General features: G+C 62.6%; 55 protein-coding genes (2 of these 55 only partly in view). 23 read left to right on the forward strand and 32 right to left on the reverse strand.

Annotation, left to right across the window (positions count from 1 at the left end; translation table 11 throughout):
• A protein-coding gene (locus tag AC6JBC_RS17590) for a pentapeptide repeat-containing protein (RefSeq protein WP_498026747.1) crosses the window boundary here: on the forward strand, positions 1 to 626 show its 3' portion. It extends 79 nt beyond the left edge of the window; only the last 626 of its 705 coding nucleotides appear in the window; its start codon lies off the left edge, out of view; its stop codon occupies positions 624 to 626.
• 56 nt (positions 627 to 682) lie between these two features.
• On the opposite strand, the gene AC6JBC_RS17595 is transcribed toward AC6JBC_RS17590, so the two are convergent.
• The 4 genes from AC6JBC_RS17595 to AC6JBC_RS17610 form a co-directional block, all read right to left on the reverse strand.
• Entirely contained in the window at positions 683 to 1,006 is a 324-nt protein-coding gene (locus AC6JBC_RS17595) for a hypothetical protein (RefSeq protein WP_498026748.1), read from the reverse strand.
• A gap of 110 nt (positions 1,007 to 1,116) precedes the next feature.
• On the reverse strand, positions 1,117 to 1,674 hold the full coding sequence (locus tag AC6JBC_RS17600; RefSeq protein WP_498026749.1) for a PRC-barrel domain-containing protein: 558 nt from the start codon (positions 1,672 to 1,674) through the stop codon (positions 1,117 to 1,119).
• Positions 1,675 to 1,832: 158 nt separating this feature from the next.
• On the reverse strand, positions 1,833 to 2,252 hold the full coding sequence (locus AC6JBC_RS17605; RefSeq protein WP_498026750.1) for a GlcG/HbpS family heme-binding protein: 420 nt from the start codon (positions 2,250 to 2,252) through the stop codon (positions 1,833 to 1,835).
• A 78-nt stretch (positions 2,253 to 2,330) separates the two neighbouring features.
• Positions 2,331 to 3,914 (reverse strand): hypothetical protein, encoded by a 1,584-nt coding sequence (locus tag AC6JBC_RS17610; RefSeq protein ID WP_498026751.1) that lies wholly within the window; start codon positions 3,912 to 3,914, stop codon positions 2,331 to 2,333.
• Between the two features lie 205 nt (positions 3,915 to 4,119).
• Between AC6JBC_RS17610 and AC6JBC_RS17615 the strand changes: the two genes are divergently transcribed.
• Complete coding sequence (locus AC6JBC_RS17615; RefSeq protein ID WP_460988503.1) at positions 4,120 to 4,515, forward strand: polyketide cyclase; 396 nt, start codon at positions 4,120 to 4,122, stop codon at positions 4,513 to 4,515.
• Between the two features lie 15 nt (positions 4,516 to 4,530).
• On the opposite strand, the gene AC6JBC_RS17620 is transcribed toward AC6JBC_RS17615, so the two are convergent.
• Both AC6JBC_RS17620 and AC6JBC_RS17625 read right to left on the reverse strand, forming a co-directional pair.
• Positions 4,531 to 5,070 (reverse strand): pseudouridine synthase, encoded by a 540-nt coding sequence (locus tag AC6JBC_RS17620; RefSeq protein WP_498026752.1) that lies wholly within the window; start codon positions 5,068 to 5,070, stop codon positions 4,531 to 4,533.
• A gap of 3 nt (positions 5,071 to 5,073) precedes the next feature.
• Complete coding sequence (locus AC6JBC_RS17625; protein WP_498026753.1) at positions 5,074 to 6,222, reverse strand: JmjC domain-containing protein; 1,149 nt, start codon at positions 6,220 to 6,222, stop codon at positions 5,074 to 5,076.
• Positions 6,223 to 6,385: 163 nt separating this feature from the next.
• On the opposite strand from AC6JBC_RS17625, the gene AC6JBC_RS17630 reads away from it, so the two are divergent.
• Positions 6,386 to 7,195, forward strand: coding sequence for an SDR family NAD(P)-dependent oxidoreductase (locus AC6JBC_RS17630; protein ID WP_498026754.1), 810 nt, complete (start codon positions 6,386 to 6,388; stop codon positions 7,193 to 7,195).
• Between the two features lie 195 nt (positions 7,196 to 7,390).
• Here AC6JBC_RS17630 and AC6JBC_RS17635 read toward each other — a convergent pair whose 3' ends face one another.
• Positions 7,391 to 8,044, reverse strand: a complete 654-nt coding sequence (locus tag AC6JBC_RS17635) for a TetR/AcrR family transcriptional regulator (protein WP_498026755.1) — start codon at positions 8,042 to 8,044, stop codon at positions 7,391 to 7,393.
• A 121-nt stretch (positions 8,045 to 8,165) separates the two neighbouring features.
• On the reverse strand, positions 8,166 to 8,636 hold the full coding sequence (locus AC6JBC_RS17640) for an Lrp/AsnC family transcriptional regulator (RefSeq protein ID WP_498026756.1): 471 nt from the start codon (positions 8,634 to 8,636) through the stop codon (positions 8,166 to 8,168).
• Positions 8,637 to 8,730: 94 nt separating this feature from the next.
• Between AC6JBC_RS17640 and phhA the strand changes: the two genes are divergently transcribed.
• Genes phhA through maiA form a run of 5 tightly spaced genes read left to right on the forward strand, consistent with a single transcriptional unit; the run spans position 8,731 to position 13,879 of the window.
• The gene (gene phhA, locus AC6JBC_RS17645; RefSeq protein ID WP_498026757.1) at positions 8,731 to 9,594 is read left to right on the forward strand and encodes a phenylalanine 4-monooxygenase; all 864 of its coding nucleotides are present in this window, start codon (positions 8,731 to 8,733) and stop codon (positions 9,592 to 9,594) included.
• A gap of 5 nt (positions 9,595 to 9,599) precedes the next feature.
• Positions 9,600 to 10,631, forward strand: a complete 1,032-nt coding sequence (hppD, locus tag AC6JBC_RS17650; RefSeq protein ID WP_498026758.1) for a 4-hydroxyphenylpyruvate dioxygenase — start codon at positions 9,600 to 9,602, stop codon at positions 10,629 to 10,631.
• Positions 10,624 to 11,940, forward strand: a complete 1,317-nt coding sequence (gene hmgA, locus AC6JBC_RS17655; protein ID WP_498026759.1) for a homogentisate 1,2-dioxygenase — start codon at positions 10,624 to 10,626, stop codon at positions 11,938 to 11,940. Before hppD ends, hmgA begins: the two co-directional genes overlap by 8 nt.
• On the forward strand, positions 11,940 to 13,238 hold the full coding sequence (fahA, locus tag AC6JBC_RS17660) for a fumarylacetoacetase (RefSeq protein ID WP_498026760.1): 1,299 nt from the start codon (positions 11,940 to 11,942) through the stop codon (positions 13,236 to 13,238). The genes hmgA and fahA overlap by 1 nt, the downstream gene beginning before the upstream one ends.
• On the forward strand, positions 13,235 to 13,879 hold the full coding sequence (gene maiA, locus AC6JBC_RS17665) for a maleylacetoacetate isomerase (RefSeq protein ID WP_498026762.1): 645 nt from the start codon (positions 13,235 to 13,237) through the stop codon (positions 13,877 to 13,879). Before fahA ends, maiA begins: the two co-directional genes overlap by 4 nt.
• Here maiA and AC6JBC_RS17670 read toward each other — a convergent pair.
• Genes AC6JBC_RS17670 through AC6JBC_RS17685 form a run of 4 tightly spaced genes read right to left on the reverse strand, consistent with a single transcriptional unit; the run spans position 13,876 to position 16,912 of the window.
• Positions 13,876 to 14,529, reverse strand: a complete 654-nt coding sequence (locus AC6JBC_RS17670; protein ID WP_498026763.1) for a glutathione S-transferase family protein — start codon at positions 14,527 to 14,529, stop codon at positions 13,876 to 13,878. The two genes, maiA and AC6JBC_RS17670, sit on opposite strands and share 4 nt — an antisense overlap.
• A gap of 52 nt (positions 14,530 to 14,581) precedes the next feature.
• Entirely contained in the window at positions 14,582 to 15,301 is a 720-nt protein-coding gene (gene hsh3 / locus AC6JBC_RS17675) for a 7-beta-hydroxysteroid dehydratase Hsh3 (RefSeq protein ID WP_498026764.1), read from the reverse strand.
• Positions 15,302 to 15,327: 26 nt separating this feature from the next.
• Positions 15,328 to 16,089, reverse strand: coding sequence for an SDR family NAD(P)-dependent oxidoreductase (locus AC6JBC_RS17680; protein ID WP_464789557.1), 762 nt, complete (start codon positions 16,087 to 16,089; stop codon positions 15,328 to 15,330).
• Between the two features lie 58 nt (positions 16,090 to 16,147).
• Positions 16,148 to 16,912: an SDR family oxidoreductase gene (locus AC6JBC_RS17685; protein ID WP_498026765.1), complete on the reverse strand. Its 765-nt coding sequence runs from the start codon at positions 16,910 to 16,912 to the stop codon at positions 16,148 to 16,150.
• A gap of 117 nt (positions 16,913 to 17,029) precedes the next feature.
• Between AC6JBC_RS17685 and AC6JBC_RS17690 the strand changes: the two genes are divergently transcribed.
• Entirely contained in the window at positions 17,030 to 17,902 is an 873-nt protein-coding gene (locus AC6JBC_RS17690; RefSeq protein ID WP_498026766.1) for a helix-turn-helix transcriptional regulator, read from the forward strand.
• 87 nt (positions 17,903 to 17,989) lie between these two features.
• On the opposite strand, the gene AC6JBC_RS17695 is transcribed toward AC6JBC_RS17690, so the two are convergent.
• From AC6JBC_RS17695 to AC6JBC_RS17705, 3 genes are read right to left on the reverse strand one after another with little or no spacing between them, the layout of a single operon-like run.
• Positions 17,990 to 18,931: a haloalkane dehalogenase gene (locus AC6JBC_RS17695; RefSeq protein ID WP_498026767.1), complete on the reverse strand. Its 942-nt coding sequence runs from the start codon at positions 18,929 to 18,931 to the stop codon at positions 17,990 to 17,992.
• 2 nt (positions 18,932 to 18,933) lie between these two features.
• Positions 18,934 to 20,109: a sulfotransferase family protein gene (locus tag AC6JBC_RS17700; RefSeq protein WP_498026768.1), complete on the reverse strand. Its 1,176-nt coding sequence runs from the start codon at positions 20,107 to 20,109 to the stop codon at positions 18,934 to 18,936.
• A 40-nt stretch (positions 20,110 to 20,149) separates the two neighbouring features.
• Complete coding sequence (locus AC6JBC_RS17705) at positions 20,150 to 20,896, reverse strand: SDR family NAD(P)-dependent oxidoreductase (protein ID WP_498026769.1); 747 nt, start codon at positions 20,894 to 20,896, stop codon at positions 20,150 to 20,152.
• Between the two features lie 143 nt (positions 20,897 to 21,039).
• Here AC6JBC_RS17705 and AC6JBC_RS17710 point away from each other — a divergent pair, with 143 nt between their 5' ends.
• The gene (locus AC6JBC_RS17710; RefSeq protein WP_498026770.1) at positions 21,040 to 21,498 is read left to right on the forward strand and encodes a nuclear transport factor 2 family protein; all 459 of its coding nucleotides are present in this window, start codon (positions 21,040 to 21,042) and stop codon (positions 21,496 to 21,498) included.
• A 184-nt stretch (positions 21,499 to 21,682) separates the two neighbouring features.
• Positions 21,683 to 22,351 carry a TetR/AcrR family transcriptional regulator gene (locus AC6JBC_RS17715; protein ID WP_498026771.1) on the forward strand — a complete coding sequence of 223 codons (669 nt, stop codon included), beginning with the start codon at positions 21,683 to 21,685 and terminating at the stop codon, positions 22,349 to 22,351.
• A gap of 18 nt (positions 22,352 to 22,369) precedes the next feature.
• Here the strand turns inward: AC6JBC_RS17715 and AC6JBC_RS17720 are convergent, their stop codons facing one another.
• Entirely contained in the window at positions 22,370 to 23,371 is a 1,002-nt protein-coding gene (locus AC6JBC_RS17720) for a cyclase family protein (protein WP_498026772.1), read from the reverse strand.
• Positions 23,372 to 23,382: 11 nt separating this feature from the next.
• Positions 23,383 to 24,312 (reverse strand): NAD-dependent epimerase/dehydratase family protein, encoded by a 930-nt coding sequence (locus tag AC6JBC_RS17725; protein WP_498026773.1) that lies wholly within the window; start codon positions 24,310 to 24,312, stop codon positions 23,383 to 23,385.
• A gap of 519 nt (positions 24,313 to 24,831) precedes the next feature.
• Between AC6JBC_RS17725 and AC6JBC_RS17730 the strand changes: the two genes are divergently transcribed.
• Together AC6JBC_RS17730 and AC6JBC_RS17735 are read left to right on the forward strand one after the other, a co-directional pair.
• A complete protein-coding gene (locus AC6JBC_RS17730) occupies positions 24,832 to 27,396 on the forward strand; it encodes a TonB-dependent receptor (RefSeq protein ID WP_498026774.1) in 2,565 nt (854 codons plus the stop codon).
• A gap of 101 nt (positions 27,397 to 27,497) precedes the next feature.
• Positions 27,498 to 28,001 (forward strand): lipocalin-like domain-containing protein, encoded by a 504-nt coding sequence (locus AC6JBC_RS17735; protein ID WP_498026775.1) that lies wholly within the window; start codon positions 27,498 to 27,500, stop codon positions 27,999 to 28,001.
• Positions 28,002 to 28,226: 225 nt separating this feature from the next.
• Here AC6JBC_RS17735 and AC6JBC_RS17740 read toward each other — a convergent pair whose 3' ends face one another.
• The 10 genes from AC6JBC_RS17740 to AC6JBC_RS17785 all read right to left on the reverse strand — a co-directional run bounded on the left by AC6JBC_RS17740 (position 28,227) and on the right by AC6JBC_RS17785 (position 40,686).
• Positions 28,227 to 29,915 (reverse strand): FAD-binding protein, encoded by a 1,689-nt coding sequence (locus AC6JBC_RS17740; protein WP_498026776.1) that lies wholly within the window; start codon positions 29,913 to 29,915, stop codon positions 28,227 to 28,229.
• Positions 29,916 to 30,082: 167 nt separating this feature from the next.
• Positions 30,083 to 31,105, reverse strand: coding sequence for a zinc-binding dehydrogenase (locus tag AC6JBC_RS17745; protein WP_498026777.1), 1,023 nt, complete (start codon positions 31,103 to 31,105; stop codon positions 30,083 to 30,085).
• Complete coding sequence (locus tag AC6JBC_RS17750) at positions 31,105 to 31,779, reverse strand: SDR family NAD(P)-dependent oxidoreductase (protein ID WP_498026778.1); 675 nt, start codon at positions 31,777 to 31,779, stop codon at positions 31,105 to 31,107. The genes AC6JBC_RS17745 and AC6JBC_RS17750 overlap by 1 nt, the downstream gene beginning before the upstream one ends.
• Positions 31,780 to 31,802: 23 nt before the next feature.
• A complete protein-coding gene (locus AC6JBC_RS17755) occupies positions 31,803 to 33,164 on the reverse strand; it encodes a spinster family MFS transporter (protein ID WP_498026779.1) in 1,362 nt (453 codons plus the stop codon).
• Positions 33,165 to 33,322: 158 nt separating this feature from the next.
• The gene (locus AC6JBC_RS17760) at positions 33,323 to 34,171 is read right to left on the reverse strand and encodes a TauD/TfdA dioxygenase family protein (RefSeq protein ID WP_498026780.1); all 849 of its coding nucleotides are present in this window, start codon (positions 34,169 to 34,171) and stop codon (positions 33,323 to 33,325) included.
• Positions 34,172 to 34,190: 19 nt separating this feature from the next.
• The gene (locus tag AC6JBC_RS17765) at positions 34,191 to 35,936 is read right to left on the reverse strand and encodes an N-acyl-D-amino-acid deacylase family protein (RefSeq protein WP_498026781.1); all 1,746 of its coding nucleotides are present in this window, start codon (positions 35,934 to 35,936) and stop codon (positions 34,191 to 34,193) included.
• Positions 35,937 to 36,115: 179 nt separating this feature from the next.
• Positions 36,116 to 37,045 (reverse strand): phytanoyl-CoA dioxygenase family protein, encoded by a 930-nt coding sequence (locus AC6JBC_RS17770; RefSeq protein WP_498026782.1) that lies wholly within the window; start codon positions 37,043 to 37,045, stop codon positions 36,116 to 36,118.
• A 77-nt stretch (positions 37,046 to 37,122) separates the two neighbouring features.
• Positions 37,123 to 37,335: a hypothetical protein gene (locus AC6JBC_RS17775; RefSeq protein ID WP_498026783.1), complete on the reverse strand. Its 213-nt coding sequence runs from the start codon at positions 37,333 to 37,335 to the stop codon at positions 37,123 to 37,125.
• 121 nt (positions 37,336 to 37,456) lie between these two features.
• Positions 37,457 to 38,476: an MFS transporter gene (locus tag AC6JBC_RS17780; protein ID WP_498026784.1), complete on the reverse strand. Its 1,020-nt coding sequence runs from the start codon at positions 38,474 to 38,476 to the stop codon at positions 37,457 to 37,459.
• Positions 38,477 to 38,598: 122 nt separating this feature from the next.
• Entirely contained in the window at positions 38,599 to 40,686 is a 2,088-nt protein-coding gene (locus AC6JBC_RS17785; RefSeq protein WP_498026785.1) for an acyl-CoA dehydrogenase family protein, read from the reverse strand.
• Positions 40,687 to 40,840: 154 nt separating this feature from the next.
• Between AC6JBC_RS17785 and AC6JBC_RS17790 the strand changes: the two genes are divergently transcribed.
• The 9 genes from AC6JBC_RS17790 (at position 40,841) to AC6JBC_RS17830 (ending at position 50,968) form a co-directional block, all read left to right on the forward strand.
• The gene (locus AC6JBC_RS17790; RefSeq protein ID WP_498026786.1) at positions 40,841 to 41,656 is read left to right on the forward strand and encodes an enoyl-CoA hydratase; all 816 of its coding nucleotides are present in this window, start codon (positions 40,841 to 40,843) and stop codon (positions 41,654 to 41,656) included.
• Positions 41,653 to 42,444 carry an enoyl-CoA hydratase-related protein gene (locus tag AC6JBC_RS17795; RefSeq protein WP_498026787.1) on the forward strand — a complete coding sequence of 264 codons (792 nt, stop codon included), beginning with the start codon at positions 41,653 to 41,655 and terminating at the stop codon, positions 42,442 to 42,444. Before AC6JBC_RS17790 ends, AC6JBC_RS17795 begins: the two co-directional genes overlap by 4 nt.
• A gap of 131 nt (positions 42,445 to 42,575) precedes the next feature.
• Positions 42,576 to 44,462 (forward strand): flavin-containing monooxygenase, encoded by a 1,887-nt coding sequence (locus AC6JBC_RS17800; protein ID WP_498026788.1) that lies wholly within the window; start codon positions 42,576 to 42,578, stop codon positions 44,460 to 44,462.
• Between the two features lie 10 nt (positions 44,463 to 44,472).
• Positions 44,473 to 45,369, forward strand: a complete 897-nt coding sequence (locus tag AC6JBC_RS17805; RefSeq protein ID WP_498026789.1) for an IclR family transcriptional regulator — start codon at positions 44,473 to 44,475, stop codon at positions 45,367 to 45,369.
• Between the two features lie 5 nt (positions 45,370 to 45,374).
• Entirely contained in the window at positions 45,375 to 46,466 is a 1,092-nt protein-coding gene (locus AC6JBC_RS17810; protein ID WP_498026790.1) for a Zn-dependent alcohol dehydrogenase, read from the forward strand.
• Positions 46,463 to 47,338 (forward strand): alpha/beta hydrolase, encoded by an 876-nt coding sequence (locus AC6JBC_RS17815; protein WP_498026791.1) that lies wholly within the window; start codon positions 46,463 to 46,465, stop codon positions 47,336 to 47,338. The genes AC6JBC_RS17810 and AC6JBC_RS17815 overlap by 4 nt, the downstream gene beginning before the upstream one ends.
• 91 nt (positions 47,339 to 47,429) lie before the next feature.
• Entirely contained in the window at positions 47,430 to 48,620 is a 1,191-nt protein-coding gene (locus AC6JBC_RS17820) for an amidohydrolase family protein (RefSeq protein WP_498026792.1), read from the forward strand.
• Between the two features lie 28 nt (positions 48,621 to 48,648).
• On the forward strand, positions 48,649 to 50,130 hold the full coding sequence (locus AC6JBC_RS17825) for a class I adenylate-forming enzyme family protein (RefSeq protein ID WP_498026793.1): 1,482 nt from the start codon (positions 48,649 to 48,651) through the stop codon (positions 50,128 to 50,130).
• Between the two features lie 31 nt (positions 50,131 to 50,161).
• Positions 50,162 to 50,968, forward strand: coding sequence for an SDR family NAD(P)-dependent oxidoreductase (locus AC6JBC_RS17830; RefSeq protein WP_498026794.1), 807 nt, complete (start codon positions 50,162 to 50,164; stop codon positions 50,966 to 50,968).
• Positions 50,969 to 50,972: 4 nt separating this feature from the next.
• Here AC6JBC_RS17830 and AC6JBC_RS17835 read toward each other — a convergent pair whose 3' ends face one another.
• Entirely contained in the window at positions 50,973 to 51,809 is an 837-nt protein-coding gene (locus tag AC6JBC_RS17835) for an alpha/beta fold hydrolase (protein ID WP_498026795.1), read from the reverse strand.
• 259 nt (positions 51,810 to 52,068) lie between these two features.
• Here AC6JBC_RS17835 and AC6JBC_RS17840 point away from each other — a divergent pair, with 259 nt between their 5' ends.
• Positions 52,069 to 52,908 (forward strand): helix-turn-helix domain-containing protein, encoded by an 840-nt coding sequence (locus tag AC6JBC_RS17840; RefSeq protein WP_498026796.1) that lies wholly within the window; start codon positions 52,069 to 52,071, stop codon positions 52,906 to 52,908.
• Between the two features lie 33 nt (positions 52,909 to 52,941).
• Here the strand turns inward: AC6JBC_RS17840 and AC6JBC_RS17845 are convergent, their stop codons facing one another.
• The 4 genes from AC6JBC_RS17845 to AC6JBC_RS17860 form a co-directional block, all read right to left on the reverse strand.
• On the reverse strand, positions 52,942 to 53,736 hold the full coding sequence (locus AC6JBC_RS17845) for a hypothetical protein (protein WP_498026797.1): 795 nt from the start codon (positions 53,734 to 53,736) through the stop codon (positions 52,942 to 52,944).
• 99 nt (positions 53,737 to 53,835) lie between these two features.
• Complete coding sequence (locus AC6JBC_RS17850; RefSeq protein ID WP_498026798.1) at positions 53,836 to 54,741, reverse strand: NAD-dependent epimerase/dehydratase family protein; 906 nt, start codon at positions 54,739 to 54,741, stop codon at positions 53,836 to 53,838.
• A gap of 84 nt (positions 54,742 to 54,825) precedes the next feature.
• The gene (locus AC6JBC_RS17855) at positions 54,826 to 55,569 is read right to left on the reverse strand and encodes a glucose 1-dehydrogenase (RefSeq protein WP_498026799.1); all 744 of its coding nucleotides are present in this window, start codon (positions 55,567 to 55,569) and stop codon (positions 54,826 to 54,828) included.
• On the reverse strand, positions 55,569 to 55,917 hold the 3' portion of the coding sequence (locus AC6JBC_RS17860) for a hypothetical protein (RefSeq protein WP_498026800.1). 719 nt of this gene lie beyond the right edge of the window; 349 of the gene's 1,068 nt are visible here — the last part of the coding sequence; its start codon lies off the right edge, out of view; the stop codon is at positions 55,569 to 55,571. Before AC6JBC_RS17860 ends, AC6JBC_RS17855 begins: the two co-directional genes overlap by 1 nt.

A 55,917-nucleotide genomic window follows, 5' to 3' on the forward strand; every position in this document is an offset into this window, starting at 1 on the left:
AAACGCTCATAGGCACGCCGCATTCGCTGGTCGGGTGCGTGATCGAGGGTGCGGACCTGTCGCATCTGGATCTGTCCCAATGGTCGTTTCAACAATGCGACATGCGACGCGCCAATTTCACCGGCGCAAAACTTGATCGCAGTGACTGGCAGTCGTGCCGCGCTGCTTCGGCCAATTTCACGGGTTGTGACCTTGATGAAGTGCGCTTTACCAACAGCGATCTCAATGGCGCCTTGCTGAAGCGTAGCACGTTGCAAGCGGCGTATTTTTTCGGCTGCAAGCTTACGGGCGCCGACCTGTCGGATGTTCGGGCGCTAGACATCCACTTCGAAGAAACGCTGCTGATCGGCGCGAAGCTGACCGGGCGTTCCTTTATGAAGGCAAGGCTCGCACGGGTCGATTTTTCTCAGGCGGACCTACGCAAATGCGATTTCCGCATGGCTTCCTTCGAGGATTGCAGCCTGCGGGAGGCGCTGCTGACCGGCGCGCGGTTCGAAGGCGCGGACCTGCGCGGTGCTGACCTTGGCGGCATAAGGCTGGAGGACGCATCCCGCTTTCGTGGCGCGACCATATCGCGGGAGCAGGCGGGGCAATTGCTCAGCGAATTGGGATTGAACGTGCGATGAGGGTTTGAGTCCCTCGCTCACCGCTCAATTCGAACGGGCGTCGGGATCATGCACCTTTAATTGTCGCAATATTCCCAACGTCCCGCGTTGCAGGCCGCGACGGCGCGCCGCCAGGACGCCATCTGGCGATCATAATCCGCGCGAGCATCGGCATAGCCTTCGCCACCGCTCTTTGCACGGCGATAGTCGCGCATGATCCGCGCATCGCGGTCGCGAACATAGGCGAGCTGCTGCTGGTTCATCTGCCGGATGATCGCCCGGTCACGTGCCCGCGCGGCAGGGCTGCGCATGGTGGGGTCATGCGGATCGTCCGCGAGCGCAACCGCTGGAAGCAGCGCGGCGCCGAGCGCGGCCACGCATGCGAATATCCTGACCTTCATGGACCCTTGCCCCTCTTTTATTCCCTTTCTCCTGCTATTCGCGATCAGTTGGGGCCAAAGCAACGGATTTGCGACGAACGGCGGTTCGCGGAGTGCAACTTATGCTTCGCTCATGCCGCATCGCCCTGGGGCAGTTCGGCGGGCGCGGCTGGCCAATCTCCGTCCTGTAGCGGCGGCAATGCTTCGAACCAGGCGCTGTCCCGATTGAGAATGAAGCGGTCGCAGGAAAAGCGGATGTCGTCACGGGCCACGGCGCGCAGGACTTCATGGATGCCTCCCACCCCGCTGGCGCTGATGACGACATAGCTGACCTTGCCGCTTTCACAGGTGACGAGGGCCTCGACGACCTTGCCGACTGTCTGGCCATCGGATGCCGCGACCGGCAGGCCCGCGATGCCGGTGGCCGTAAAGAGGGTCGGGTAGGGCGATCGGCGGCTGGATTGCGCGGCCGACTTGCCGCCATCCTCATAGGCGCGCTGGCGACCGAGCCATCGCCACACGCCGATCAGGTTGACGAAGGTGAGGAAGCCATTTGTGGCGACGAGGTTCGTCTGCCCGGACGATAGGCCGACGACCGACCATGCGATCGATCCAAAGGTGAACACGACGAAACCCCAGCCGGTGACGCGCGCGCCCAGATTGGCGGCGGTCATCATCGCGGCGATCATGGTCGCAATGGGCGCGACCCAGCCAGCAAGATTTTCCAGAGCAGGCTCCTACATTCGAAGCATCGAATGACGTTTCAACGCGCGCCAGCCATGTTGGTGGCGGCGCGGAGCAGGGGCTGTGCAAAAATGGGTAGCCAGAGTCGCGCGGCGCTTGAGCCTTATGTCTGGTCTTGCGGCAGGATCGCGGCGATTCCGGCGCGCGCGATCTGGGCGTCCTGATCCGACTTGACCCCGGAAACACCCACTGCGCCGACATAATCGCCGTCGATGACGATCGGCACGGCACCTTCGAGCATGGCGGGCATGCCGGGCGCGGACAGCATCGAAACGCGGCCGTTGAGCAGCAGGTCCTCATAGACCTTCGTTTCCCGGCGGCCGAGCATGGATGTCGATGCTTTCGCCTCTGCCATCTTCACGGTGCTGGCGGCGGCGCCATCCAGACGGATGAGGCCAAGCAGATGCGCGCCGTCATCGACGACAGCGATGGTCACGGCCCAGCCATTGGCCAAAGCCTCTGCTTCTGCTGCGGCGAGGATTGCCTTTACATCATTTGCTTCAAGGCAGTGCTTGGTCTTCATGCCATTCGATCCGTTATTGATGCGCCGTGGCGCTTGAGGAAAAGCGCGCCTTATCACCGGCCGCGCATCTTGCCAGCATTATAGAGGGGGAGGCGGCTGGGAGAGGCTTTGATCCGCCTCGACCGGGATGGTCAGCAATTCGGGCTTTTCCCTGCCGAACGACTGGATCGCGACGATCACATTGCCTGCCGTTGTGACGTTTGACAGGGGCATGTCGATGGCAATGGCGTCGTCGCCGGATGCCTGCCACTTTGCCGCGACGCTCCGCCCTTCCGGCAGCTGGACGAAAACATTCTTCACGCAAGCGGTGGTGGGGCCGGTCAGCCGCAGCCTGTCATTCTTTCCCGCTATGAGGCGCTGATTGGCGGAGGGTTGCAAGCTGCCCGCTTGCGGGAATTGGAGCGCGAATTCCGGCCCGTCAAAGGATTCAAAACCCCAGTGGCCGTGCAATCGACCCTTCATCGGCCCGCTCAAGTCATCAACCTTGAAGGAAGGCGCGAATATGTAGCCGCCCCTGTCGGCCCGCGCGATTAGCGGTGCTTCGACCATGTGGCCGTCCTTGCCTGTCAGCCGCAAGACCATGTTGTGAGCATAGTCGGTGGCAAAGACCAGCGGCGCGCCATCGACGCCCAGGACGGCTCCCGGCCGGGAGCCGCAGATGGGAGCGTCGCTGCTCCGGCGCAGGGGCGGGGGAACATTCTTCTCGATCGCGGGCAAGGCCGCCACGAGCACAGACTTGGGCTTGCGGAAGGACGGCGCGCTGTTCAGCAACAAGGACACGGACTTGCCATTCTGAATGCCGAGCGCGGGCAGATAGTTGAATTCCGGATTGTTGAACGCGCCGAATATGCGCGCAAGATCGCGGACCACGCCGATATAGGGGCTATAAAAGCCATAGCCGCCTTCCCGCGTCGCGCTGAATTGCAGGGCGAGGTCGGTAGGAGCGCCTATGATGGTTTCGGTGAGCGAATTGCTGTGAATGTCGCCCAGCACCAGACTGTCACGATTTTCGACGAGGCAGGCGGCCTGGAACTCGACGATTTTCGCCAGGCAGTCGGGGTTTAGTTTGACGGCAAGGCTTGAGGACAGGATCGGCGCGACGGTCCTCAGATATTCAGGGTGGCTGTTTTCCTGCGATCGGATGCCCAGGATGAAGGCGTTGAGCCTGCTCCGGTCCAGCGAAGCCTTGTTGATGTCCTGCGTCACGCGCACGAATTCGCCGGGTCGGCCACGGATGGCATCGGAAATGGTGCTGAGGTCGCCGCCGGTATCGGGCACCATGAACAACACCAGCTGACGCGCATGATCCGGCACGGTCAGTTTCAGTACCCTTTTCCGGTCCTTGCTCTGCCATGTTTCCGCGCTGGAGATCCAGCTTTTGGGCGGCGGGTTGGTGACGCCGCGCAGGAATGCCGACACCAGACGGTAGCGGATCGACTGGTCTTCGGGGAGATTGGCCTCGATCCTGACGACATCGCCCGACGCCAATGCGGGTACTTGCCCGATCGGCAGGGTTCGCCCTGCGCGACTGACGGTCACCAGCAGTTCGGGGCCGGGGAGGTCGAAGGGCGCCGGGTCTGCCGCAGACGCGGCGACGGACGCCATGCAGGTGGCAAGGGCGAGGATGCAAAGGCGTGTCGAACTGATCCGGCGATAGGTCATGCATTCTCCCTGCGCGGGTAAATCGAGCCGTCAAGAGAGAAGGCGGTCATTTTCCGCTTTGCCGATCCGCTGGGAAGGCAGGATGTGCGGCGAAGGAAGGCATCGTCGCGGCGTTAAGTTCCTGGGTCGGCAAGCTTTGCGGCCTTTCCGGGACGTGATGAAAAAGGCTAAAGGGGTTCCCGTTACATCATAACAGGAGGCAGCAGTGTTACCCGCCCGGACTTTCAGCGTGTCGATCAATCAGGAATGGCGGGCTCTTTACGAAAGGATGTGGCGTCCCGAATTTTTCCCTCAATGGGCCTCTGGCCTTGCGGAATCGGGTTTGCGCGAAGATGGGGATGGCTGGCTGGCCGATGGACCGGAGGGGCCGATCCGTATCCGCTTCACCCCCCATAATGATTTGGGCGTGATGGATCATCAGGTGGATCTGGGAGGTGGCGATCAGGTCCATGTCCCCTTGCGGGTCGTGCAAAATGGGGAAGGCGCGGAAGTCATGCTGACGCTTTTTCGCCAGCCGGGCATGGATGATGAACGGTTCGCGGCCGACATCCGATGGGTCAACCGCGATCTCAAGGCGTTGAAACGGCTGATCGAAGGCTGAGTGGCCTGCGGGAGATCATGCCTCCCGCCATTGTCCCTGATCAATGCCGTCCAGCGACCAGTCCCCGATCTTCCAACGGACAAGACGCAAGGTGGGGTGACCGACGGCAGCCGTCATCCGGCGGACCTGCCGGTTACGCCCTTCGCGGATCGTTAGGCGCAGCCAGCAGTCGGGCACGCTCTTGCGGAAGCGTACCGGCGGATCGCGCGGCCATAGGGCGGGCGGGTCGATGCGTTCCACCAGTGCGGGCAGGGTGAGCCCGTCCTTCAGCTTGACCCCGCGTCGCAGCGCCTCCAGTTCCGCGTCGCCGGGATCGCGCTCCACCTGAACCAGATAGGTCTTCGGCGTCTTGAACCGGGGGTCGGCGATACGCGCCTGCAACCGCCCGTCATCGGTCAGCAGCAGCAGCCCTTCACTGTCGAGGTCGAGCCGCCCGGCAGGGTAGACGCCCGGCCTGTCGATGAACGCCGCGAGTGTCGGCCGTGGGGGGCCGGTGCTTTCATCGGTAAACTGGCACAGCACGCCATAGGGTTTGTTGAAGAGGATGAGGGCCATTGCTCAATCCTCCTCATCGAAGGCGAGGCTGCCCTGATCGATCAGTGTCTTGATGAGGCCGACCGCGCCGGGGTTTTGCGCAAGGTTCGGATTGGCCGCGACCATGGTGTTTGAGCAGAGCTGTTCGGCGAGCGAGGCAGTGTCGGCACCGCAATCGACACAATGGCCGTCCACGAAAAGCAGGACCGAGGTTCCCTGCCGGATGAACGAATAACGACTGGCCGGGTTGCGCCGGAGCGATGCTCCTTGGGCAAGCCATGCCTGTACATCTTCGGCCGCGATCGGTTCATCGGGCCGCCAATCGGCATCGGAATATTTAGGCGCACTGCTATGCTGCCCGAACCAGCGAGCAAAGGCATCGCGATCGGCCAGCGCCTCCATCACCATCGCATGCAGCCGGTCGAGCGCAGGCGCGGTGATTTCTCCCGGATTGGACTGTAGGGTGAGGTCGGGGTCGGCATAACGATCCTCCTCCGCCATGCCGTCCGCCTGATGTGCGCACCAGCCTTCGACAAGGTCGGCGCGGGAAGGCGCGCGAAACCCGATCGAATAGGTCATGCAATCATCACCAACCGCCACACCATCATGCGCAAAGCAGGGTGGCACGTACAGAATGTCGCCGGGTTCCAAAATCCAGTCACCCTCCGCTTCAAAATCGGCGATCAGGCGTAGATCGTCATGCGGGAGCAAAGGTGTCGTTGAACTGCATGCCGACCCGACGCGCCAGCGCCGTTTGCCCAGGCCCTGTACCAGAAAGACGTCATATTGATCGAAATGAGGCCCTACGCCGCCCCCGTTCGTGGCGTAGCTGACCATCACATCGTCGATGCGCCAGTCGGGGATGAAGCGAAAGGGTTCCAGCAGGGCCGCGACGCCGGGGGCGTGGTGATCCACCGCCTGCACCAGCAGCGTCCACGGCCCGGTTCCGAGTTCACCAAAGCGCGCTTCCGGCAGGGGGCCGCTTTCCATCGTCAGTTGAACAGCTTGTCGCGTGATCAGCCGTGACTCCACGCCCTCTTCGCAGGCAAGTCCGGCCAGTTCGTCCGGATCGAGCGGATTGTGCCAGCCGTTCCACGGATTGCGGATCAACAGCGGGCGCTTTTGCCAATAGTCGCGGAGGAAAATGTCGATGTCGAAATGGGCGAGTTGCATAGGATGTCCATGCGCTCCCGGCACGCGGCTGTCAAAAACTCGGCTCGGCCTGATGGTATCGGTCTGGCGCATCCTGTCATGGCTTGAAATCGCTACTCTCGCCTTGACTCGTTATGGAACTCACCGATACCCATTTTGTGAAATATGGAAAGGATGAGGAACAATGGCGCGTTTGGAAGGCAAGGTCGCGATCGTAACGGGAGCAGGCCGTCAGGGTAATATCGGCGTGGCGGTATGTGACGCATTCCTGCGGGAAGGTGCGCGCGCGGTGATCGCCACCGATCTTCGCACCGACGAAGCCGTCAGCAACGAGATGGACGGAAAGCATGGTGCGGGCCGGTTCAAGCTCGTCACGCAGGATGTGACGTTGGAAGCGGACTGGGCCAAGCTGGTATCGACGGTCGTGTCGGAATTCGGTGCGATCGACGTGCTGGTGAACAATGCCGGTATTTCCATCCATGGCGGTATCGAGGCCACGTCGCTGGAGGACCTGCGCAAGGTCATGGCCGTCAATCACGACAGCGGCTTTCTGGGCATGAAGCATTGCGCGCCTGCTCTGGCCGATGCCGTGAACCGCTTTCCGGGTGGTGGTTCGGTCGTCAATACCGTGTCGATGGCGTCCCACATGCCCAACGCCCATAATCTGAGCTATCATGTGTCGAAGGCGGCGCAGCGCATGTTGACCATGTGCGGAGCGATCGAATTTGGCCCCAAGCGCATCCGGGTCAATTCAGTGCATCCGGGGCAGACGACGACGCCGCTGCTGAAGGAAGGCTATGAGGGATATGTAAAGCTTGGCCTCTATGAGTCGGCGCAGGCAGGTATTCAGGAGCTGGTGAACATGTGTCCGCTGGGCATTGAAAGCTTCCCGGAAGATACGGCCCATGCCTTTGTCTATTTGGCGTCGGACGAGTCACGCTTTGTGACTGGGGCATCCATCTATCATGATGGTGGACTTGGCCGTCAATATTGAGCGGTAATGACGAGGGGCGGCCAAGGCCGCTCCTTATTGCGCTTTAGGGTGTGTGGGGATTCAGCCCATGGCGGCCTGCAAATGGCGACTTTCTGCGCTTCCGGTGCTCACGTACTGAAGTACGCTGCGCGCCGGTTCTCGAAATTCACCATTTTCGCCTCGCCCTGAACTGAATCCCCACACAACCTAAAAGGATCAGGCGTTTTCCGCTTTGGGCATCAATCCCTGCGCGATCAATTCTGCCACGCGTAGCGCCTTTGCATCGGCTTCTTCGTCGGTCAGCGGTTCGGCCGTGCCCGCGGAAACGGCATCGACCATGTCCTGAGACAAAATCCACAGGAACATCGACGCTACCTCTTCGCAATCGACGGGGCGGATAAGGCCCCGTGTTTGCAGGCGTTCCAGATAGGAACGAAGCGGGGCCTGCTGGCGCAGGGTCCGCGCCTCTTCCATCGCATCGCGGAATTCCGGGAAGCGCAGTCCTTCGCGCATGCTGATCGCGGTGACGGCATGCGCGGCCCTGGTCCGGGTGCTGCGCATGATCATGCGTGCCCATTCGTAAAGGCCCTCGACGGGATTGTCGCGATCGAGCAGGCCGAGATCGGCGGCCATGTTCCGGTCGGCAATCCGGTCCAGCACGGCCCGCAACAGTCCGGGCTTGCCGCCATATTTGGCGTAGATGGTCTTTTTGGAAACGCTCGCGCGCCGGGCGATCAATGTCAGGGTGGCGCGTTCATAGCCCAGTTCTATCAACGCCTGTTCGGCCACTTCGAGCAAGGCTTCCGCGCGTTCTTGAAGCTCTGCCGCGCGCGGCCGACCTGCGCCGCTTTGCCTTTTTCCCTGGTGCATGACCCTTGCTTGGCTTGATCGACGGTCAAGCGCAAGGCCCGACTGCCCACCAAAAAGCGTCCCGTCTTATCCGAGAAGGCGGACGCGACGCTCCTGACGGTTGCAGGCCGCTACCTGCTGATCACACGGGCAGCGCGGTCGTATATTTGGTCATCGACAGGGCAAAATGTGATGCGGCGCTGGCGACGGACGGATGGCCCAGCAATGTGTGCATCAGGAACAGATTATAGTCGGCCACGTCGGCAACCACGATGCGGAGCAGATAGTCCCACTCGCCCGACATGGAGAAGCACTCCACAATCTCCGGGTGGCTATCCACGAAATCCTCAAACGCCTGCCGTGCGTCGCGAGCGTGGCTGCGCATCCGGATGTTGCAGAGTACATTGACGCCGCGGTCGACCTTTTCCGGGTTCACGAGGCGGACTGCGCCGGTGAGAATGCCGGTCGTTTCCAGTGCCTTGATCCGGCGCCAGCATGATGCGGTGGAGGCGCCAACCTGTTCGGCCAGCTCGGCATGGCTGACCGTGGCATCCTTTTGAAGAATCGAGATGATCCTGCGGTCGATCTCATCAATCTGACGAAAATCTTTCATATTGTGCCCTAATGTGATGGCTATGTTTCCTAAATTCACCCATTTTGCGCGAAATTGGAACCCCCTTACATTAGGGCCGTGTCATAACCTCCGGATGGCCGCTTCAACCATCGAACGCCCCGCAGGCGCTGCGGAGGATTGGACGATTTCTCAGGACTGGGAAAGCTATACGCCCGAGGAGCATGCCGTTTGGGATGAGTTGTTCGCCCGGCAAGCTGCCCTGCTGCCTGGCCGTGCGGTGAAGGAATTTACCGACGGTCTGGATATTCTCCGCATCGCGAAGCCTGGCATTCCCAACTTCGGGGAATTGTCCGAAAGGTTGATGAAGCGGACTGGTTGGCAAGTGGTCGCGGTGCCGGGACTGGTGCCGGACAGAACGTTCTTCGAGCATCTGGCAAACCGGCGTTTTGTGGCGGGACGCTTCATTCGCAGACCTGACCAGCTGGATTATTTGCAGGAGCCGGACGTTTTCCATGACGTGTTTGGCCATTTGCCGCTGCTCGCCCATCCGGTTTTCGCCGATTACATGCAGGCCTATGGCGAGGGCGGGCTGCGCGCGGATGGTCTGGGTGCGATCGAGAAGCTGGCCCGCCTTTATTGGTATACTGTTGAGTTCGGCCTGATGCGCGAGGGGCCAGAACTGAAAATCTATGGTGCGGGGATCGTGTCTTCCCATGGCGAGTCCCTGTTTGCGCTGGATGATCCATCGCCCAATCGGATCGATTTCGACCTGAAGCGGCTCATGCGCACCAAATATCGGATCGATGATTATCAACAGTCCTATTTCGTCATCGACAGCTTCGATGACCTGCTGCGCCAGACAGTCGAGATGGACTTCGCCCCGCTTTATGAAGAGTTGAAGCAAGAGGGGGAGATAGAGGCGGACGAAATCATCCCTCAGGACCATGTCTTCAGCCGGGGGACGCAGGATTATGCAAGATCAAGGAAAAGAGAGTGACGGACATGGCTGATAATCCATTGGGCCTCAACGGATTTGAATTTGTCGAATTCACGTCGCCAGACCCCGATTCAATGGCGGCGCAGTTCGAGCAGTTGGGCTTTGTCCCGACGCATCGTCATCCTTCCAAGAACATCACGCGGTATAAACAAGGTCGCATCAACCTGATGCTGAACCGGGACGATGCGGGGCGGGTGGCCGCGTTTCGCGGCGAGCATGGCCCGTCGGCCAGTGCCATGGCCTTTCGCGTGGCCGATCCCGAGGCGGCGATGGCGTGGGCGCTTGAACATGGCGCGCAGCCGACCGAGGAGGATGATACGGTCATTCAGGGGATTGGCGGATCGTACCTCTACTTCGTCAGGGACGGCGAAGATCTTTATGAGAATTGGGCGGAGTTCCCCGGATGGCGGTGGGCGGAAGCTGCCAACAATGTGGGTCTCGATATGCTCGATCACCTGACGCACAATGTGCGGCGGGGACATATGCGGGTGTGGAGCCAGTTCTACCGCACCCTCTTCAATTTCGAAGAGCAGAAATTCTTCGACATCAAGGGACAAGCTACCGGGTTATTGAGTCAGGCCATGATTGCGCCGGATCGGGCGATCCGAATTCCGCTGAATGAAAGCCAGGACGACAAGAGCCAGATCGAGGAATTCATCCGCCAATATCATGGAGAGGGCATCCAGCATTTGGCGCTTACCACGGATGATATTTACTCGACGGTGGAAAAGCTGCGGGCGCGGGGCGTTCGGTTGCAGGATACGATCGACACCTATTATGAGCTGGTCGACAAACGCGTACCCGGACATGGCGAGGATCTGGAGCGGTTGCGGAAGAACCGGATACTCATCGACGGTGATGTGGAGAGGGAGGGCATATTGCTCCAGATATTCACGGAGAATATGTTCGGGCCGATCTTTTTCGAAATCATCCAGCGGAAAGGCAATGAAGGTTTCGGCAACGGCAATTTTCAGGCATTGTTCGAAAGTATTGAGTTGGACCAGATACGGCGCGGCGTGATCACTGTTGATGAGTGAGGCTGACATGACGCTTTGCGGTTTCGGCAATGTCCATTCGACGGAAGCGGTGCCGGGGGCGCTGCCGATTGGGCGCAATTCGCCTCAGCATGTGCCTTATGGCCTCTATGCCGAACAGCTTTCGGGCACGGCTTTCACGGCGCCACGGCACCAGAACCAGCGAAGCTGGCTTTACCGGATGCGACCTTCGGCGGAGCATGGTCCGTATCAGCCATATGAAGGTGCGCGGCTTTTGCGATCCGGGCCGCATTCTGACAGCCTCCTGTCGCCGAACAGATTGCGGTGGGACCCGTTGGGCATGCCGGAAGCGCCGACTGATTTCATCGATGGGCTGATTACCTATACGGTGAATGGCGACGCAGTGCAGGGATTGGGTTGCGCCGTTCATATGTTCGCTGCCAATCGGTCCATGATCGACCGGGCCTTCTTTTCCGCTGATGGAGAGATGCTGATCCTGCCGCAGTTAGGGGCATTGCGGATCGTTACCGAAATGGGTGTCCTGACGGCTGCGCCATTGGACATGATCTTGATACCGAGAGGCGTGCGCTTTCGTGTCGAGCTGCTCGACGCGACAGCGCGGGGATATGTCTGCGAAAATCATGGGGCGGCGTTTCGCTTGCCCGAACTTGGGCCAATCGGATCGAACGGGCTTGCCAATGCGCGGGACTTTGAAGCGCCGGTCGCGGCCTATGAGGATGTCGAGCGGCCTTTCGAGATTGTGCAGAAATATATGGGGTCGCTCTGGACGAGCAGGGCGGACCATAGCCCGTTCGACGTGGTCGCATGGCATGGCAATCTTGCGCCGTTCCGCTATGACCTCCGCCGATTCAACACGATGGGAACGGTGAGCTATGACCATCCCGATCCATCGATCTTCACGGTTCTGACGTCGCCGAGCGATACGCCCGGCACGGCGAATGTCGACTTCGTCATCTTTCCGGCGCGATGGATGGTGGCGGAGGACACATTTCGGCCGCCCTGGTTTCATCGCAATGCCATGAGCGAATTTATGGGCATGATCGAAGGGGAATATGATGCCAAGGCGTCAGGCTTTATGCCCGGCGGCGCGTCGCTCCATAATTGCATGTCGGCGCATGGGCCGGACGTCGAAAGCCATGGCAGGGCGGTTTCAGCTGAACTCGCCCCGGTGAAGACAGACGCGATGATGGCGTTCATGTTCGAAAGCCGCCTGCCATATGCGCCGACCAGATGGGCGATGGAGACGCCGCTGCTTCAGCACGATTATGACGGCTGCTGGAAGGGCTTTGCCAAGGCGCAGCTTCCCTTGCCGCCGGAGGAGCCGCGCTGATGAACTGGTGGGAATGCGATGAGACTCATGATCCTGCGCTGACCAGTTGGGTTGGAAGCGCGCAGGGGCATCGGGACTTTCCGATCCAGAATCTGCCTTTGGGCGTCTTCGCGCCGCGTGAGGAGAATGCGCGGATCGGAGTGGCGATTGGCGACATGATCCTCGACCTGCGGGCTTGCGCGGAAACGGGGCTGTTTGGCTTGGAGTGGGAGGAGATTTGCGCGGAGCCGGTGCTGAACCGGATGCTCGCGCTGCCGCCGGAGCGAAGGCGGATGTTGCGGCGGCGGATCAGCGTGTTGCTCTCGGATCCGGCGAACCGTGCGGCGGTGGAGCAGATGCTCTATCCATCAGGCGAAGTTACGATGCATCTGCCCGCGCGCATTGGCGATTACACCGATTTCTATGTGGGCATTCATCATGCGAACAATGTCGGACGACAGTTCCGGCCCGATAATCCGCTGCTGCCCAATTATAAATATGTGCCCATCGGCTATCATGGCCGCGCTTCGTCCATCCGCCCGTCTGGCGTGCCGGTGCGGCGGCCGCGCGGACAGCGCAAGCCGCCAAATGCGGAGGAACCTGTTTTCGGCATGTCGGCGCGGCTTGATTATGAGCTGGAGCTGGGCGTCTGGATCGGCACGGGCAATGATCAGGGCAGCCCGATCCCGATCGAGGAGTCGGGAGATCATGTTGCCGGGTTCTGCCTTTTGAACGACTGGTCTGCGCGGGATTTTCAGGCGTGGGAATATCAGCCGCTTGGGCCGTTTCTGGCGAAGAATTTCCAGTCCACCATCTCACCCTGGGTCGTGACGGCCGAAGCCATGGCGCCGTTCCGCATGGCTCAACCTGTTCGGCCGGAGGGTGATCCGCTGCCGCTGCCCTATCTTTCTTCGGACGCGGACCAGCGACATGGAGCGCTGGCCGTGACGCTGGAAGCATTCATCCAGACGAAGCGCATGCGGGAGAAAGGGCAGCCGCCATTTCGCCTCAGCACCGGGCCAGCCCGCAACATGTATTGGACGGTCCACCAGATCGTGACGCATCATGCGTCCAACGGGTGCAACCTCAATGCGGGGGACCTGTTGGGTACGGGCACGATTTCCGCGTCGGTACGGGAAGGTTATGGCAGCATGTTGGAACTGACCGAAGGCGGGCGAGAGCCGCTGATATTGCCTGATGGAGAGAAGCGTTCCTTTGTCGAGGACGGCGACGAGATTTTCCTGCGCGCAACGGCTGACGCGCCGGGCTTTGTTCCGATCGGTTTCGGCGAATGTCGGGCCGTGGTGATGCCCGCATGAACGCGCCTGTCACCCTGCACGGATATTGGCGTTCGTCGGCCGCCTATCGCGTGCGCATCGCGCTGAACCTGAAAGGCGTCGACTATGTTCAGGTCAGCCATGACCTGCGCGCGGGGGAGCAGCGGGACGCCGATTACCTCGCTATCGCGCCTCATGGCCTGGTGCCCGCTTTGGAGGTGGAGGGCAGGACCTTCATCGAAAGCCCGGCCATCCTCGAATGGATCGACGGCAAGTGGCCCGGGCCGCCTTTGCTGCCCGGCGATGCGGATGAGGTTGCGGTTGTACGGTCGATGGCGGCGCTGATCGGTTGCGACATCCATCCTCTTAACAATCTACGTGTCCTCAACCGATTGCAGAGCCAGTTTCAAGCATCCAAGGATCAGGTGAAGGAGTGGGTGAGGCATTGGATTGCCGAGGGTTTTGCGCCGCTTGAGCAGATGGTCGCGCGGCATGGGGCGGGTTTCGCTTATGGGAGCGGGCCGACATTGGCCGACTGTTATCTTGTGCCACAGCTTTATAATGCCGGGCGGTTCGGGGTCGATCTGTCGCCCTATCCCCGATTGGTGGCGGCGGGTGAGGCTGCCCTGGTGCTGCCTGCTGTGCGGGCCGCGCATCCGGATCGGCAGCCGGATGCGGGTTAGCCCGTCTGTTCGGACTTGTTGAACACCGCGAGCTGATCGGCGAAGGCGCGCTGGTAGGCGGGGCGGGCTTCGCCGCGCGCGATATAGGGCGGTAGGTTGGGGTAGAGTTCCAGCAGCCCTGATCCAGTCAGCCTCCGCAGCACGGTGACTATCAGCAGGTCTCCGGCGCTGAAACCGCCTTCCAGCCATTCGCGGTCGCCGAGCCAGTTGGAAAGTTCCGACAGACGCTGTTTCACGCGGCTGTCCAACAGGGGCATGCGTGCTGCATACCAGCTTTGGTCGCGCTCCAGATATTTAGGCATTTCCCGTTCGAGGATGGGTGGTTCGACCGTGTTTAGGGCGGCGAACATCCAGGCAATGGCGCGGGCACGGCCATGGGCATCGCTGGGCCAGAGGCCGCCGTGCCGGTCGCCGATGTGCAGGATGATGGCCCCGGATTCGAAGAGAGTGAGGCCGTCTTCTTCATAAACCGGTATCTGTCCGAAGGGCTGCGAAGTGAGGTAGCTGGGCTGTTTCATTTCCTCAAAGGAGAGGAGCCTGACCTGGTAGGGCACACCTGCCTCTTCGAGAGCCCATCGGACCCGCATGTCGCGCGCCATGCCCCGGCCGCGATCGGGGGAACGTTCGAAGGCCGTGATGGTGATGGTCATCCTTCAACTCCGGCTGGTCACTGTTCGTCTTTCAGATGCCCCCCTGAAGATCTCACTTGCCATCCAGATGCGCGAAGTCGAACTGGCTCGTCGGGATGATGTCGATGCGCGAGAAGTCGATGAAGCCTGCGCAGCTGTCCAACATGTCCTTCGTATTGCGAGCGAATTTTTCGTCATCGCCTACCGCATCGAAGAAGGCGGGAGAATTGGTCATCGCTTCCGGCGTGAAGCATTCCTCGACAAAGGCGTCATAGTCGGGCGCGTCCGGCGTTAGCGCGCGGACGATGATATTCTGCACATATTCGAAGTTCGCCTGGGTATCGATGGCGACGCGAGTGTGGTGTCGATGCCAGTGCGCGACGGCGTCGTCCCAGCTCATGTCGGAGCGGAAGGAGATGAAGCTGGCCTGCGACCAGCCCCAGGTGCGCGCGCCGGCCTGCGGCACATGATCCCGGTTGGGGATGATGGTGGATTCCGCAACCAGCCATGCCGCGAACCGGCCGCTATGTTCGGCCACTATGCTATCGATGGGGCCACGGAAATGGGCATTGGAGGTAGGCAGCCAGAACTGCACAACCGCGTCCTGCTGCGGCTGTTGCCATGTCTGTAGGAGTGGCGCGGCGGGTTCCACGGTTGCGTCACGGACATTGAGGCGGATCGCACTGGCGCCTGCTTCCTTGAGGGCGGCAGGAAGTGTGGCCTTCAGTTGTTCCGCATAATCGGCGCGGCTTACGCCCTGCGGCGCCCAAAGAGCATAGATCAGCTTTTCCATTCAGATCTCTCCATCAATCTTTCAGGTCAGTCGAAATTGGCCTGTCCGCCATCGAGCGGAATGGTGGCGCCAGTCAGATAGGACAGGTCCGATCCGCACAGGGCGACGATGGCGCGGCCAATATCTTCCTCCAGCCGACCGATGCGGTCGAGCGGGATGGTGCGGAAAAAGGCCTTTGCCTCTTCGGGATTATTTTCGATCCACCATTTGAGGCCCGGCGATTCAGCATGCGGAGCGATGGTGAGGACGCGGATATTCTGGCGCCCCCATTCCGCCGCGCCCGCGCGCGTCAGGACGCGGGTCGCCTGCTTCACCGCGCCGTAACAGCCATAGCTGGTCATGTCCCAGCGGATGCCAGCGGAAGAGGTGAAGTTGAAAATGGTGCCGCCGCCGCGCGCCGCCATGTGGGGGCGCACCAGTTTCATTAGGCGGAAGGAGGCGAGCGGGCCGGATTCAAATCCGGCGAGGAAAGCCTCGTCCGTCACTTCATCCAGCAGGCCAAGCGGCACTTCCTGTGCGTTGTTAATCAGGATGTCGACGCCGCCCAGATCGGTGACCGCCCTGTCCACGGCGGCGGCGAGATCGTCCGCGTCCTTCACGTTGCAGGCGACAGCGATGGCGCGGGCGCCGCGTTCCTGCGCAAGCTGCGCGGTTTCCTGCACCTTCTCAAACGTCCGTCCGGCCAGCAGCAGATCGACACCTTCGCTGGCGAGGGCGAGAGCGGTGCCCTGCCCAATGCCCTGTCCCGCCCCGGTTATGAGGGCCACTTTGCCTTTCAGAGCTGACATCGCCTTTCCTTTCCCTTGAACTTGCTTCTGTCTATCGCGCGGCGTCGCCCCTTTCGAGTTAGACTTGCTGGGGCCGCAATATGGCGTCGCTGCCGCCGTCGATGAAGATCAATTGGCCGAGAAGATAGCTATTTTCCATGTTGAGCAGGAAATCGAGCAGTTCGGCAATGTCTTCGGGTCCCGCATAGTCCTTGATCGCGATCGGATTGCTCTGGTTGATCAGCTTGACCATTTCGGGCTGGTCGAGCAGCGGCGTCGTCATCGGCGTTTTCACGACGCCTGGCCCGATGCCGTTCAGCAGGATGCCCGCGCCGCCCCATTCAGGTCTTACCGCTGCACGGCGCATCCAGTGGGACAAGGCGTTTTTCGACGTGGCATAGGCATTGCCCCCGTCGGCGGCGATGGCGTCTAGCGCGGCTTGTTCCTTATCGGCGAGGCAAAGTTCGACCACCTTGCTGTTCGACGGCAACATGGCAGCGGTGGAACAGATGGCGACGGCGCGGGGCCGGGCGGATTTCGCCAGCAGCGGGCGCAGTCCTTCCAGCGTGGCGACCGCGCCGAAATAGTTGATGGCGATGGTTTCGCGGTCCATGCCCTGCCGCGAGATGCCTGCGCCTGCGAGCACGGCATCGACCCCATCGGGCGCAAGACGCGTCACCTGATCGATCATGGCCGTCCGGCCTGCGGCTGTGCCCAGATCGGCATCGATGTCGGAATTGCGCAGATCGACGCCAATGACGCGATGGCCGCCATGTTCGAGCCTGTCGCGAGTGGCGGCGCCGATTCCCGACGCAGCGCCGGTTACGACTATGGTTCTGCTCATGAAACACTCTCCATCTTTTGCTTTGTTGCGTTGTAGATGGCAGTTTTTTCTGCGCATAGCCAGTGCTTGTTCTCTCGCTCGCATGAGATTATCGTTGCGGTTATGACGCAGCAGCTTTTGACCGACGCCACGGCTACGCCGGGCGGCCATAGCGGACCGTGGACGGTGTTGGCCGCCGCCGTCAGCAGCGCCGCGCGCGTCGAGCTTCGCCGTTATGAGCTGCCCCGGCCCAATGAGATGTGGGAACTGGACGAAGCGCCGATCCTGTCGATCGTCATGCCCCGCGCCGAAGGGACGCAGGGCGAGATCATGTTCGATCTGGGCGACCGGCGGCGGCACAAGGTCGGTCGGCTGATGCTGCGACCCGGCGGCATAGCCATGCATTCGCGGGGCGATGGCGGCACGCTCGACATATTGATCTGCCGTTTCGATCCGGTGCGCTTTGCCGCTGTAACGGGATTGTCGGACTGGGACTCGCGGCGGTTGAGCCGGTGCGCGTCGATCAGTTCTCCGGTGTTGATGGCGTTGGCGGAGCGGCTGAAGCAGGAGACGGTGACGCCGGGCTTTGGCGCGGAAATGGCGGTTGAGGCGCTGGTGCAGCTGGCGATGGTGGAACTGGCGCGGCTGTTCCGGCGGACGCGGCAGGCGGACGCGATGCAGGGTGGTCTGGCACCATGGCAGCTTGCCCGGATCGAGGAAGCATTGCGGTCAAGCGATGGGGAGTGGCCGACGACGCAGGCGCTTGCCAGCCTGTGCGGGATCAGTCGGTCGCACCTGTCGCGATCCTTCGCGGCGACGACGGGAACGGGGCTGTCCGACCATGCAGCAGCGATCCGGATGGAGCGGGCGCAGGACATGATCCGGGGTGGATTGCTGCCGATGAACCGGATCGCGGAAGCGCTGGGCTTTGCGACGGCGAGTGCGTTCAGTGCTGCGTTCCGGCGGGCGACCGGGCTGACGCCGCGTGCGTTTCGGCAGGGGTTTCACTAGGTGTGGTTGCGCCGAACTCCGTTCGCGTCGAGCGTAGTTGAGACACGATGTGCTGCGGCTTCTCGACTTCGCTCGAAGCGAACGGCTCTAATTGTTTGTGTCTAAAAATTCGATCAGCACCCGCGCCAGCGCTGCGCCCTGATCCTCCTGCACGAAATGGCCGCCATTGGGGATGCGGGTGTGCGGTTGGCCCTTTGCGCCGGGGATGCGGCGTTGGAAGACCGCTTCCCAGGCGATGGTGGCTGGGTCCTGATCGCTGAAGGCGGTGAGGAACGGCTTGTCCCAGCTTTCGAGGGAGCGCCAGGCGGAGCGGTTTGCCTCCAGACCTTCGGCACCTTCGGCGATCGGGATGCCGCAGGTGATCTGGAGCATGCCCTTTTTGTAGGAGGCGTCGGGGAAGGGGGCGGCGTAGGCGGAGAGGACTTGCGCCGGAACATCGGTGACGCAGGCGCGACCGACGAGCAGGTCGAGCGGCAGATCTTCGCTGGTGTGGCAGGTTTCGACCCAGGCGGCGATCTGTTCTCCGGGCCAGCCCGGGACGCCGAGCGGTGGCGGGTCGCAATTCTGGAGGAGCGTGTTGGTGGCGAGGACAGCGCTGAAGCGTTCAGGACATTCGGACAGGACGCGCAGGCCGATGGGGCCGCCCCAATCCTGACAGACGAGGGTGACGCTGCGCAAGTCGAGCGCTTCGACGAAGGCGCGCATCCATAGAACGAAACGATCGAAGCCATAGGCGGCGCGCGAGGCGGGCTTGTCGGACTTGCCGAAGCCGATCATGTCGGGCGCGATGACCCGGTAACCCGCCGCCACGACAGGGCCGATCATGTGGCGATAGAGATAGCTCCAGGTCGGATTGCCGTGCAGCATGAGGACGATGGGAGCATCGCGTTCCCCTTCGTCCACATAATGCATGCGCAGCAGGCCGAGGCGCTTGTCCTCTACCTCCACATAATGGGGCGCGAAGTTGTAGCCCGGCAGCGCATCGAAGCAGGCTTCGGGCGTCCGCAATATGCCGGGCCGGACTTCCATCGTCAGGAAATGTAGCGTTCGCGATAGGTGGCAAATTCGCGCTTGATCGCTTCTTCGTCGAGTCCGAAGCGTTCGAGCGAATAATCGTGCATCGGGCGCTGCTCGCGCTTGTTGCCCGCCAAAAATTCGGCGAGGACTTCCTCCAATTGCGCATCGACGGGGATGCCCATGCGCGAAAGGACGCGTTCGGCCTGCGCCATCGGTTCCTTGCCGACTTCGCGATAGTCGATGTCGATGAAGCGGTCTTCGCCAATCCGTTCACGCGCGGCTTCGAACATGCGCATCCATTCGACAAGGCGCGGGAACCAGAAGGCGCCGACTTCCGTGTCGGTGAGGGTGGCGCTGAGCTTGTAGAGCGCGGCCTGCATGGAGACGTAGGAGGGGACGGTTTGCAGCGGGTCGCGATGCGTCATGATGAGGAGCGCATTCGGGAAAGCCTTGGCCGCGACCTCGGCATAGGGAAGGTTGGACGGGCTCTTCAAAATCCACTTGCGGCCCTTGCGCGAAGGGTCCTGCCACTGGAGATATTTGAGGATGGTCTTCAGGTCCTCATGTCCCTTGGACTGGTCGTAAGTGTTAAGCCAGCGGGTGAAGCTGGGCACATAATTCATGCCCTCGATCATCGTGCTGACGAACATCTGGCCGAGGACCAGTATTTCTTCGTCCGGCGCGTCGGGTTCGAGCGGATGGATGGACGCGAGTTCGGGCGAAAGCTGGAGCCAGCCGTCGATCATCGCCTGCGCATAGGCGCGGCGATCGGCCGGGTTGCCGCGTTCTTCGCCGGGGAAGGGGGCGAAATTCTGCGCCTCGTACCAGCGCAGGCCCGTCATGCCCGGCGCGCTGGCGAGCAGGCGCTGGAAGATGGTGCTGCCCGTGCGCGGCAGGCCGAGGATGATGCCCGCGACGTCGACTTTTTCGTCGAGAATCTCCGGGTGGCGCTTGATGTCCTCGACCATGCGCAGGCGGCTGACCAGGCCCTTGACGATCACCTCCGTCGTCGAAGCACGCCCGGCCGGGGTCAGGCGTCCTTCGCGGTTCGACGCCTCGATATACTGGTCCATCGGTTCGAAGAACCATTCGTCCCCGAAGTCGGCGAATCCTGCCCTTTCACGCGCCTGTTGCAGCAGCGCCTCCCGTTCGAGGGGCTGGGTCTGGGTCTGGTCGGGCTGGGTCGCCATGGTCGTCACTCTTCTTCAAAAAGCTTGGGGTTGGATAGGATCAGCCTGCGGTCTGGCCGCCATCAACGGGGAAGGCGACGCCGGTGATGCGCTTGGCCTCCGCCGATGCAAGGAAGGCGACGGTGTCGGCGATGTCGTCGGTCGTCGCCATCGCGCCGCTGTCGAGCCAGGAGGCCGAACGCATGACCATCTGCCAGTCGATATTGTCCGGCGGGGTCTGATGCAGCATCGGCGTATCCACGCCACCCGGACAGACGGCATTCACGCGCACACCTTCCTTCGAAAACTCCAGCGCCAGCGCGCGGGTCAGCCCGACCACGCCATGCTTGGACGCGGTGTAGGCCGAATTATACGGCACGCCGACGAGGCCAGCGGCGGACGCCATGTTGACGATATTGCCGCGGCGCTCGACCAGATGAGGCATGGCTGCACGACACATCTGGTAGACGCCCGTCAGGTTGACCGAGATGACGCGGTCCCAACGGGTGCGGTCGACATCTTCGAAGCGGCCGAAGTCCAGCACGCCAGCGATGTTGCAGAGGATGTCGAGTCCGCCATGAAGCGCGACCGCGCGATCAACTATGGCCTGGCAGGATGCTTCATCCGCGACGTCGAGCGCGAGGGCGGTAGCCGCCGAACCAATGGCTCGTGCCGTCTCTTCTACACCCTGCGCGTTGCGATCGCCGATGATCACCTTGGCGCCGTCGGCCGCCAGCCGCTTTGCCACCGCCAGACCGATTCCCGAAGCCGCGCCCGTCACGATCGCCGTCTTGCCTTCCAGGCGCATGCTACCTCTCCTTAACCTGTCATTTTGTTGGTTGATGCTTGCGTCAGTTTGCTACGCAATTCAAGGCTCATGGACGGAAAAACTTGACAAGCGCGAACCCGGAGGGCCTGTTTCGGTTTATAAAATCAGAAGGAGGATGTCTGATGCTGTCGCTTCAGGAAATGTCGGATCGGCTGGAGATTCAGGATCTTCTGTCGCGCTATAGCTATGCCATTGATGAGCGGAACTGGGATGGGCTGGACGACGTATTCACGCCCGACGCAGTGATTGATTACAGCGAAACCGGCGGCGCGAAGGGCAGTGTCGCGCAGATCAAGGCGTGGTTGCCCGTGGCCATGGAGCGATTCCCGCTGTTCCAGCATATGGTGGCAACGACCAAGCTGGAACTGGACGGGGACACGGCGCGCAGCCGGACCGTTCTGTTCAATCCCATGGTCTATAAGGGCGACGATGGCGCGGAGCAGGTGTTCTTCATCGGCCTCTGGTATCGCGACAAGCTGATCCGCACCGACAAGGGGTGGAGGATCGCGGAACGATATGAGGAAATGGGTTACGCGCATAATGTGCCGGACATGCCGCCGGTGCCAACGGTCGTGGCATGAAGGCGCGCTAAGAGGCCTCTAACTTGTGCCCTGATCGGGTCCCCGCCCGGGATCCGCTGTCGGAAGCATTGTTGCGCGTTCCGCCACTATCTGGACCGGTCAATATATCCTATAGCCGAGCGTCAGAGCTGCACGGCGTTCGTGCGGTTCATGGTGCCAGGCCAAGGGGGGACGAGGCCAGTCGATGATCAGCAGCGAGGCGGAAAAAAGGGTTGAGGGGGCAACGCGGCGGGTAGGCAGGCCCAATGCGCGCGAGGCTGAGCTGAAACAAGAGGCAATGCTGGAAGCGGCGCTGGAGGAATTTTCGAACCATGGCTTCCATGGTGCCTCGGTGCGCGCGATCGCCGAACGCGCGGGCGTATCCACCCGGACGGTGTATAATCGCTATACCGACAAGGTCGCGTTGTTCGAAGCCTGTCTGGAAATGTCGGCCATCCGTCATCACTTCCCGGGGGATTGCAAGGGCACGCTGCGTGAGCAGCTGATGCGCTACGCGCTGCATGTAAGCACCCGGATAAACCATGACCGGCAGGTCAGGCTGGCCCGCATCATCTATCGCGAAAGCATCAGCTTTCCTCAACTGGAAGACGTGTCGCGCCGTCAGTTCGAACGGTTCCAGCTTGATCCGCTGCAGCAGATTTTAAGGGTGCATGGTTTCAGCAAGCCCCGTGCTGAAATGCTGGCCGATCTCTATGTCGCCCTGTTGCTGCGGCGGTGGCAGTATCGCGTGATCTATAATACAAAGGCCATGACCCCGGCACAGATCAAGGCCAATGCCGAAACCGTGACGAGCCTGTTCCTGAACGGCGCATGTGCAATGTTGAACGAGGATAGCCCCACAAAGAAGGACTGACGCGGCTCCGGCTGGCCCTCAGACAGTCGCGATCGGCGTCACGGGTGAACCAACACTGCCAGGAAGGCGCAGCGGCGGCGCGGTGAGCAGGAAAGCATGGCGCTTTCGTTCATGCAGCCATGCGGCCAGTTGCTCCAGATACCAAAGCTCGCCCAGAAAAATGCCCTGCCGGAACAGGCAGAGGTCGTGGATGGGCAGGCGGATGGGGGGTGGTTCAGGCGAAAGGATAAGGTCGAGCGCCTCGATCGCGATATTGTCGGAGCAGATGGCTGTGATGCCGCTGTCGATGATCCATTGGAGCAGGCTTTCGTCACGGCCGTCCAGTGCGCACCCCGCCATGGCCAGCGGCGTATCCTTGCCGCTCGCTTCCCGGTCGAGAACCATCCGGTCGATGCCGGTATAGAGGAGCAGGAAGTCGCCTGTGCGCACCTCCACGCGCTGTGCATCCATCGCGCGCAGCAGATCGTCGCGAGAGATGGGCCGGTACTCCGTGCCATAAGCGGCTTTCAGGTTCACCATGACGCCGCGACCCTGCACGCCCGCCATCGCCAATGTCTCTATGCCCAGCGCGCGGGCGCAGGTCTCGCCAGCCGGGCCGTCGGGGCCGCTGATATGATCGCCAGCGCGGAAGCCGTTATAATAGACCAGCTCCGCCACGCCGTCGCCGTCCGCATCGAAGACGCGACCGCGATGTGACAGCGCGTCCCACTGGGTGGAATGCTGGGTGTAGAGCAGGACCCGGTCATCGCAGGTGGATTCTTCGCCGTTGGGGTCGAGGCGGTTGTACATTTCGCCCTCCTCATCGCAGGCTGCGCTGAGCAGCGGAGGGCGGCGGAAAGGCGCGAGGGGAATGGTGGGCACGTTGAGCGGCAGGCTGAGCGTGAAGGCTATGCCGTCGACGACTTCCGCCATGGCGGCGCGGCGGCATTCGGGCGTGATCAGGTTCATCCGGCCGATCTGATCATCCTCACCGAAATCTCCCCAATTCGACCCTTCGGGCCGGTGCACCCAGCGCGGCATGTCACTCTCCTTTATGCTATCCGGTCAGGGTAAAGCTGTCCGATTATCCGGCGCAAGCCTTCGCGCCAGTTGACCCGGCAAGGTCCGGTAATGGCGAGACGCCGCACGTTATCGACGCCCGAGCCAGGCTGAGCGCCGGGCGCGGGAGTGATTTCGACACGCGCGGGGACACCGAGCAAGCTTCCGGCATAGGCGGCCATGTCCTGCACGCTGACCATGTCATCTCCTGCCCAATTGACGATTGTCGCGGGGACGCTTGCGGCATCGAGCAGGGCAGGCAATTGAGCGAGCAGATCGTCGTCATGGATCGGATTATAGGGGCAAGGATCGGATCGCGTAATCCACGGTCGGCCCTCTGCCACGGCTTGTGCGACCAGCGTCGGCAATCCTCCGCGCGGGCCATAGGACGCACCCATCCGGGCGAGAGTGATGGGTATGCCGAACTCCCGCGCGCAATAACGGGCAACCGCTTCCTGCGCGATTTTTGCGACGGAATAGGCGGTCATGCCCGGCAGCATCGCATCGCCTAATGGATCGGTTTCGCCATAGGCGTGGCGCGGGTCGGGGTGCGGTTTATAGACGGCGACAGTCGACATGATCACCGCCGCCTCCACGTTGCGGCAGTGGGACAGGAGCAGGCCGGTCCCTTCCGCATTGGTGGTGATCGCCTGATCGCAATCGCTCCCTTCGATCGAGGCGGCGAGATGGAGGAGATGCGTGAAATCGCGCGGCAGATCGGAAAAGTCGGGCCGCCGGAGATCGACGGCCAAGGTCCTGATTCCTGCCGCTTCGACTTCCTGCCGCTGCGCCGGATCGCTGAAGCGGGCGATGCCCCAGACTTCATTGGAAAGAGCGAGAGAACGGGCAAGGGGGAAGGCGATCTGGCCAGCGGGGCCGGTGATCAGGATCTTGCGTCCTTGCAGGGGGGAAGATGATGCCATGGTCCGATGCATAGGCGAGAGGCGCGGTGGCGCTAGCGGGGAGTGCGGTTCTACGCATTTCTGTAACGGTCTGATCGTGGCGTGGAGAAATTACCACATGAGAGGCATTTTGATCTGCTTTCCGGTGGGTGGAAGATTGGGATGTTGTTTTCAAAATAATGAATGAAATGCAGAATTAACAGCGGTTGAGATATTGATTTCACAACAGGTCGTGTTAATAGACATAAGAAAGTGAGTGCTTACACAACACACCGGCGAACGGGGGTGGGGCACGGGGCTGTAAAAAAGGGGAGTTAGAGTGCGGCCTGCATGACATCGTAAGATGAACGGCGACGAAGAAACCGCGGCACCATCTATTTCGAACATCGACGCGCCAGCCTGAACCATCGCCATGTCGGCGGAGGCGGGGCTGTTTCGGCCCTGTGGCGCCGATCAGCTTAACCAAAAAACACAGTGGAGAGGATCGGGGCTGCGGTGAGAACGCCGCCAGCCCTGCACCATATACATAGGAGAGTGTGAATGTCGTCTGTTATCCGCGCGCGGCGGCGGTTGCCGCTGCTTGTCACCAGCATGATGGCTGGCGTTGCCGTTACAATGTTTGTTGCTCCGGCGGCCCTGGCCCAGACCGAAGCACAGCCGCAGGGCGCGGACGAGAATATCGGCCTGACTGACATCGTCGTGACCGCCAATCGCCGCGAGGAACGCAATCAGGACGTTCCGATCGCGATCACCGCGCTGTCCGCCGACCGGCTGGAGCAGCAGGGCATTGCCAAGGAGCAGGACCTTCAGGCGAGCGTTCCGTCGCTGGTCGTCGGTCCCAACGGGCAAGGGTCGCGTGAATCGCAATCCTTCACCATTCGCGGTCAGGGCGCCACGTTCCAGGCGTCACCGGGCGTCGTCGTTTATATGAACGAAGTCCCGCTCCCCGCTGGCATCACGCTCAGCCAACAGGGCGGACCCGGCAATTTCGTGGATCTGGAGAATTTGCAGGTCCTGTCCGGTCCGCAGGGCACGTTGTTCGGCCGTAACACGACCGGCGGCGCGGTGCTGCTGGTGCCCAAGAAGCCGACCAATAATTTTAGCGGCTGGATCAAGGGCGAGATTGGCAATTATGACCGCCGTTACGTCGAAGGCGCTGTCAATGTCCCGGTGATCGAGGACAAGCTGCTGGTCCGTGTCGTGGGTGCGTTCCATGATCGCGACGGCTTTACGCGCGATGTTGTGTGGAACAAAGATCGCGACAACGAACATTGGTATTCGGGACGTATCGGCATCACCTTCAAGCCCACCGAGACCATCGAAAACTACACGATGATCTATGGCTCGAACTCCAAGAATAACGGCGCGGGCTTTATCCACAAGGGCTTCAATATTGCCGGTCTGTCTGCGCTTAACCTTTGCTATGAAGGCGCGACCATTCCGGGCGCTATCGCATCGTGCGATGTCTACCGCGCGGCGTCGGCACAGGCGAATGCACTGGGGCCGCGTCAGACCGCGCTGGGCATCGATATATTTTCGCGTACCAAGACCTGGGGCGTTTCCAACACGACCGACATCGAGTTGAGTGACGAACTGACGTTGCGCAACATAGTCAGCTTCCAGAAGTTGAAGCTGGATTATGCCTATGACAGCGACGGCACGATCCTGCAGCAGCACGACGTCGATCCCAATCGCCTGCCTGCACCGGGCCAAGTGGTTTTGCCCGGCGACAATACGCCGCTCACCTATGTCAACGCATCCGATCCGGGCTTCCCGCGCGACGACCTGAAGCAGTTCACGGAAGAACTGCAGTTGCAGGGTTCCACACTGGACAAGCATCTGACCTACACGGTCGGCGGATTCTATTATGACCAGCGTCCAAGCGGCAAGCAGGTTGGCGCGGCGATCGTTTACTGCCCGGCGGCGTTCACCGGGACAAATATCGGCACTCCGGGCATTGCCGTGTGTCCTGCGAACTACAGCACCTACGGAACGACCCAGACGTCCAAAGCACTCTATGCCCAGGCGACGTTTGATTTCGGGGCGGTGTCACCTGCTCTGGAGAGCTTGCGCCTGACCGGCGGCTATCGTCACACCTGGGACAAGATCCGTGGTTTCTCCACTTCCTTCTTGCCGCAGATCGGCGGGACGACCGCGAAGTGCGGTTCGACCAGCGCCGTGGTGCCGATAGGGACTGCCCTGGCGGATTGCACCTACACTGCGGAACTGAACAGCAAGGCTTCGACCTGGCTGATCGGCATTGATTACAAGGTGATGCGCGACGTGCTGCTGTTCGGCAAGGTGAGCCGTGGGTACAAGGCAGGCGGCTTCAACCAGCAGGCCGTGTTCACCAACACCCGCACCTTCCAGCCGGAAAAGGTCACATCCTATGAAGCTGGCTTTAAAGCCGACTTCCGGATTGCCGACGTGCCGTTCCGCCTCAACACCAGCGCCTATTTGCTGGACTATAAGGACATTCAGCGGGCGGGAGCGGACTATAATCCGGCATCGGCTGCTGGTGGCGCAGTCGTCCGTAACGCCGACGCGCGGATCAAGGGTGTCGAGGTCGAAGCTTCGATGCGGCCGTTCAAGGGTCTGGAGATCGGCGGCAATTTCAGCCACACCGACGCGAAGTACAAAAATTACGAGTACACCACGTCGACCGGCGGTTTCGGCTGTAACGGTGGTGTTGCGCCGGGCGGAACGGTGGACCTGAGCTGTCTGCCCTTCCAATTTGTTTCGCCCTATATCTGGAGCATTCACGCCAATGCTACGGTGCCGGTGGGCGACGACATGGGTGAGTTGAACTTCTTCGCGAACTATTCGCACAGCTCGCGTCAGTATACCGATCCCGGCAACGTGCCCGCGCTACAGCCGGGCGCCTATCTGGAACCGTTCGGCCTGCTCAACATGTCGCTCGACTGGAACGGCGTTGCGGGCAGCGGGTTCGATGTCGGTTTGTTCGTCACCAATGCGACCAACAAGCTCTACCGGATCAGCAACAGCAATGTGTATCAGCAGGGTGGGTTGTTGTATCAAACGAGCCTTTATGGCGAACCCCGCATGTACGGGCTGCGCCTGAAATATCGCTTCGGCGGAGAATGATTAAGAAGGGCCGGGGAAACCCGGCCCTTTTTCTTTGTGGACATGCCGGGCGCGGGCGGCATCATTCGGTGTCGGCAGAATGAACCGGGAGAGGGCGAGAAATGGCTGTGAACGGATTGCCCGAACGGCTCAACCGCCCGGACATGAGCGCGCAACAGGCATTCGCCGCCTTTGTTGGCGGGTGGCAGCTGGTCCTGTGGACGACTTTTCATGCCGATGGCACGCGGGATTATCCCTTCGGCACCGACGCCGTCGGCCAGATCATGTACAGCGCGGACGGGCATATGAGCTGTCACCTGATGCAGGCGAACCGGCAGAGGTTCGGTGAGCCCAGCGTTTATCAGGTGAGCGACGCGGCGCTTGGGGAGTCGATGCGCGGCTATAGCGGCTATTTCGGGCGCTTTTCGATAGATGCGGAAGCCGGGATCATCACGCACCATGTCGATGGCGCATGGTATCCGGACTGGATCGGATCAGAGCAGCCGCGGCACTATGCATTTGAGGGCGACCGCTTGTTCCTGGAAGCGGAGATTGGCGATGATCTGGTGCGGATCGAGTGGCGGCGTGTTGTTACGGAGCTGGCTCGGGCGATGGGCGGCGCGTGAGGGAGCAGGGAAGCATCGGCATTAAGGCTGCTTTTCCGTCGCCCCGGGCTTGACCCGGGGTCCCGCTGTCTCGGCAGCGTCAGAAAATAAGCGGGACCCCGGATCAAGTCCGGGGTGACGACCACTTAAACAGGATCATCCTCCAGCCGTCATCGCGCTGCTGAAACGGCGGATGAGCTGATCTTTCCCGTCAGCCATGCATGCCGCCTCTTCAGCTTATCAGGATCAGGCGTTGCCGCCGGTCATGTGACGTGCGGCGACATAGGCGAAGGTCATTGCCGGGCCGATGGTGACGCCTGCGCCGGGATAGCTTTCGCCCATGGCGGACGCTGCATTGTTGCCGACTGCATAGAGGCCCGCGATGGGCGCGCCCGTGTCGTCCAGCACCTGTGCCTTTGCATCGGTCAGCAGGCCGCCATTGGTGCCGATGTCGCCGGGATAGATGGGCATGGCGTAGAAGGGGCCTTTGTCCAGGGGGCGCAGGCAGGGATTGGGGCCGTGGCGGAAGTCGCCATACATTTTGTCATAGGCCGCTTCGCCACGGTGGAATTCGGGGTCTTCGCCCTTGGCCGCGTGGGTGTTGAACTGGGCGATGGTGGCCGAGAGCGCTGCGGGATCGATGCCGATCTTGCCCGCCAGTTCCTCGATCGAGCGGCCCTGCTTCAGGATGCTGCGCACGCCCTTGTTGTGAATGAACGTCGGCATGAGCGGGTAGAGCGGACCCATCGGGAATTTGTGGCGATATGTGTGGTCGAAGATCATCCAGCTGGGGCTGGCGTCGTTATGTTCCGCTTCTCGCCGGGCCATTTGCTGGCCGACGATATGGTAGGAGGCGGCTTCGTTGAGGTAGCGCTTGCCGCTCTGGTTGACCATGAGGCAGCCGGGCAGCGCGCGCTCGACGGTGCAGAGCCGTCCCCGATCCTCGCCGGGGACGTAGAAGACGGGCGCGGCCCAGGCCGATTGCAGGTTCAGCATGTTCGCGCCGACGGCTTCACCCGCGCGGATCGCGTCGCCGGTGTTGCTGGTCACGCCGCCCGAATAGCGCGACGTCGGGTAAAGGGGCGAATTGGCGTCGCGCATCGCCTGGTTCTTGTCGAAGCCGCCAGCGGCGAGGACCACGCCCTTGCGCACGCCGATGCGGTAGGGCTTGCCATCCTTTTCGACCACGGCGCCGGTGACGCGGCCACCTTCGCGGATCAGTTCGCTGAGCGGTGTGTTGAGCCAGACGGGCACCCCCGCCTTGTCGAGGGACATGCGCAGGCCGCCGGTCAGCGCGTTGCCGAGCGTCAGGCGGCGATCCTTGCGCGAGGTCAGGCGGAAGGGGAGGTCGAGCCAGTAGCGCGACATGTTGACGACGAGGTTCTTGATCCAACCCTTCGTGCGGTAGAGCAGTTCGCTCGTTTCGCTGAAGTGCCAGTTGAGATAGCCAAACAGGCTGGCCGCGGGCGAGGCGAAGCGCAGGGTGCGGATTTCCTTGCCGAGCGGCTTCCCATCAATGGGCATGGGCAGATGGGTGCGATAGCCCTGCGCCGACCCGCCGGGATTTTCTGCATGATAATCGGGATAGGGGAAGGCCATGTACTGGACCGGCGTGTTCGCCATGACCCAGCGCAGCATGGGCGCGGCATTATCGACATAGGCGCGGATATTTTCGTCCGGGACATTGTCCGCCGAAAGGCCGCGCAGATAGGTGAAGGCGTTGTCGAGATTATCTTCAAAGCCCGCCGCCCTGGCGACGTCGCTGCCCGGAATCCAGATGCCGCCGCCCGATGTCGCCGACGTGCCGCCCCACAGGTCAGCCTTTTCAACGATCAGCACTTCGGCGTGGTTGTGCGCGCCGACGAGGCCCGCGAGCAGGCCGCCCGCGCCCGACCCCACCACCAGAATGTCGACTTCCTTGTCCCAATTGCTCATTATAGCCCCATTCCGATCCGGGTTCCAAAGCGGACAGGGAGCGCTGCCGCCATCAGGCCGCTGCGCTAATCCCCTCCCGCGATATTCACGCGAACTGTGCCCTTCCCGGCTATAATGTCAACTTCTTGCGTAGCTGGCGGGCGATTTTAGCGTGCAAGGTTGACGGTTCAGGGTCGGATCAGCACCTTGCATTCGCGCGGCTGGCTGCGCAGCGCCTCAAAGGCGGCGGGCAGTTCATCCAGGCTGACGGTGGAGGTGTGGATGGGCTTTGGCTTGATGGCGCCGGTCGCGATGGCGTGGATCACTGCCTCGAAATCCCGTTCATTATAGGCCTGGCTGTAGCGGATGGTCAGTTCCTTGCCGAGGGCGATGACGGGGGTGATGGTTTCGTCATGCATCACGACGCCCGCGACGATGATCTGCGCGCGGACGGCGGCGAGTTGCATCGCCTGGTTGAAGATGCCGGGAACGCCGATGCATTCGAAGATGATCCGGGGAGCCGGTTCGCCGGTTGCCTGGGCGAAGGCGGCGGCGACATCCTGAACCTGCGGATCAATGACGGCGGTGGCGCCGACCTGCTGCGCCAGCGCGCGGCGTTCGGGAGAGCGCTCGCTCACCACCACATGGCGCGCACCGGCGTGGCGGGCGAACAGGGCGACGGCAACGCCGATGGGGCCAGCGCCCAGCACCAGAACCGCCGCATCCTTGGGCATATGGGCAAGGGACACGATATGGTGGCCGACGGCGAGCGGCTCGACCAGGGCGCCTTCCTCAAGGGTGACGCCTTCGGGCAGGCGCTGGACCATGTCGGCGCGGGCCGTCACGAGCTGGGCATAGGCGCCCTGCGCGAGGAGGTTGGTGCCGGTGAACAGGTTGGCCGAGCAGAGCGCGGGCAGATCAGCATCGCAGGCGGGGCAGTGATGGCAGGCGTTCAAGGGGAGGGCGGTCACGCGGTCGCCGACTTTCCATGGGCCTTTCACGTCGCGGCCAAGGGCGGCGATGGTCCCGGCGAACTCATGCCCGAATATGAGGCCCGAGGGCGTATGGGCGCTTTCCGCCATGTGGAGGTCTGACCCGCAAATCCCGGCGTTGGCGACTTCCAGGATGACCTGATCGGCGGCTGGAACAGGATCGGCGACGGTTTCGATGGCGAGCGGCTGGCCTGCTCCGCGGAAGATGGCGGCGCGCATCAGCAGCGGCCCGTCACGGGGATGCAGGCGCCCGTCACGGCGGCTGCGCCGTCCGACAGGAGGAAGGCGATGACGCTGGCGACCTGCGCGGGGGACACCCATCGGCTGAAGTCCGCGTCGCTCATGTCCGCCCGGTTGGCGGGTGTGTCGATGATGGAGGGCTGGACGGCGTTCACGCGGACACCATTGTCCTTTTCTTCCTCGGCCAGCGCTTCGGTGAGCTTTGCGATGCCCGCCTTGCTGGCGGCATAGGCGCCCATGCCTGCGCCTGCCTTGATCGCGGAGGCGGCGCCGATGCTGACGATCGCGCCGCCGCCGTCGCGCAGGGAGGGGAGGGCAGCGCGGACGGCGTTGACGGCTGTGCGCAGGTTGATGTCGAACAGGCTCGCCCAGGTCGCGACATCGCCATCCGCGACGGTTTCCCAGCGGAAGGTGCCCGCGACATTGACGAGCGCTGCGACGGGGCCGTTGGCGTTGATCGCCTGATTGACGGCCGTCGCCGTTGCGTCGGAGTCCGTTAGATCGATGCCGCCCAGATAGGTGCCCTGCGTCGCGGCGCCTGCGCTGTCGGCGCGGTCGATGCCCGTCACTTTATAGCCTGCCTGTGTCAGCGCTTGGGTTACGGCCTGGCCCAATATGCCAGCAGCGCCGGTTACGATCGCGTGCGTTTTCATGCTCTCTTCTCCTGTCTCTGCGATCAGAGCGTCGATTCTGTCAGTTTTCCCTGGCCGAGCGGCGAGATCCCCTCATCCGTGCGGCCGACGCGGGTCAGATCGTGGGGATAATGAACCGAAGCCCGCCAGAAAAGCAGTCCGCCGAAAATCGTCAGCACCGAAAGCGAGAAGAGGCTGACGCGGAGGGATTCGGCGCCAAACCGGTCGGCCAGCAGGTCGCTGACGACCCCGCCTATCACCGGGCCAAACGCGCTGCCGATCACGTTGATGATGACAACCAGCATCGCCGTTGCCTGCGCCCGTTGATGCGGCAGGACGAGGCGGGCCGCGGCTCCGAAGGAGGGACCTGCCCACATGGCCGCCATCATGCCGGTGAGGATGGAAAGTAGCGCGACGCCAGGGACGCGTAAGCCGCCGATCTGCACGGCTGCGCCACCCGGCAGGGTGAACATGACGATGAAGATCGGGAAGGCGAGGAGGAATGCGATGGCGGGCACGCGCAGTTGCCAGGCTTCGCCACGGACGCGCAGGCGGTCCACGATGACGCCGCTCAGCAGGCTGCCGGTGATGCCGCCGATCGCCGCGCCGATGCCGAGCCAAGTGCCTGCCTCGACAAGGGTCATGCCATGGGAGCGCATGAAGAAGGCGGGCGTCCAGATGGCGGCGGCATAGCCGAATATGTTGAACGTCCCGACGCCGAGCCCCAGCAGGCGCAGCGAGGGTATCGCCCAGCAGCGCCTGATGGCATTCCAAAGGCTTTCAGACGGCCCATCGCCGGTAACCTGCATAGCCTTGCCGCGGCGTGGGCCGGTGATCCAGAGCAGCAGCGCCAGGGGGAAGCCGGGGATCGCGAGCGCGAAAAAGGCCCAGCGCCAGCCCCACATCGCGGCAACGGCTGCGCCGCCGGTAAGGCCGAGCACGACGCCGATATAGGTGGAGGCCGAAAGGACCCCCATGGCGCTAGACCGGCGCCGTTCATCATAGAGGCTGGCGAGGAGCGATTGCGCAGGCGGCAGGCCGCCCGCTTCGCCGATGCCGACCATCAGGCGGGCGATGCTCATGTGTAGCATGTTGCCAGCCGCGCCGCATGCTGCCGTGGCCGCGCTCCACAGAGTGGCGGACAGGGTGAGGACGCCGCGTCGCGACCAGCGGTCGGCGAAACGCGCGAGCGGCATGCTGAACAGCACGTAACTGGCGACGAAGCCGGGTCCGCCGACCAGGCCGAGGAGCGAATCGGACGCGCCGAATTCCGATTTGATCGCGGGAATGAGGACGGAGAAGACGTGGCGATCGGCGTAGCTCAACGAATTGATCGCGAGCAGCAGCAACAAGATATAGAGCGCATAGCCCGCGCGGGCCGGGCGTTCCTCCGTCGGCGCCATCATTCTCTCCTCACATTGGCAGGCAACCGGTCCGCGTCGCAAAAACTTCATGGCCGGATGCAATTATTTAAGGAGGGATGGCGCAGATGCATCGGATTCGCAAGCGCGGAGGTCATCCAATCCGCAAATATGGAGCGCTGCCCGTGAATGCGCGACGGTCGTCAGTGCGCTGAGGCAGTTACGGGATCATGGGGACCTTTGGGCGGATGGCCTACGAGCGCGACGCGCTTCATGACGCGGCGGCTGTTGTAATCCGCGATCGCGCAATGCTGGGTCGTGCGATTGTCCCAGAAGGCGATGTCGCCCACATTCCAGGAGAAGCGGACCTGAAATTCCGGCCGCTTCACATGATTGAGCAGGAAGTCGAGCAGCATGCGGCTTTCCTCCTGCGACACGCCCATGATCTGCGTCGTCCAGTTGGCGTTGATGTTGAGCGCCTTGCGTCCGCTGACCGGGTGCACCTCCACCAGCGGGTGGATGGCGGTGGAAAAGCTGTGCACCTTGTCCCCCAGCATGTCGCGCATGGATTGGCTGCGGGCTGCGAGCGGCTGGATGGAATGAAGGGCGCTGAGGCCGTCGATCAGGTCCCTGATAGGCTGGGACAGCGCTTCATAGGCGGCGACCGAGCTGATCCAGCAGGTGTCGCCGCCGACGTCGGGCTTGACCATGCATTGGAGCAGCGATCCCATCGGCGGCGCTTCGAGATAGGTGCGATCCCGATGGAGATATTCAGCGCCCGCGCCCTTGGCCGAATTACTCTCCATCCATAACACTTCGCGCCGGGCGGCGGGATCGGGCTGAATCTCCGAGAGGTCGAGCGTGCCGAAATGACGCCCGGCGCGCATATGTTCTTCCTCCGACAAAGGCTTTTGATTGCGGAAGAAGACGACATAATTGTCATAGAGCGCGTCGTTGATCGCGGCGACGGTTTCGGGCGAAAGATCAGTGGAAAGGTCGACGCCCCTTATTTCCGCGCCGATTGCGCCGGTCAGTTTGATGACTTCGATCATGACGATTTCCTCTGGTGATTCAGGCAGCGGCCAGCGGGGCGCCCGGCGCCACGACGTGGCCCGGCAGGGCGCCGGTCAGCTGTCCATTGATGACGATCGGCTGGCCATTGACGATGGTCGCCTTGACCCCGGTGCCCAGCGCTTTCCATCGGCCGATGCCGCCGGGCAGGTCATGGACGAACTCCTTGCGCCACGGGCCGATGGTTTCGGGATCGAAGATCATGATGTCCGCCCAACCGCCAACGCGCAGCGTGCCGCGATCGGCGAAACCGAGCATCGCAGCGGGGACTTGCGTTATCTGGCGGATGCCTTCCTCCAGCGTCCAGCGTTTGCGCTGTAGGACCCAGGAGCGCAGGAAATAGGAGCTCCAGTCGGCGCCATCATCCTTGTGCAGATGGGCGCCGCCATCCGACACGCCGACGATCATGTTGGGATGCCCCTGCGCGACATCGACCGCCGCCGCCCATTCGGGGCTTTCGGTGCGCCAGCGGAAGGTGGTGCGCAGATCCTCGTTCAGCGCCAGATCGAGCATTGCGTCCATCGGCGCGACGCCCCAATCCTGCGCCAGTGCGGCGATTGACTTGCCTTCCAGGGAGCGATTCCGTTCCTCGGCGACTTGCACCACATAGACGTCGGGCCATTGGGGCGGCGGGAGAGTGGTGCCTTTCGATGGATCGCGGTTGCTATTTTCGACTGAGTTGCGGACCCGGTCGCGCCATATCGTGTCGCGAAGGGCGGCGCGCCTTTCCGCGTCGGGCAGGTTCAACAGGTCGTTGAAGGCGAAGCACGCCTTATAGTGAACATTGTTGGGGCCGATTTCGACGGTGCGGTCGAAGGGGCGGCTCATCAGCAGGGAATAGACGGGGGTGCCGCGCGCGGTTGCATCGTCGAGGAAGCGGGACGCCGTGTCCCAGCTGGCGGTCGGCACATCGACCTTGCTTGCGCCGCCGATGCCCTGAATGATCACGGGCAGGCCGGATGCCTCGCCGATCTGGAGCAGGAGGTCATAATCGTCCTGCGTCATGCCGCCGATGGCGCTGGCCGGCAGGTAGCAGATGGTGCCCGGCCGCGTCCATCCGGTGGCGGCGCTGAGTGCCAGAAGCTCATCACGGTTGGCGCGGCGGGAGGGTACGGGTCGGCCCTTGATATCGAGATGCGTGGGCGCTGCGGAGGAGGAGAGGCCAGCGGCGCCCGCCTTGACCGCTTCATCCACTATCGCCTGCATGGCGGCGATCTCTTCGGCTGTTGCGTCGCGGTCGTAAGCACCTTCGCCCATGACCCAGCGGCGGATGTTGGAATGGCCGACATAGCAGGCGAAGTTGACGCCGAGCCTGCCTTTGAGCGACGACAGATACTCCGGGAAGGTTTCGAAATTGTCCCACGGTACGCCAGACAGGGCGATGGGGTTCATATCCTCCACGCTGGCGAAGATGTCGGTCAGGAATTCCCGGTCATCCTTGCGCACGGGTGCGGCAGAGAAGCCGCAATTGCCCGCCAATACGGTTGTGACGCCGTGGAAGCAGGACATGGTGGCATAGGGATCGAAGGTGATCTGCGGATCATAATGGGTGTGCGGATCGACTATCCCCGGCGCGACGATCATGCCGCTGGCGTCGATTTCCTGCTCCGCCGTTGCTTCGGCGAGGAGGCCCAGGGCGGTGATATGGCCGTCCCTTATGCCGACATCGATCCGGCGGCGGGGCAGGCCGGTGCCGTCGATCACTAAGCCGCCGCGAATGATCAAATCGAATGTCTGCGATGTCATGCGCCGGGTCGCTCTCTTTGGTTCTGCTGTACGGCGAAGATGTATTCCCAATATGGAATAGGGTTCACCAATAGGCGCAGCTTTGCCGCCTATCCGGAAAAGGCGCGCGGCAGTGCAGAGGGCTGAAAGCGCAGAAGCGGGCCTGGCCGGATCGGTCCCGGCAGGCCCGCATTCTTACCTCACCATTCCATCTCGGGCGTGACGATGAGTTCCTTCACTGCGTCGGGAGCATAGGTCCAGGGTTCATCGAAGCCGACGGAAACCGAGCTGTAGCCCAGGATCTGGCGCAGGGTTTTGGATGATCCCTTCATCACTTCGGGGTCGATCGTCATCGGGAAGTTGATCATGGGTTTCCACCAGGGCGGGCAATATCCGATGATCACGCCAGCGCGTTCAAGGTCCGTTGACGTGTTCGCGCCCGTGCCGTGCAGCAGCAGGTCGGTATAGATGAGCACCGATCCGGCAGGCGCTTCGGCAGGAACGGATTCATATTGCACGGCCCAGGATTGTGGTTCCGTATCGCGGTGGCTGCCGGGCACCATGCGGGTCGCGCCACTGGATTCGACGAAATCATCGAGGCACCAGATGAAGCGGGTCTGCGCGGCGCCCGCCGACAAGGGCACCGCGCCACTGCGGTCGCGGTGGATGCCCTGCTGCGCGCTGCCGGGGCGGGTGACGTTCGCGCCATAGCTGTGCACCAGATAGGATTCGTCAAGCGTCTGCGGCCCCAGCAGTTCGCGGGTAAGCTGAAGCGGCAGTTCATGTTCCAGAATGTCGCGGAAGAAGCGTTCGCGGTTCATCAGATGGCATCCCGACATGCGACGGTTGAGATCGTCATTGTCGGTGTAGAAGCGGCGCACGCGCTCTTCGTCGATCGCCTCTTCACGGGCGATTTCGGCGGCGAGGAAATCGCGCATCTCGCGCGCCTTGCTGCTGCTGACGACCTCTGCCGCTATGGCATAGCCCGCGCGGTCGAGATCGGCGCGGATCTGGTCCATGTCCGTGGTCGGCTGCGGCAGCGGGCCGTCAAATTCGAGTGGCTTTACTGGGCGGGTGTCCATTGCGCCCATATTGTGCGTGACTTGCCGCTTTGCTTGTCCGGTGGCCATGCGATTTCCTCTCTCCGTTATTCGCCAGTTGTGTTTCCACTCACTATAGGATGGAGAGCAGCAACGCCGCAATCAATTCATACCGTCGTTGTAATTTCTTTTTTCAATGCTCGCATCGCTTGCGCCCAGTGCCATGCACCCCATAATGAGAATCCGGTCAGGCAAATCATGGAGTCGCGCAAGCCGAGTGTGGTGTCACCATCGCGCAGATAGGCAAAAAGATCGCTCAAAATGCCAGCTGCGAGTGGGCCCATCGACACACCTATCAGGTTTGCGGCGATGATGTTCACTGCGCTGGCGCGCGCGCGCATGGACACAGGGGCGAGGCTTTGCACGAGTGCGATGGATGGTGCGGTCCATAGCGAGCTTAGAATATATGATGGTATCAATATAAGCAGGAGGGTGACGCCATCAGGCATGCTGAGGGCCGCAATAGTGAGCGGCAAGGACAGTACCATGCCGACGATCGGCACCCGGAGGGCCAGATGAAGTCCCGCGCCACTCACGCGCGTTCCCTGCCAACCCCCTACCCAAGTGCCGATCGCGCCGCATATGCCGGTGAGTAAGCCGAGACCTATTCCTACATGCGCCAAGCTCATCCCATGACTGCGGATGAGAAAGGAGGGTAGCCAGGTCATGAAGCCCATCTGGGAAAATGCCATGATCGTGGTGCCGCATCAAATGGACGAACGCACGTCTTTGTCCCAGCACTCGCAGGCTTGCGATGAAGCCCATTGGCGCCTGTACTTCGGATTCGCGAAGCGTCGGGTGATCGGTACCGCCGCGGACAGGTTCCCTGGAGATCAGCGGAAACAGGATCGCGATAAAAATACCGGGAACCCCTGCGATCAAGAGCGCCGTCCGCCAATCCGTCGCCTGCGCTACGACGCCGCCAATCGAAAGGCCTGCCATGATGCCGACAGGTACGCCGATCGCGAAAATCCCCACTGCGGCGGGCCGCTCGCGTGGGGCGTAGAGGTCCGAGATGAGCGAGTGCGCTGCGGGAGCAAAGCCCGCCTCGGCCAAGCCCACGCCCATGCGCGCGGCGAAAAATCCCCCGAAACTGCGGGTGAGGCCGCATACGGCCGTCATGATGCTCCAGCTGGCGGTGAACAGCGCGATCAACCGCACGCGATTGACCCCACGGTCGATCAGCTGGGCGATGGGGATGCCCATCAAGGTGTAGAAAATCCCGAAGGCCCCGCCCGTCAGCAAGCCGAGTTCCCAGTCAGCGAGCTTGAAGTCGGCCTTTATCGGTTCCTGAAGGATGACGACGATCTGACGGTCGAGATAGTTGAGGCCGTAGATGAAGGCGAGCATCAGCAGCATGGCGGTACGGCGCTGCGCCTTGAGCGGCGCAGACGCGGCGAACCCGTCCGGTCCATCCGCGGGGAGGGCATCCGACATGGTCAGTGGTGCCGGGTTCGTCATCAGCTTGTCTCCCTAGGGGCCGCCGTCTTGCGCAACGGTTTTGGCCTAGGGAGCAGGATCATCGGATCGTGAACAGGATCAATGCGGGCGCGCAACTTTCCGCGCATATGGAAGGCCGAGCGTCAAGCGCGCGGCAGGCCGAGATGATGCTGGGCAATGATCGTGCGATGCACTTCGCTGGTGCCGCCATAGATGGTCTGGCCGATGGACTGGCGATAGGATTCCTCGATCTTCGCCAAGGCGGGCGTTTGATGGGTGAGCGTGCCGGGCGCGGCCAGCGCGGCGAGGTCGGCGGCATCAGCCATGTAGATTTCGGTGGTGAACATCTTGGCCATCGGGCCGATCGCGCGGGTCATACGGCCTGCCTCGATCGCCCAGGTGACGCGGCGGCACATGAGGTCTGCGATTTCCAGATGGGCGCGCACGCGGGCGAGGCGGGCGCGGACAGATGGCTTGTCGATTGGGCGCTTGCCCGACCCGTCGCTGCTGCTGGCCCAGTCGAGCGCGGCGCGCATCAGGCTGTGGTGATAGATATGATAGCCTTCGCCGCCATGTTCGATTTCCATGGCGGCGGCCATGACCTTGAGCCCGCCATTGACTTCGCCAAGGCGGTAGCGGTCTGGCACGCGGACTTCGTCGTAGAAGGTGATGTTGGTGCGTTCATCCGGCAGCGTATTGACCGGCTGGATCGTGACGCCCGGCAGGTTCATGGGGAAGAAGAAGATGGTGATGCCCTTATGCTTGGGCGCATCGGGATCGGTGCGGGCGAGCATCAATATATAGTCGGAGATATGGGCGCCGGTCGTGAACATCTTCTGGCCGGTGATGATCCAGTCATCGCCATCGCGCACGGCGCGGGTGCGGGCGGCGTACATGTCCGATCCTGATGCAGGCTCGGTAAAGCCGAGGCAGGCAAGGGCCGATCCATCGGCGAGGCGCGGCAGGACTTCGGCCTTTAGTTCGGGCGAGCCGAATTTCATCGTCATGCGCGCGCCCATGTTGGTGCAGCCGATCGGGATGCGGGAGAGGCCGAATTCCTCGAACACGCGGCCGAGCGCGGTGACTTCCATGGGGTTGCGGTCCTGCCCGCCCCATTCGCGGGGCCAATCGGGATAGGCGAGGCCAGCAGCGGCGAGCTTACGGTGGAGATCGGGGAGGTGGCCGTCGGTGGATGTGGCTGCTTCGGCGCGCAGTTCGGGGGTGACTGCCGTTTCGAGGAAGGCGCGCACTTCAGATGCGAAGGCTTCTTCGCGTGCGGTAAAGCCCATTTCCACACCGGGATCGCCTGCGTCGGGTAGCGCGGTTGTTGTGCCTGCCCAGAGGCGATCGCCCGCGTCAATCAGCCGGTCCTCCGGATCGCCTTCCGCCAAGGCGACGCGGTCGATCGCGAGGAAATAGAGGTGGATGTCATATTCATCGGAGAGGCCGTAGCCGCCGAAAGTGCGCAGCGCCCGGCGCACAGCGGCGCGGGCGGTGGTGGCTGTCCACCAGCTGGTCAGGGCTGCGAGAGCGCCTGCTTCGGGCTGCTTCTGCGCGACGCCCCAGATCGTGCGCCATAGCAGCAGACGGCCGCCCTCCATGTCGGTGATGGAGTCGGCGAGGGGGAAGGCGACGCCCTGAAATGCCCCGATCGGCTGGTCGAACTGCTTGCGGTCGGTGGCGTAGGCGGCGGCCATTTCGATAGCGCGGGTGCCTGCGCCGACGAGCCATGCGGAGCGCAGCAGGGTTCGTTCGGTGAGGGCGGCTTCGAAGGACTGCCTTGCCGCGTTGCCGTTGGCGATGATGCGCCTTTCGCCATCGGGCGTGGCGGCTTGGATGGCATCGGATTGCCAGATTAGCTGAATGCAGCCGTCCTGCGGGTCGAAGCTGATGGGCATCGAGGATGCCTGTTCGAGCAGCGTAGCGGCGGCTTCGCCTTCCAACTGGCCCATAAGCGCGCAGGCGGCGATGCCGTCCGCGATCGGGAGGGGGGCCGCGCCACGCCCTGCCGCTTCGCAGATCAGCGCGGCTTCCATGAGGCCCATGCCAAGGCCGCTACGATCTTCGGGCGCGCGCATGGTGATGAAGCCCATCTCGGCGGCTTGGCTCCAGAGGTTGGCGTCGATGGCGCCTTTGGATGCGCGGGCGGCCTGCACCACTTCTTCGCGATCGAAGAAGCGCAGGGCTGCTTCCTGCATCATCGCCTGCTGTTCGCTAAGTTCGAGATTCATGCCGTTTTCACCTTGTTCGCGCCCTTCTGCTTGGCCATCCTGAAGCGCAAGATGTCAATTTGGCGGCGGCGCGCTTCCGGCAGTGCGGAAGGGCGCGGGTAACGGATGTCCGCAGCGCCGATCGCGCGCAACCAGCGGTCCAGGAGTAAGTCAGATGGTAGAATATATCCGTTACGCGGTCGAGGAACGGGTGGCGACGATCACGCTGGATCGCGCCGACCGGGCGAACGCGCAAAATGAACCTTTTTTGCAGCAGTTGAACGGAGCGTGGGAAAAGGCGGCGGCGGATGAGTCCGTGCGCGTCATCCTGTTGCGTGCGGAGGGCAAGCATTTTTCCGCCGGGCATGATGTGAGCGCGGAGGCCATTCGCGACGGGTCGTTCAACCGCATCCGCGAGACGATCCCGGAGCGCGGGCTGCTGGGCATCCATGAATGGGAAGCCAAACATTATCTCGGCTATTCCAAACGCTGGCGGGATATTCCCAAGCCTTCGATCGCGGCGGTGCAGGGCGCCTGCATCGCGGGCGGGCTGCTCCTTGCATGGCCGTGCGATCTGATCATCGCGGCTGACGATGCGCGCTTTTCCGATCCGGTGGTGCTGATGGGCATCGGCGGGGTCGAATATCATGGGCATACGTGGGAGCTGGGGCCGCGCAAGGCGAAGGAGATGCTGTTCACCGCCAAGCCGATCGACGCGCATGAGGCGGAACGGCGGGGCATGGTGAACCGGGTCGTGCCGCGCGCGGAGCTGGATGCCGAGGCGCTGGCGCTCGCGCGGGAGATCGCGCAAATGCACCCGCATGCGCTCGCCATGGCGAAGCGGGCGGTGAACCAGACGCTCGACATCATGGGGCAGAGCGCGGCGCTGCAAAGCTGTTTCGATATTCACCAGCTGGGTCATGCGTCGGCCTATGGTCAGACCGGCGAGTTCATCGTGGCGGGCATGGACAAGGTGAAGTCGCACTCATGAGCATCCTGACGCAGGTTGATGGGGGCATCGCCACGCTGACGCTGAACCGGCCCGACCGGCTGAATGCGGTGACGGAGGCGATGCTGGACGAGATCGCGCTGACGCTGCGCGGCTGGTCCGTCGATCCGGCGGTGCGTTGCATGGTGCTGGCGGGGGCGGGGCGCGGTTTCTGCGCGGGTTATGATCTGTCTGGCGACGGCAAGGCGGCGCGGGACGAGCCGATGCGGGCCGATGAGGCCGCCGCGCGGATGAGCATTCATGGCGAAATTCCGCTGTTGCTCTATCGCATGCCCAAGCCGACCATCGCCTGCCTGCGCGGGCCGGTGGCGGGGAGCGGCTTGGTCATGGCGGCGGCATGCGACTTGCGGATTGCGTCGCGGACGGTGAAGTTCAAGCTCGCCTTTGCCAGCGCCGGGCGGTGCGGCGATCCGGGGGGTAGCTATCTGCTGACCCGGCTGCTCGGCGCGGCGCGGGCGCGGGAGATGTTCCTGCTGGATGAGCCGATGCTGGGGGACGAAGCGCTGGCGATCAGGTTGGTCAATCGGCTGGTTGAGGATGAGGCGCTTGAGACCGAGTGCGCGGCTTTGGCGGCGAAGCTGGCGAGCGGGCCGACGGCGGCTTTTGCGGCGATGAAGCGTAATCTCAACGCTGCGGGCGCGATCGCGCTGGAGGAAAGCATGGCGCAGGAGGCGGCTGCCAATGCGCAGATCAGCCTGTTGTCGCATGATGCTAGTGAGGCAGCGCGGGCCTTTATGGAGCGGCGGGCACCCAATTTCCTCGGCTACTGAGGACATGCGAAAAGCATCCGTTCCGGCATTGCGGAATTGGGGCGGGTTCGGCTTACCTCGGTCCAAAGATTCGATATTGCAAAAAACAAGGCTGGCGCACTCGGATGCGTCTGAAGAATGGGACGGGATGAATGGCCACGGCGGCAAAGGCGATCGACACTGACAGCATCCGGCGCGCGGTTGAACTGGCGGACCTGAATGCTCTGCGGATCGCGCTCTATCAGAATAGCGGGGATGAGGAGATTGCCGCCCTGCCCGCTGCGGCGCAGATGAGCGACGGGCAGAAGTCGCTGCTGAAGGAGCGCGCGGTCGAGTGGTTGGCGGACAATGCCGGGGCGGTGGAGTTGCCGGAGCCGCCCGAGGACGATCTGCGCCGATTGATGACGATGTTGTCGGGCGAGATGACGGATGTCGAGTTCGAGGCGCGGCGGGACCTTCCGGGCTTCCGCTCCTTTCCCTGCGCGGTCGAATGGGAGGGCGAGAAGCCGGATATTCCAGAGGATTTCCGCATCGTTATCGTCGGCAGCGGCCCGGCGGGGATCGCGGCGGGGGTGCAGTGCGAGCTGCTGGGCCTGCCCTATCTGCTGCTGGATCGTCAGCCTGAGGCGGGGGGCACTTGGACGATCAACCGCTATCCTGATGTGCGGGTCGATACGCCGTCCATCACCTATGAATATAGTTTTGAGAAGCTCTATCCGTGGGGCGAGCATTTCAACCGGGGTGCAGATGTCCGCGCCTACCTGCAGCATGTCTCGCGCAAATATGGCGTGATGGCGAACAGCCGGTTCGGCCATGATGTGAAGGGGGCGGTGTTTGACGAAGGCCGCAATATCTGGCGGTTGGACGTCGAAACGCCGGACGGTCGTCAGGAGATTGTCGCTAATATCGTCATCACCGCCTGCGGTACATTTGCCAATGCTCAGCTGCCCGATATTGAGGGCGTGCATGATTTTGGCGGGCAGATCATCCATCCGTCCGCCTGGCCGGAGGGGCTGGACCTTAGCGGCAAGCGGGTCGCCATCATCGGCAATGGATCGACCGGCGTCCAATTGCTGAGCGCCGTGGCTGAAAAGGCGGGGCATGTCAGCGTCGTGCAGCGGACCCCGCAATGGATCAGCCCGCGCGAGAAATATGGCGCGCTGATCGAGCCGGAACTGGCGTGGCTTAACGAGCATATGCCCGGTTACTGGAACTGGTCGCGCTATACCGCGACGATGCCGTTGTTCGACATCGATCGCTTGCAGCGTGTCGATCGGGAATGGCAGGCGCAGGGGGGCAAGGTCAGCAAGGCGAATGACGACCTGCGCGCCTTCCTCACCAACTATATCCGGCAGGAAACCGGCGGGCGCGAGGATCTGATTGAAAAGCTGATCCCCGATTATGCGCCGATGTCGCGCCGCCCGGTTGTGGACAATGGATGGTATCGCGCGCTGACCCGCGACAATGTGGAGTTGCTGACTGGATCGGTCGCGCGGTTCACGAAGACAGGCTTTGTGATGGCGGACGGGACGGAGCGGGACTTTGACATCGTCATCGCCGCGACCGGCTTCGATGTGCTCAAATATCTGTGGCCTGCCCGCTACAAGGGGCTGGAGGGCAAGGACCTGCACGACACCTGGGACGCGGGCGATGGCCCGCGCGCCTATCTGTCGATGATGGTGCCACAATTCCCCAACCTGTTCATGCTGTACGGCCCCAATTCGCAGCCGCTGACCGGGGGCACCGGCCTGCCGCAATGGTGGCTGATCTGGGCGAGCTATGCAGCCCAATGCGTCATGCGCATGTTGAAGGAAGACAAGCGGCGCGTCGATGTGAAGCCCGAGGCGTTCGCGCGCTATAATCGCGAACTGGATGCCGAGGCGCAGAACTGGCTTCAGATGACGCCCGAAGGCGGTATCGAGAAGAATTATTATGTGAACCGGGAGCATCGCAGGCTTCAGGTCAACGCGCCCTGGCTCAGTCCCGATTACCACCGCATGTGCACGGTGGTGAATTGGGACGATCTGGAATTGAGCTGAAGGAACGGCGATGCCCCGTCCTGCACTGGCCGCGTCGCGCGCCATCGACATATTGAACTTCATGGCGGCGGCGCCTTTGCGCGGCTATTCGCTGACGGAGCTGGTTCGGCAGCTGGACCTCAATCCCGCATCCTGCCACGCGCTGCTCGGCGCGATGACGCGGGACGGGTATCTGGTGAGGGCGCAGCGGGGGAAGGACTATCGCCTTGGCCCAGCGCTGATCGCGATCGGTCATGCGGCGCTGCAATGCCATCCGGTGGTGGCGGCTGCGCGGAATCAGATCGCGCTTTTGTCGGCTGAGCTGGACCTGGACAGCCTGCTCACCGCGCGGCTGGATGACCGGCTGATCGCGCTTGCGTCGGAGGGGCCGGGGCGTATGCCCGGTCTGGCGGTGGGGCAGCGGGTGCCGCTGATCCCGCCGCTGGGCACGCCCTTCCTCGCCTGGGCGGGTGAGCGGGAGGTGGATAGCTGGCTCGCCAAGGCGGCGGGGGCGATCGACGCTGACCGGCTGCGACAGTCGCTCGCGATGGTGCGGCAGAGGGGTTATGCCGTGACGCAACGCAGCCCCGAGCAGGCGGCGACGGGGCTCGCCGTTCTTGGTATGGCGGAAGAGCCGCTTGCCGGAGACTGGCAGAAGCGGGTCGCCGAACGGATCGGGCAGATGGGCGAGGATTATCTGATGATCGAGGCGCAGCCTGACCGGCTGCATCCGGTGATGATGATCTCCGCCCCCGTATTTGGCGCGGATGGCGCGGTGCTGTGTACCTTGTCGCTTTTTGGTTTCGACCGGCCTCTGCCGCTGAGCCGGATCGCTGCGCTGGGCGAGGCAGTCGCGCGGCATTGCCGGTCGGCGAGTGGGATGCTGGACGAGCCGGACAAGCAGATGAACGAAGGTGGGAGAGGCTGAAAAAGATGCGGGCGCTGATCTACGAAGGGCCGGGCAAGGTTCGTTTTGTCGAGGATGTGGAAGTGCGGGAGCCGGGCGCGGGCGAAGTGCTTGTCCGCATCGTGGCGAGTGGCATTTGCCATTCGGACATCTCCGTCATCAACGGCACGATCGATTGGCCTGCGCCTGCGGTGCTGGGCCATGAAGGGGCGGGCGTCGTCGAGAAGCTGGGGCCGGGCGTCACCGAGCTGGCGGTCGGCGATCATGTGGCGCTGCATACGCTCGCCAATTGCGGGCGCTGCGGTCCGTGCGAGAGTGGGAGGCCGACCCATTGCCGCCAATCCTATGGCAATCGCGCCCAGCCGTTCAGCCGCAACGGGGAACCGGTGTCGAGCTTTGCGGCGACATCGACCTTTGTTGAAAAGACGGTGGTGAAGGCCAATCAGGCGGTCAGGATCGATCCGACCGTGCCGCTCGACATTGCCTGCGTCGTGGGATGCGGCGTGCTGACGGGAGTGGGATCGGTCGTCAACCGGGCGCGGGTGAAGCCGGGCGAGACGGCAGCGGTGTTCGGCATCGGCGGCATCGGGCTCAACGTGTTGCAGGGCTTGCGCCTTTCCGGGGCGAGCCGGATCATAGCGATCGACTTGCTGCCGACGCGCGAGGAGAAGGCGCGGGAGTTCGGTGCAACGGATTTTATCGACGCGTCCAAGGGCGATGTGCCGCAGCGGATCAAGGACATCGTATCGGGCGGCAATCCCGATCATGGCAGCGGCGTCGATTGGGCATTCGAGTGCGTCGGCAATACGCGCGTGATGAACGATGCCATGGCGAGCCTTGGCTGGGGTGGCAATTGCGTGATCGTCGGGACGACCGCGATGGGCACGATGGCGGAGGTTTCTTTGACGCCGCTGTCCTTTGTCGATCGCGGGGTGATGGGTGCACGCTATGGTGCTTCGCGGCCGCATCAGGATATCCCATCCTATATCGCGCAATATCGGCAGGGTAAGCTGCTGCTGGATGAGCTGGTGACGCAGCGCTACGATCTTGCCGACTTTGAACGGGCCTTCCACGACCTGGAAGAAGGCAAGCTGGCGCGTGGGGTGTTTGTGCTGTGACCGGGGCCGGTGCCTGGAATCTGCCGCCGCTGCGAGACGGCTATGCCGCCGATGACGCGCTGATCGAGCGGCGGGCGCGGGCGGCTGGTCCCGCCGATGCTGCGGAGCGGGCGGGCGAGGCGGTGATTGGTGGCGTGCGTTGTTTGGTCATTGAGCCAGGTGGCGGTGATGCGCGCGGGGAGATGATCTACCTACATGGCGGAGGATATCGGCTGGGGTCGCCGCTTGCCTATGTGGATTATGCGCAAAGGATCGCGGATGAGGCGGGGCGGCGGATCATCCTGCCCTTTTACCCGCTGGCTCCCGAGCACCCCTTTCCGGCGGCGTTGCACGCCGTTGTCGCGGTTTATCGCGGGTTGGAGGACAGGCAGTCGGTCGTGGTCGCAGGCGACTCTGCCGGGGGTGGGTTGGCGGCGGCGCTCTGCATTATGGCAGCGCGGGCTGGTGAGCGGCCTGCCGGTGCTGTTCTGGTGTCGCCGATGCTGGATTTGACGGCGCGAGGCGAGAGCCTTGATCGTAATGCGGCGCGTGATCCTATGTTTTCCAAGGCTGCCGTGTTGGATAGCGCGCAGCTATATTTGCAGGGGCATGATCCGCGCGATCCGCTGGTTTCGGCGCTGGAGGCGGACCCGGCGGACTTTCCGCCGACATTGGTGCTGACGGGCGGAGCGGAGGTGTTGCTGGACGAGGCGATCGCCTTTGCCAGGCGGTTGGCGCTCGGGGATCGGCGGGTCACTTTGCATGTCGCGCCGGGCATGGGGCATGTCTGGCCTTTGCTGGCGCCTGAGACGGGCGAAGCGCGGGATGCGGTCGCTGCGATTGCGGGCTTTGTGAAAGCGTTGGAACCGGCTCCATTCGGGGTTTCCATGTAGCCGGAAAGCCGGTCCGCTCAATTGACCGGAAGTGGGCCGGTGCAGGACAAGTGTAGCATCAACTTATCATAGCTGACCGAAAGACATTGTGATGACGACGCCCAGCCTTCCCTTTCCCGTCTATGACGCGGACAATCATTTTTACGAGCCCGAGGATGCGCTGTTCCGGCATCTGCCCAAGAAGTGGCACAAGGATTTCCGCTTCGTGGAAGTGGATGGCCGCAAGCGGCTGGCGATCAAGGGGCAGATTTCCGACTATATCCCCAATCCGACTTTCGAACGGGTCGCGGCGCCGGGGACGCATGTCAAATATTACAAGGCCGATAATCCCGAAGGCCTGACGATGCGGCAGATGACTGGGAAGCCGATCGCGCCGCCCGAATCCTGGCGGACGGGTAAGGAACGGCTGGCGGTGCTGGACGGGCATAATGTGCATGCGGCGCTCATGTTTCCGACGCTTTTTTCGGTGATCGAAAAGTGGATGAGCTATGATCATGAGTTTCTGCATGATGCCCTGCACGCGCTCAATCAGTGGACGAGCGAGGAGTGGGGCTTTGCGCGCGAGAACCGGCTGTTCGGCGTTCCGGTGGTGTCGCTGGCGGACATGGACCGGGCACTGGCGGAGACGGACTGGCTGATCAAGCAGGGCGCGCGGACGATCTGCATCCGGCCCTCTCCGGTGCCGGGCTATCGCGGGGGGCGGTCGATGGGCCTGAAGGACTTCGACCCATTCTGGGCGCGGATCGAGGAGGCGAAGATATTCGTGTCGATCCATGCGTCCAATTCCGATTATGATCATCTGATCGAGATGTGGACGGGTGGGGCGGAGTGGCTGCCGTTTGAATCCGATCCGTTCGTCAATTGCCTGCGGATTATCGAGCGGGCGATTTCCGACACGATCGCGGCGATCATTTGTGGCGGGGTGTTCGATCGCTTTCCTGGCGTGCGGATCGTCAGTGTCGAAAACGGCGCGAAGTGGGTCATTCCGCTGATCGAGCAGTTGAAGCATGTTTATGGGCAGATGCCGCAGAAATTCATGAATGATCCCGTTGAACAATTTCATCGGAATATCTTCGTGACACCCTTTGTCGAGGATGATTTCGGGCAGTTGAAGGAGCATATGCAGGTCAATCGGATCTTGTTCGGCAGCGACTATCCGCATCCGGAGGGGACTGAACACCCACTCGATTTCCTTCATGAGTTGACGAACTATTCCATGGCCGAAAAGGAAATGGTGATGTCATCGAACCTCAAGGGCCTGTTGGAAGGCGTGCGCAATTAGGGACGGCGGCCAGTTAGGACTACCATCAGTGAGCCAGGACGTTATCGAGCAGCTTCGCGCCAATCTGCGCGACCATCAGGACGATCGCGGCTTCGAGTTTGAGGGCCGCTGGGTGAGCTGGGGCGAGGTGGCGCGCTATGGCGATGCCGTTGTCGCGCTGCTCGACGCCGCCGGGTGCCCGCCATCGGCCAAGGTGGGGATCATCATCCGCAACCGGCTGGCGCATGCGGCGGCGGTGGTGGGGTTGCTGGCGCACAGGCGGTCGGTGAGTTTCGTCTACCCCTTCCTGCCCGCGACGGCGATTGCGGACAATGTCGAGAATTTGGGCGCTGCGGCGATATTGGCCGACGAGCAGGACTGGCCGAACTTTTGGGAGGCGGCGGGGCAGGCTGGTTGCGCGGGGATCGCTTTTGGCGGGATCGATGACGCGCCCATGCTGGTCGATGGGCTGGAGAAATGCAGGCGATCCTCGTTCGACGATGCCTTGCCCGATGGCGGGATAGAGGTGCTGTCGAGCGGGACTACGGGGACGCCCAAGCGCATTCCGATGCCGCTGAAGCTGCTGGAGCGGGCGGTGATGAGCGCGCCGGGCGCGGAGTCCGGCAGCGCGCCGCCGGTGCAGATCAATATCTGGCCGCTGGGCGGTGTGGGCGGCGTGTGCCTGCTGACGGGAGCTGCGGTCAATAATACGCCGTTGGTGCTGATGGAACGCTTCACCGTCGATGGGCTGGTGGATGCCCTGCGCCGCCACAGGCCAGACACGCTGGGCCTCAATCCCACGGCGATCGCGATGATCATGGACGCCAATGTGTCGCCCGAGGACATGGCGAGCGTGAAGAGCGTGTCGGGGGGATCGGCCTATCTGGACCCCGATCTTCAGGAGCGGTTCGAGGCGCGCTATGATCTGCCGATCCTGTGGGGCATGGGCGCAACGGAATTTTGCGGCACCATCATTAGGTGGACGCCGCAGATGCGGGCGGAGCGCGGGGACAGCAAGCGTGGGAGCACGGGCCTTCCCATGCCGGGCGTGGAGATACGTGCCATCGATCCCGAAAGCGGCGCGGAAGTGGCGCGGGGGGCGGAAGGACTGCTGGAGGTGCATTGCCCGTCCGTGCGGCCTGACTGGGTGCGCACCACTGACCTGGTGATGATCGATGAGGACGGATATGTCTTTCATCGCGGGCGGCATGACGGCGCGATCGTGCGCGGGGGCTTCAAGATATTGCCGGAGCGGGTGGTTGATGTGCTGCGCCAACATCCGGCTGTGGTCGATGCTTCGGTGGTGGGTATCCCCGACGCGCGGTTGGGGGCGGTGCCGGTGGCTGCGGTCGAATTGAGCCAGAGCGCAGGGGCAGTGGATGAACAGGCGCTGCTGGCGCATGTGCGGGCGGAACTGCCGCCGACGCATGTGCCGGTGGAAATCCGGATCGTGGACGCGCTGCCGCGTACGCCGTCTCTGAAGGTCAGCCTGACCGAAATCAGGAAGATGTTCATGGCCGACGTCGCATGAGCAGGCGCGCGCAACAAAGAGGATGGAGAGGATGAGCGTGTCATTGTTGGGCCTTGAAGGAAAGAAGGCGCTGATCGTTGGCGGCGGCCGTGGCATGGGCGAGGCGAGCGCACTGCTGCTGGCGGAGGCGGGGTGCGATGTCGCCGTGCTGGACAGCGTCATGGAGCGGGCCGAGCAGGTCGCGAGCGAAGTGCGGGCGATCGGGCGCGCGGGCATAGCGATCGAGGCCGACATATTGGACGAGGCATCGGTCAAGAAAGCCGTGGCCGATGCGGAAGGGGCGTTGGGCGGAATCGACATATTGGTGACGATCGTGGGGCAGGCGCTGTTCAAGCCGCTGCTCGACGTGACGCTGGAGGAATGGGATCATGATCAGTCCCGCAACCTGCGCTATTTCTTCGTGACGGCGCGCGCCGTTGCCCAGTCCATGATCGCGCGCGGTGTGGGCGGATCGCTGATCTGCATCGGGTCGGTGGATGGTGCGGTCGGATCGCCGATGCATGCGCCCTATGGCGCGGCCAAGGCGGGGCTGATGCATCTGGTGAAGTCGATGGCGACCGAATGGGGACGGCATGGCATTCGCGCCAACGCCGTGGCTCCGGGCAGCATCACCACGCCGCGCTTGCCCGAAACGGCCGAATCGCGGGCGTTGATGGAATCGAGCGTGCTGCCGATAGGGCGGCCGGGGACGACGCGGGACGTGGCTGGGGCTGTGCTGTTTCTGGCGTCGGGACTATCGGAATATGTGACGGGTCACAGCCTGTTCGTGGATGGTGGGTGGATGGCCGCCAACCACTTCGATCCTCGGGTGATGGCGACCAAGAAGAGCAACGAATAGCGGTTCACTCGGCTAGGAAGGGCATGATCGCCGACAGGCATGCGTCGAAGGCGTCATGCTGGGGCCAGTGGCCGCTGCCGGGCAGGCAGACCTCCCGCACGTCAGGGAGATGGGCGAGCAAATCGGCGGGCAGGGCCGAAGGCCAGCTGCGTTCGCCATAAATAAGGAGGGTCGGGGAGGCGATGTTGCGCCACAATGCCCGGACATCCTCCATGGAGATGTCGGGAAATGCCCAGACGGCGAGATAGGGATCATGCTTCCACTGCCATCCAGCCTTGCCAGCCCGCCGGAGACCATGGCACGTCATGTGCCGTGCCTGCGCATGGGTGAGGAAGGCATGGCGTTCGCACATCCGCTCGACCGCTTCGTCCACGGACGCGAAGATGCGCGGGGTGGCAAGGGAAGCGGCGCGGCGCTCTTCAAGCCAGTTGCGGGTCGTTTGTTCGATGCTTTGGCTGAAGCGATAGGCTTCGATATCGGGAGGCGCGCCAACGGTTTCGATCGCGACGATGCGTCTTATCGTTTCGGGATAGGCTGCGGCAAAGCGCAAGGCGATGTGCGCGCCGAGGGAGTGGCCGATCAGGATGGCCTGACGCTGCGGACCCAGCGCCAGTTGTTCGGCAAGCGCGGCAAGATCGGAGAGATAGGCCGCGAAGTCGTAGCGCCCGTCCTGCGACCAGCCGCTGTTCCCATGGCCGCGAAGATCGGGGGCGATCACATGGTAATCGGGAAGCAGGGCATTCGCCAGCGCGTCCCAGCTGCGGCTATGGTCCCGGCTGCCATGAAGGAGGATGGCGAGCGGGGCTCCTTCATGCGTCCATTCGGTATAGCTGAGCGGCATGCGGCCATTGCGAAAGCGACGCTTTACAGGCTTCGTCCTGATGTGGAGGCGACTTTGTCTGTCGTGCATGTTTGCAGTGTAGAGAGGAGCGATGCTGTGCTGGCGACCGGCAATGGCGGCTTTCCATATTCGCGTAAGGGATCGCGGCGGAGCGGATTTCCCAAGCTTGAATCCATGGTGCGCCAGGAATATGGTGGGGAATAGCAAAATCCGGGTGATCGGCAGCGCCGACGCTGGCAAGAAGTGCGTAGGAGGCGGGATGAGCGCTAACTCACAGGCGGAAGGCAGGTCTGGCGGCAGGGGCAGCGTGAAGTCGTGCCTGCGGACGCTGGAGGTGCTGGAATATTTCATGAAGTCGGGCGAGCCTGCGCGCACGATCGAGATCAGCGAAGCATTAGGCATCCCCAATTCAAGCGCTGACGAAATCTTGCGCACGCTCGCGAGCACTGGCTATCTCACCTATAGCCAGGCGACGAAGCTCTATGCGCCGTCCTACAAGCTGGTCGCGAATGCTTCGGCGATCGAGCAGAGCTTTTTTGGAAGCGGCCGGATCAACGAGGTGATGGAGGATATGCGGAGGGAAACCGGCGGATCGGTTTTCGTCACGCAACAGAATGACTGCTGGTCGGAGAGTGTCGCTGAAATGTCCGGCGGCTGGGCGGCGAAGCCGGATACGGAGCCCTATTATTCCACCGAGATGATCTGCTTTGAGCGCAACAGTTGGCGGCCGGGCACCAATTTTGCCGCCGCGATGCTGTCGCAGCAATCCAATGTCGACATCATCCAGCTGGCGACCCGGACGCAAAAGCTGGGCCTGGGTCCAAAAGGGCCGACGCTGATGAAGCATCTGGTGGACCGAATTTCAACGACGCGGGCGCGCGGGTTTGCGCTGTGCCGACGGAGCGCGACCATTCCGGTGGATTCGATCGCCATGCCGTTGCGGGTGCCGCATGGCGTTGCTTCCTACGCCATCGGGGTGGTGGGCGATCCGCTGTTCGGCAATGACAATGATGTGCGGCAGATGCTGTCGGGCATGCAGTCGGTCATCTATCGCTATAATGATCGCATTCGCCGGAACGGGGCGGTGAGCATCCAGTAAGGGGACGGTCGTTACTGAGCCGCCCCTTAGTTTTCAAAGCTGGTCGGTGTAGCTGTCGGTGCCCGGAATCGTCGGGATGAAGGGCGAGGCGATGGCGATGCGGCCTATGCCACTTTCCTCGATTGCCTGGGCCAGCGGCACATAGGCGGTGTCCCAGACGGCTTTGGGGTCCTGGATCGAGAAGCTGAGGAAGACGGCGCGGTCGTTCTCCTCTACCGGTACATCCTTGGGGCTGGTGGGATCGAGCGGCAGGGGGGAGCCGGTCAGCGCAACATCGCCCGGCAGGTCGCGGGCGCGGAGCAGGACGGAGAGGTCCGCGCTGGTCTTACCGGGATTGAGATCGACGATGAAGGCGACGAGTCCGCCATAGGGGCGGTCGAGCGCCAGCTCGATCGGCATGCTGCTTCCGGGCGCATTATATTCCGCGTCGAAATTGTAGAAGCTGGTGTGGATATGGTCGCGTTCCTTGAACATGCGGCCGGTGGCATGGAGGTCGTTGACCTGACGAACGGCCCACGCGTCCCAATCCTTATGATGCCCGTCCAAAATCCAGTAGAGCGCGAGATAGGAGCCCTTTGACAGGTCCATGGTGCCTGAACCGAAGCGCTTGGCCTTTTCCGCGCGGGTCGCGACATAGCGGGCGCCCGAGACGGTGTAGGCGCCGATCATGCAGCCGCTGTAGAAATGATCGCGCTCATACCAGCGATTATAGGCCAGCTCATGGCCGGGGCGCGGCTCGACCATGGTGAAGAGCAGGGAGCCGAGGCGTATCGGCCGGTCGGCGCGGGCGATGTCGGCCCTTTCGTACAAGGTTTCGCAGCTTTGCATGCGCCTCTTCTCCTAATGATGGCGCACTGAAGCGCGCTCGGAAGCCTGGTTAAAGCGGGGCTGCGCGTCTTCCGGGTCGGCGGAAGCTGGCGGGATGCTCTATCGGCCCGCGAGGGCGCGATAGGCGGGATGGCCTATGTCGCTCAACACATCGAGATGGCGGGGGGTCCAGTCCAGTTCCCGACGGGTGCGCGGGCTGCGGGATCGGCTGCATGTCGCCATGCCGAGCAATGTTTCGAATTTTCCCCAGCGGCGAACGCCTTCGGCAAAATCGATGCTGCGCGCCTCGATGCCGAGGTCGCGGGCGACTGCCTCAGCCAAAATGCGGTTGTTCAGTTCGCCTGCGACGGCGTGATAAAGGGCGCCGGATGAACCTTGTTCCAGCGCCAGGCGGTAGACCTCTGCCAAGTCGTCGACATGGACGTTGGAGTAGAGATTGAGGCCCTGCCCAAGATAGCCGACTTCGCCCGTGCGTCCGGCGTCGCTGTAGAACATGCGCAGATGTCCGCAGCCCCCATGCCCCCAGATCATCGGGGGCCTGATGACCATGGCGCGGAGATTGCCCGATGATCCGGCGCGGCGGACGATATTTTCCGTGTCAAACCGGAGGCCGATATATTTGGAGGGTTCGAACGGGTCGTCTTCGGCGAAACTGTCCTCGCTCCATAGGCCGTCCGTGCGTTGCGACAGGAGGCCGGTGCCGCTGGTGAAGATGAACTGGTGACCGCGCCCGTCAGCTGCATTGAGCAAGCTTCTGACGGTGTCATGTTCCTGCTGAAGGAGCAGTTGGGCGGCATAGATGGTGGCGTCGTGCTGGCGCATCATGTCGATGACGGCGTCCAGATGGGAAAGATCACCCCGTAGAGGGGTTATGCCATGATCGATAAGCGCGCGATCGCCTTCGCTTGTGCGGCAGAGGCCGCTCACCTGATGGCTGGACGTTCTGCAATGGCGGGCGATGTGCGATCCGAGATAGCCGGTCGCGCCGAGAACGAGAATGCGCATCGGGTTCCTTCCGCGCGGCAGGAAGCAACAGCGATGCACCCGGCGTCAAGAGTCCAGCCATGGGTTCCGGAGAGGCGGAGGGGGTTAGAGCGAGCTTACCAGATGCCCGCCATCGACCACCAGTTCCGCGCCCGTGATGTAGGAGCCAAGATCGGACGCTAGCAGGAGCAGGGCGCCGTCCAGATTTTCCGGGCTGCCTATCCGGCGCTGCGGTATACGCTTGATCATCGCCTTGCCTGCGTCCGTTCCCCAGAAATGCTCGTTCAAGGGCGTCATGATATAGCCGGGGCACAGGGCGTTCACGCGGATATCGTAGCGCGCCCATTCCAGTGCCATGACCTTGGTCATCTGCACCAAGGCGGCCTTTGAAATGGCATAGGGGCCAAGCTGTGCGCCCTGCCGTAGGCCAAGGATGGACGCGATGTTGATGATGCGGCCCGGCCGACCTGCCGCAATCATGGCGTGCGCGGCCCCGCGCGCGACCAGATAAGCGCCGCGCGCATTGGTATCCATGACGCGATCCCATTGCGACGCATCCTGATCAAGCATTGGACCAGCGCTTACGACGCCCGCATTGTTGATCAGGATGTCGACAGCGCCGACCTCTTCCCACAAGCGATCGACGGAGGCGGCGTCCTGCACGTCGAGCGAAATGGCGCGCGCGTGGGGGAGCGATGCGGCAAGGCTTTCCAACTGGTCGCCACGCCGGGCGGCGAGGACCAGATCAACGCCCTCCGCAGCGAGCGTGCGCGCGAAATGCGCGCCGAGCCCGCTGCTTGCCCCGGTGATGAGCGCTGTCCTGCCCGCGAGGCCGAAAGTCAGCGGCATCAGGCGGCCATTTGCGGGCGCGTGTGGAGCGGCGCTTCGGGATGATAGCTGGTCGGGCTGGTGGCGTAGGCCGCCGTTAGCGTGGCGATGAAGCTGGGGTCCGACATGGGATCGGTCGGGATGGCGACGGGAATGCCCTTCGTTTTCAGGTCGGCGATCAATATGTCGAAGGCCTGATCGGTGGTCAGGTCGTCGGTATGATCGTAGAAGCGCTTCAGGTCCGCCATGTCGGTGAACACATGCGCGCTGTAGTGGAAGAGCATGCGCATGTCGCTGGCCTCATAGCGGGCGAGGACCCGATCGCCATCAATGATGCGCCAGCCATCTTCGCCATCCGCCTCCATCATC

Source organism: Sphingobium sp. RC1, assembly GCF_059738765.1.

Coding starts and splice junctions, on each gene's coding strand:
- AC6JBC_RS17680 (WP_464789557.1), bottom strand. CDS start 16,089: ATGTCAGCTCTGAAAGGCAAAGTGGCCCTCATAACCGGGGCGGGACAG.
- AC6JBC_RS17845 (WP_498026797.1), bottom strand. CDS start 53,736: ATGCAAAGCTGCGAAACCTTGTACGAAAGGGCCGACATCGCCCGCGCC.
- AC6JBC_RS17850 (WP_498026798.1), bottom strand. CDS start 54,741: ATGCGCATTCTCGTTCTCGGCGCGACCGGCTATCTCGGATCGCACATC.
- AC6JBC_RS17610 (WP_498026751.1), bottom strand. CDS start 3,914: ATGACCTATCGCCGGATCAGTTCGACACGCCTTTGCATCCTCGCCCTT.
- AC6JBC_RS17720 (WP_498026772.1), bottom strand. CDS start 23,371: ATGCCGCGCTGGGTGCACCGGCCCGAAGGGTCGAATTGGGGAGATTTC.
- hmgA (WP_498026759.1), top strand. CDS start 10,624: ATGAGTGAGGCTGACATGACGCTTTGCGGTTTCGGCAATGTCCATTCG.
- AC6JBC_RS17620 (WP_498026752.1), bottom strand. CDS start 5,070: ATGGCCCTCATCCTCTTCAACAAACCCTATGGCGTGCTGTGCCAGTTT.
- AC6JBC_RS17600 (WP_498026749.1), bottom strand. CDS start 1,674: ATGATCGCCGCGATGATGACCGCCGCCAATCTGGGCGCGCGCGTCACC.
- fahA (WP_498026760.1), top strand. CDS start 11,940: ATGAACTGGTGGGAATGCGATGAGACTCATGATCCTGCGCTGACCAGT.
- AC6JBC_RS17710 (WP_498026770.1), top strand. CDS start 21,040: ATGCTGTCGCTTCAGGAAATGTCGGATCGGCTGGAGATTCAGGATCTT.
- AC6JBC_RS17745 (WP_498026777.1), bottom strand. CDS start 31,105: ATGCGCGCCGCCATCTTCCGCGGAGCAGGCCAGCCGCTCGCCATCGAA.
- AC6JBC_RS17790 (WP_498026786.1), top strand. CDS start 40,841: ATGGTAGAATATATCCGTTACGCGGTCGAGGAACGGGTGGCGACGATC.
- AC6JBC_RS17800 (WP_498026788.1), top strand. CDS start 42,576: ATGGCCACGGCGGCAAAGGCGATCGACACTGACAGCATCCGGCGCGCG.
- AC6JBC_RS17635 (WP_498026755.1), bottom strand. CDS start 8,044: ATGCACCAGGGAAAAAGGCAAAGCGGCGCAGGTCGGCCGCGCGCGGCA.
- AC6JBC_RS17735 (WP_498026775.1), top strand. CDS start 27,498: ATGGCTGTGAACGGATTGCCCGAACGGCTCAACCGCCCGGACATGAGC.
- AC6JBC_RS17725 (WP_498026773.1), bottom strand. CDS start 24,312: ATGGCATCATCTTCCCCCCTGCAAGGACGCAAGATCCTGATCACCGGC.
- AC6JBC_RS17795 (WP_498026787.1), top strand. CDS start 41,653: ATGAGCATCCTGACGCAGGTTGATGGGGGCATCGCCACGCTGACGCTG.
- hsh3 (WP_498026764.1), bottom strand. CDS start 15,301: ATGGAAAAGCTGATCTATGCTCTTTGGGCGCCGCAGGGCGTAAGCCGC.
- AC6JBC_RS17760 (WP_498026780.1), bottom strand. CDS start 34,171: ATGATCGAAGTCATCAAACTGACCGGCGCAATCGGCGCGGAAATAAGG.
- hppD (WP_498026758.1), top strand. CDS start 9,600: ATGGCTGATAATCCATTGGGCCTCAACGGATTTGAATTTGTCGAATTC.
- AC6JBC_RS17840 (WP_498026796.1), top strand. CDS start 52,069: ATGAGCGCTAACTCACAGGCGGAAGGCAGGTCTGGCGGCAGGGGCAGC.
- phhA (WP_498026757.1), top strand. CDS start 8,731: ATGGCCGCTTCAACCATCGAACGCCCCGCAGGCGCTGCGGAGGATTGG.
- AC6JBC_RS17630 (WP_498026754.1), top strand. CDS start 6,386: ATGGCGCGTTTGGAAGGCAAGGTCGCGATCGTAACGGGAGCAGGCCGT.
- AC6JBC_RS17855 (WP_498026799.1), bottom strand. CDS start 55,569: ATGCCGCTGACTTTCGGCCTCGCGGGCAGGACAGCGCTCATCACCGGG.
- AC6JBC_RS17700 (WP_498026768.1), bottom strand. CDS start 20,109: ATGGCGACCCAGCCCGACCAGACCCAGACCCAGCCCCTCGAACGGGAG.
- AC6JBC_RS17810 (WP_498026790.1), top strand. CDS start 45,375: ATGCGGGCGCTGATCTACGAAGGGCCGGGCAAGGTTCGTTTTGTCGAG.
- maiA (WP_498026762.1), top strand. CDS start 13,235: ATGAACGCGCCTGTCACCCTGCACGGATATTGGCGTTCGTCGGCCGCC.
- AC6JBC_RS17785 (WP_498026785.1), bottom strand. CDS start 40,686: ATGAATCTCGAACTTAGCGAACAGCAGGCGATGATGCAGGAAGCAGCC.
- AC6JBC_RS17740 (WP_498026776.1), bottom strand. CDS start 29,915: ATGAGCAATTGGGACAAGGAAGTCGACATTCTGGTGGTGGGGTCGGGC.
- AC6JBC_RS17640 (WP_498026756.1), bottom strand. CDS start 8,636: ATGAAAGATTTTCGTCAGATTGATGAGATCGACCGCAGGATCATCTCG.
- AC6JBC_RS17805 (WP_498026789.1), top strand. CDS start 44,473: ATGCCCCGTCCTGCACTGGCCGCGTCGCGCGCCATCGACATATTGAAC.
- AC6JBC_RS17820 (WP_498026792.1), top strand. CDS start 47,430: ATGACGACGCCCAGCCTTCCCTTTCCCGTCTATGACGCGGACAATCAT.
- AC6JBC_RS17595 (WP_498026748.1), bottom strand. CDS start 1,006: ATGAAGGTCAGGATATTCGCATGCGTGGCCGCGCTCGGCGCCGCGCTG.
- AC6JBC_RS17670 (WP_498026763.1), bottom strand. CDS start 14,529: ATGACCATCACCATCACGGCCTTCGAACGTTCCCCCGATCGCGGCCGG.
- AC6JBC_RS17625 (WP_498026753.1), bottom strand. CDS start 6,222: ATGCAACTCGCCCATTTCGACATCGACATTTTCCTCCGCGACTATTGG.
- AC6JBC_RS17605 (WP_498026750.1), bottom strand. CDS start 2,252: ATGAAGACCAAGCACTGCCTTGAAGCAAATGATGTAAAGGCAATCCTC.
- AC6JBC_RS17705 (WP_498026769.1), bottom strand. CDS start 20,896: ATGCGCCTGGAAGGCAAGACGGCGATCGTGACGGGCGCGGCTTCGGGA.
- AC6JBC_RS17730 (WP_498026774.1), top strand. CDS start 24,832: ATGTCGTCTGTTATCCGCGCGCGGCGGCGGTTGCCGCTGCTTGTCACC.
- AC6JBC_RS17780 (WP_498026784.1), bottom strand. CDS start 38,476: ATGACGAACCCGGCACCACTGACCATGTCGGATGCCCTCCCCGCGGAT.
- AC6JBC_RS17765 (WP_498026781.1), bottom strand. CDS start 35,936: ATGACATCGCAGACATTCGATTTGATCATTCGCGGCGGCTTAGTGATC.
- AC6JBC_RS17835 (WP_498026795.1), bottom strand. CDS start 51,809: ATGCCGCTCAGCTATACCGAATGGACGCATGAAGGAGCCCCGCTCGCC.
- AC6JBC_RS17715 (WP_498026771.1), top strand. CDS start 21,683: ATGATCAGCAGCGAGGCGGAAAAAAGGGTTGAGGGGGCAACGCGGCGG.
- AC6JBC_RS17685 (WP_498026765.1), bottom strand. CDS start 16,912: ATGAGCAGAACCATAGTCGTAACCGGCGCTGCGTCGGGAATCGGCGCC.
- AC6JBC_RS17755 (WP_498026779.1), bottom strand. CDS start 33,164: ATGATGGCGCCGACGGAGGAACGCCCGGCCCGCGCGGGCTATGCGCTC.
- AC6JBC_RS17770 (WP_498026782.1), bottom strand. CDS start 37,045: ATGGCCACCGGACAAGCAAAGCGGCAAGTCACGCACAATATGGGCGCA.
- AC6JBC_RS17750 (WP_498026778.1), bottom strand. CDS start 31,779: ATGAAAACGCACGCGATCGTAACCGGCGCTGCTGGCATATTGGGCCAG.
- AC6JBC_RS17695 (WP_498026767.1), bottom strand. CDS start 18,931: ATGGAAGTCCGGCCCGGCATATTGCGGACGCCCGAAGCCTGCTTCGAT.
- AC6JBC_RS17830 (WP_498026794.1), top strand. CDS start 50,162: ATGAGCGTGTCATTGTTGGGCCTTGAAGGAAAGAAGGCGCTGATCGTT.